This is a genomic window from Paenibacillus sp. HW567, from assembly GCF_000374185.1.
In the GTDB taxonomy this organism is placed as follows: Bacteria; Bacillota; Bacilli; order Paenibacillales; family Paenibacillaceae; genus Paenibacillus_AQ.
Genome location: NZ_KB910518.1, coordinates 5,228,609 through 5,286,279, shown reverse-complemented (window position 1 = coordinate 5,286,279; position 57,671 = coordinate 5,228,609). Strand labels below are relative to the sequence as shown.

The window sequence follows — 57,671 nt, the reverse complement described above, 5'->3', positions numbered from 1 at the left end:
GTCAATGAGCGTAACGATGGAAGCTTTGGTAAAGAACATTGGATTTCCGTTGCAAAAATGTACTTCCAAGACCCTGAAAAGGTTCAGTCTAACAATATTGATACTCGAACTTACGTTATGCGACAGGGTGACATTGCATTTGAAGGTCATCCTAATGCTGAGTTTAAGTTTGGTAGATTTGTAGCCAATGACATTGGAGAAGGGGTAGTTTCAGAGTTGTTTCCAATTTATCGTCATAAAAGAGAATACGACAACAACTATTGGAAACACGCAATCCAAATTGAACGTATCATGAGCCCGATTTTTAGCAAGTCAATTACTTCATCTGGAAATTCATCAAATAAGCTCGACGAGAAACATTTTCTTAGACAATCAATCTTTGTGCCGACTATTGAGGAACAGCTCAAAATTGGTGGTCTATTTAAGCACTTGGACAACCTTATTACCCTTCATCAGCGTGAGTTAAATTCGCTCAAAAATTTGAAGAAATCACTGCTTCAACAAATGTTTATAAACAAAGGAGATTACACAAATGAGTAATGCAACAGATATTACATCAAAGCTATGGGAAATGGCTAACAAATTGCGTGGGACAATGGATGCGAGCGAATACAAGAACTATATTTTGCCATTCATGTTCTATCGCTACTTATCAGAAAATCAAGATGAATACTTAATTGTCAATGAGTTGGAAGAGTTCTACGAAGTGAAAGATGACACAGAAAAAGAAGATTACCTTGAAGAAATCAGTAAAGGTCTCGGATATGCGATTGACCCATCCTACACTTGGGACAAAATCGTATCTAAAATTGAAAATCATAAAATCAAAGCTAGTGACTTCCAAGACATGTTTGATTCATTCAATACAAATGCTAAACGTAACGCAGTCGCAGAAGCGGACTTTGCTAACGTATTCTCAGATGTTAACCTCGGCGACACACGTCTTGGCTCAAGTACAAATGAACGTGCGAAGGCTTTGAATGATATCGTTTTGATGATTAACGAGTTCACTTTCAAAGATGATTCAGGACGTGACATTTTGGGTGACGTGTACGAGTATTTGATTGGACAGTTTGCTGCCAATGCTGGGAAAAAAGGTGGGGAATTCTATACACCTCATGAAGTTAGTCAAATCCTAGCAAAAATTGTCACAATTAATGCAGATGGTACTGGAGATCAATTCCGCGTATATGATCCTACAATGGGATCAGGTTCACTTCTTTTGACAGTTCAAAAAGAATTGCCAAATGGTGATGAAGAAGGAAGCGTTGATTTTTACGGCCAAGAGTTGAATACTACGACTTATAACTTAGCTCGCATGAACTTGATGATGCATGGTGTTAACTATCGCAATATGGAGTTGAATCGTGCAGACACACTTGATGCTGACTGGCCATTTGCTGAAAAAGATGGCACACAAATTCCTTTGAAGTTCGACGCAGTCGTAGCTAACCCCCCATATTCTCAAAATTGGGATATAAAAGACGTTGACCGAGAAAAAGATACACGCTTCAAGGGTTATGGTGTAGCACCAGCATCTAAGGCTGATTATGCTTTTGTTCTTCATGGACTTTATCATTTAGACAAAGCAGGAACAATGGCTATCGTGTTGCCACATGGTGTACTCTTCCGTGGTGCATCTGAAGGTAAAATTCGCAAGAATATTATCGACAATAATTTATTAGATACGGTTATTGGATTGCCAGCTAACTTGTTCTATGGGGCAAGCATAACAACATGTGTGCTAGTGTTCAAAGGGCGTGAAGCTCGCAAGAATAAAGATATTTTGTTTATCGATGCTTCAAATGAGTTTGAAAAGGGTAAGAACCAAAACAAACTCTCTCCTGAAAACATCAATAAAATTATCGAAACTTACAGTAACCGTGAAGATGTTGAGAAATATGCTCATGTGGCATCTTTGGATGAAATCAAAGAAAATGATTACAATTTGAACATTCCACGTTATGTCGACACGTTTGAAAAAGAAGGAGTTATTCCACTTTCACAAGTGGCTCAAGAGTTGACCGAAGTTAAAGCAGAAATTGCGAATTCATATGATAACTTGTTTGGGCTTTTGAACGAGTTGAAAGGGACAACTGATGAAGCCAAAGAAGAACTGAGCAAATTTATTAGTCTTTTAGGTAAATAATAGTGTTAGAAAAGAGCTAAGGAGAATTTAAACCTTGGCTCTTTTCACGAGCGCGTGGGAACAGTGTATGGAAATAAACATTGCTTCTTCACCGTAAATAGGTTGCAGATCAACCACTCCCCATTCGTTTATGCGGCTCTCTACTGGGAGCCGCTTTTGATTTTTATTAGGGAAGTGGAACAAATCGGTCGGGAAGTGGCATCGGCTGACTGCTAAAAATAGCGATAGAACGCTAGAGTTCCTTCTTCTGTTTGGGGCTAATAAAATAAATAGGTATCCCTATAAAAAGGAGCACTCGCTTCACTTTATAAGAAAGGGCATTTAATAAATCAATAGCTGTACTTCAAGACTGAGAGTGTACTGATTGGAAGTAGTGCTAGCCCGCACATTGTAGTGTAGAGTTGGAACTTCGCGCCGGAAGTCGCTTGCAAGCGGAAAGCCTTGATGGATCCCATCTTCGCTAAATCTCTTCAGCACCAGAATTACTCTGCGTCATCCTTACACTTCAGTTTCCCCCAACAACTCCCCAACAGAAACCTCCAGCGCCTTTGCTATTGCAACCACCTCATAATCTTGCACGAGCCTATGTTGACCTTCCACTCGCGATAAACTGGTTGGGCTAATGTCTAAACCGAAGGTTTGCAGCTTGGCAAGGAAATCCTTTTGTTTCATTCGCTTAGCATTTCGAATGGCTATAACTCGGGTTCCGATGATATTTTTGTCACCCGGGGGCTCTTTGCGATGCTTCATTTCGGTGTCACCTCACAATATTAACCAAATTGTATGCGAGGTAAGTGTTGTTTTAATGCGGATATCGAATTAAAATAAAATAAACCGATAAACGCATTAAAATTTCTGTACATCGTCTACGGACATAGCTTTTCCAGGAAGGAGGGGGTGCAATGCAACATCTGATGCACAAATATGAGGAGGAAAAGCGTAAGCTGAATGAACTCGGACAGAAATCGCTGGAGCAGGGAATTCCGTTAAGCAATAACGAAGCGGTTCAGGCCCAGAGCCGTAGGGTGGACGAACTCATTAATCGGATGTATCAAGAAAAAAGTGGACATACAGCGTCGTTTCGTTTGGACTTCTGTCTTGGAGGGGATGTGGTGAGCTTTCCAGCATGGTTTATACAGACTATTCAAGGTCGATTGGATGAGGTGACCGCACAAATTGAACATCACTCCGAGCCTAGACATGCTTTTGAAGAAGAGAGCAAGGCTTTTCAAGCGTTGAATGACTCCATAGACATTGCACATATGCCAGAGTTTGAGTATTGGGAGAATAAGCTTCAATTGAAGCAAGCTGTTCTTTACGAACGCATATATCTACAAGGACTTAAGGATGGAGTGCAACTAGCAAACGCCTTTACTGCTCCTTCAGTTCTCTCAGATTAAGCCATGCCCTGGGGAGTGTGTTGCAAAAGTACATAGATATCTGAGTCAAAAAGGTAAACGTATACTTTATTTTTAGACTGTCCATGTGACAGTCTTTTTTGTTCGGATTTCCACGCACAATCCGAATAAAGGGATATCTTCCCATATTGTCGAATAACCATACATATTGTAAATCCAGATGATGCGAGGTTTTGCTATGTTTAAAGCGCTATTATCTCTCTTCAAAAAATCCGACACTAAGTCGCCCGAGACTGTGCATAAGGCACCAACACCCAAGCCGAAACGGAAGGTTGCGGCCACGCGAATTGGAGAGTTAGGTAAACATAAAATCAATATCCAACTTGATCAGCTACCTAAGGAGTGTAAATCGTTAAGCGATCTTTTGCTCCCTAATCCCAAGTCTCGAACAGGTTACACCCAGATTGATCATATCGTTATCTCTCCGTATTGCTTATTTGTCATTGAGACGAAAAACTATAATGGAGAAATTAAAGGTGGACGAACGGATCAACAATGGTCAGTGAGCAACCGTTACAAGATGTACAATCCGCTGAAACAAAACTATGGACATATCAAGGCTATCGAGAGTTTGATAAAAGGTGTAGCCGCAGTAAAATTCATCTCTATGATTTCATTTACGATGAGATGTCGGTTCAGTATTGATCCAGAGCTTCGGAAAATCCACTCGGACGAGCTGGTTGTCTATGACGTGGAACTAAGTGAGTTTATCTCAAGGAAGTTGATCAGTTTGAAAACGGTAAACCCCGAACCTTCTATTTCTACGGCGCAGGTTCAAGCGATACGCGATCACTTGGTTCAGGCTAACATAGTAGATGCCGAGATTCGTAAGATTCATGTAGAGAGAATAAAGGGGAATAACGAGAAGCACCAGTAAGTTACCTATCATTGGACTAAGGGAGTTAACAGAAATGATCAAACAACTACGTAGTTGGTGGAAGGATACAGAGATCCCTAACCTAATCGGTCGCAAGAAAGGAGTCTGTAAAATATATTGTGTAAACTCTCAAACCCATTAAAATGGAAATAAGAGAGAGGTTGGGGAGAACACATGGGACTTTGGTCAAAAGAGCAACTTCGGGAATTCATTAAGCAGAACAACTTAGTGACCGCACAAGATGCACAGAATGCCTTAAAAGACCTGTTTGCTGAGACGATTCAGGAGATGCTAGAAGCCGAAATGGATACTCACTTAGGCTACGGAAAGCATGAAGTGAAGGCGAAGCTCACACCAAACAGTCGCAACGGAAAGAGCCGTAAAACGGTAGTGAGTGAGTACGGCGAACAGGAAATTGCTATTCCACGTGACCGTCTGGGTGAGTTTGAGCCCCTTGTCGTCAAGAAGCATCAGTCGAACGTAACGGGCATCGAAGAGCAAATCATCGCCCTGTACGCCAAAGGGATTAGTACCAGAGAAATTCAGGATCACTTGGGGCAGATGTATGGCATTGAGGTGTCGCCTACGCTCATATCCAATGTGACGAATAAGATCGTTCCTCTCATTAAAGAATGGCAGAACCGGCCTCTGCAAGGCGTTTACGCCATCGTCTATCTGGATGCAATCCACTTCAAGGTCAAGCAAGACGGAGCGATTATCGACAAGGCCGCCTACATGGTCATTGGTATTGATCTGGATGGAAATAAGGATGTGCTGGGCATGTGGATCGGTGAGAACGAGTCCTCTAAGTTCTGGCTGAGTGTGCTGAATGAACTCAAGAATCGCGGAGTTCAGGATATCCTTATTATCTGCGTGGATAACCTGACGGGATTCTCCCAAGCCATTGCAGCCTGCTATCCTCAAACCGAAATTCAGAAGTGCATTATTCAACAAATCCGCAGCTCAACCCGGTACGTGTCATACAAAGATATTAAGAAGGTGACTGCCGATTTAAAGCCCATTTACAAAGCAGCTACGGAGGAGGGGGCCTTGCTTGAACTCGACCGTTTCGAAGAAGTTTGGGGAGCGAAATATCCCCTTATTATCCGTTCCTGGCGGACAAATTGGGACGAACTCGCTACCTTTTTTAAGTACCCGCCTGAGATCCGTAAGCTCATCTACACCACGAATATGATCGAGAGCTACCACCGTCAGCTTCGTAAAGTAACCAAAGGAAAGAGCATCTTTCCTACCGATGAAGCTCTGCTAAAAATGCTCTATCTGGCCACCGTCGATGTCACTCGAAAATGGACTGGACGAGTCCAAAACTGGGGACAAATGCTGCTCCAGCTGTCGGTCTTTTTCCCCGATCGGGTCGGTCAACACTTGCGTTAGATCGCAAATTCCCCCTCGGGGGAATCTATGCTTAAAAGAGTTTACACAAAATTATTGACAGACCCCAAGAAAGTGGACTTCTCCATCTTTCGTGATGGTACTCATATTCTCATAAAAGATGTCTTTATACGAATTAAAGTTAGGAAACAGGGATATACTTCTTCAAGTACTCTCTTAGGTTATCGTCACAAACATAGACATATGTTCCTCTGATGCCACGAGTTAGAAAAACCGCATATGTATTAAGAATGTAAGATTTTAGTTCTTCATCAGTTATTCCATTCTTTACTTTGTTGTCGAAGAAATTATTCTTATTTATCTTTATCATATTTTCCAACTTATCAAATTCGAGATCGGGACCAATAATAACTCCGGCATAGTTTAAATCAAGTCCAGGCAATGTATAGATACTACCCATCTCTTTTTTAGCATTCAAATTACTTAACCAACCGCCTGTCTGACTGTTCCATTTAATGTTAACACCGTCAATACTGATATCTACTAACGTGTTATCTTCTTTACCTTTCCATTCCCATGCATATCCCGAACAAAGCCTGCATAAACCCCAATTTTTTTCTTTTTCGTCAAGAGCTCTCACCATATCGGCAAATGAAGTAAAAAGTTTAAAATCGTAGTTTTCAAATACAAGTTTGTTAATAGTTTTTTGATATAACATATCGTAGATGTAAGGAACATAGCTATTGCCAGCTTTTATTCGCAATTGTTCATCCAATTCTATAGGACGAATCCCCCGCTTTCTTTCATACAGTCTTTCTTCAAAGTGTTCGTGTGTTATGTCGGAAGGACTTGTACTTTGTTTTCCGTCATAGAATAGAATCTGGCAGTTAGAATTAGCCAAAATCCAATCCAGTTCATCGTGTGTTTTATCGAATCCGATTCGGGCATTCCCTGTTTTAAAGTGTACATAATACATTCCGAGATTTTTACCTCTTCTCAGTCGTTGGGCTTCATCGCAAATAATAATGTCGTAGTGTTGTTTGGTGACGTCCACTGGGCTGATAACATCTTTTTTGTTCAACCCCTCTGTATTTTTAAAAACCTCTTGAATTTCACTGCGAGTAGAGGGGTTTGCATAAACCAATGCAATTTTTTTATCTCTAAAACGCTCGTTGCTTTTTAAATAATGAAATAGTGAGGTAGCTACAACAGTTTTACCGGTTCCCGCGTCACCTTTTATTAGAATTGGCCTTGTATTGAAGGTTTGCTCATGTGGTAATGTCTCACCTGAATCAATGGTATTAACAATACTTGTTAAACTTTTGTGTTGTTCTTCGGTTAGAGCAGTATGAGGAGAATACTTATATGTATTGGAGTTAATAATCATATTAAATTCTTTCGTTTTTACCAGCCCTTTTTCTTCAAGCTGGAGCCATAGCTTATCAAAATGCCGCTCAAAATCATTTTTTCTTTGGTAATGCGGCTTCTGGCCGTCACTTCTATTTACAATATGAAACTTATTATCAACCTTCATCAGTTTTATTAGTAGGTTTTCATAATGTTTTGCTGGCGTTTCCTCCATTGAAAATCCAGTAATGATGTGCATTTTATTAAAAAGGTATTTTTTATTCTTATTTTTACGGGAGTTGCTGGAATGTTCCTTTGCTCTTCTGATAGAATTGTTGGTTTCACCGATGTAGGCTTCTTTACCATTTTCTAATATGTAGACACAGTGATAGTCAAAAGGTATTTCCCATTCATCAAAGTTTTTAATTATATAATCATAAGTTTCTATTTTTAACATGATTCCTCCTACTGGGATTATTTTGGGATAATACATAAATTAGAATAAGATAGATTAACCGTTCTTGTAAAATGTATTTTTGGCGGAATAAATAATATGCGGAAGGCCAAGTATAGCAGTCTACCTTATTTAGTTTGACTATTATTGGTCTCCATAATAATCTTAAGAAACATATAACAAGACCGAAGCATGGCCATGAGTGGCCATTTAGAGGCGTATTCTAGGCAATGGGAGAACGACCTCTTTTTGTGTTGTTTACTTATCACGATAGGAACACACAGAAGAAAGAAATACTTTAAAACAAATTTTTTTCTTTCAAGTGAATAGGAACTGGTATTAGATCATCGAAGGAAGTGATTACATGGACAAAAAAGCAAAACAAATACTAATGAATACCTTCTGGACTTCAGCCGGTTGGAAGGGGAGTCCGAATGCTTTTGTTGGCGAGGATTTTGAGTATGCCAAGAGCAAAGGGCTGATGTTCGATCCCATCACTATTACTCATGACGAGATCGTCTTACGGCTGCATGAACTGCATCAGAGAGTCACGAAAGAGCGGGTAGCGGCCGCGTTCCTGCACAGTCTGTCGACGAAAAAAGTCCATTTGCGGAGTGCCCTTTCGAGCTGGGCTCTGACTTCCAGTTTACCTGTGCATACCTATGAGCAGCGGAGCTCAGTCCGGCCCAATTACAGCCGCTGCGGGGATTGTAATGCTCATGGAATAATGTCAGACCGCAATTATGTCAATGATGATCTGAATGTGCTGAATTTCGAGCGGGTCAAATGGGGCGGTATTCGCCTGAACTGGCTTTTATATTGTTGGTTGGATCTCGAACTATTCAGTAAAGAGGAACCTTTCGAGGTTACCGCCGAAGATATTGCTATTCTCTCCAGGTTGCTTGAAGCGGTTCGGGATTGTGCAGACCATGAGAGTGCACGGATGCTGGAGAAGCGGTGGAAGGAAGTGGTTCCTTCCAGTAAGAATGAACGGGATGTGCTGATGGAAATATGGGGCTACGCCGGATTGCTGGTACCGGGTGACACACCGCAGAAGCGCAGGGGCGGGAGCTCTGATTATGACTCTATGGCAGAGTGGCAGGGGGATGACGGCTATTCTCAGGAAGCGCTGGAGTTTTTTTTCGGTGCATATCTATTATAGCTTTTACCTTTAACCAGATATTACTTTTAAGTGTTACGCAGTTAATAATCCTCCATGCTAGAATCAAAGCATTCCAGCAAGAGATAAGTTAGATCGAGGAGGATTTCTTATGTGCAATAGATTTCAAATCGTAGGCAGCCTGTTGCGTCCGTCGAATTTATTGGAATATAAACAGCAGATTGAACACCGGGATGATATCCAGTATCCCTTTTACCAGGACTTTCAGGGGTATGAGCAGTGTGAAGCGGATGCGATTCAGGCTGTAGTGGATCAGGAAATTAATAATGGGTTGTCCATTCTTACGGATGGGGAGTACTCCAAATCCATGTGGCATCTGGACTTCGTCTGGGGGTTCCAGGGGATTAGCCGCTATATTGCGGATCATGGGTATTTTTTCAGAGATACGGATGGAGCCTCCAAATATGAGACCAGAAAAGATATTGGACTACGCATTACAGGTGAATTGAGCGGGAAGAACCATCATTTTATTCATGCCTATAAAAAGCTTCAAGCCCTTGCCGGTGAACGTGAGACCAAGCTGTGCGTACCTTCGCCTTCGCATATTTTTGGTGAGTTATCCTGGTCAGATAATATTGGCGGTACAGAGGCCGTGTATAAGAACAGACAAGAGCTTAAAGAGGGTCTTGTGAAGGCTTATAAGGACTTTGTCGGGGAATTCGCCGCTGCCGGGGGACAAATCCTGCAATTCGACGATTGCTTATGGGAGCTCTTCGCAGATGATAATCCGAACTCTCCATATACCGGCGAGAATATCAATCAAGAGGAAGTACAGGCTCTGGCTACAGAATTTATTGATATCAACAACACAATAATTGATTACGGTCATAGCTTAGGCTTGAAAATGTGGACGCATAACTGCCGTGGTAACTATGATTCCCGGAATATGGGCGGCGGCTCTTATGCTAAAATTGCGAATCTGTTCTTAAAGCAGTTGAAATACGACCGCTTTTTCCTGGAGTGGGATGATGATCGTGCAGGCTCGCTTGAGGCGCTTGCGGTGTTCAAAGATAAGCCTGACACAGAAATTGTCCTTGGCTTGTTGTCTTCCAAGACCAACACGCTTGATGATGAGGCTCGTGTAGTTCAAATGCTGGATGAAGCATCCAAGATTATTGACAAGGATCGGTTATTGCTGTCTCATCAATGCGGTTTTGCATCCTGTGATGGCGGCAACGAATTAACAGAAGCTGAACAGTGGGCGAAAATTAACCAAGGACAACAGATTGCTCTGCAATATTGGGGTAGTTAATATTTAACTTAGTTAAATAGGAGAGCAGATTCCCTTCCTTAGACTGTCGACGGTATTGTCGGCGGTCTTTTTTCTATGAACTGGAAGCTGTACTTCATACTACTTCAGCCTTTTGCGCATAAAAAATGACCGCGGGGGGCGGTCATCAACGTGTGAATTATTTTCCACTGATTAATTGAAAGAAATTGTGTAGTATACAGAAGGGTATGCCGTAGTCGATTCTGGTACGCGTTCTACAACAGTGATCAGTGTACCGGGTTCGTAGTAGCCAGATCCGCTGTAGAAAGTGGTTTTGTTGACGATAGCGGTACCCAGGTCGACCGTTGTATTGTTATAGCTCCAATAGTAGTGTAGGCGAAGTGCGTTTACTGCGGAAGCCGTGATTTTCACGCTTGTGCCGGTCGTCTTGGCGTTGGGAAGAATGTAAGCATAGCCTTGACCTTCGGTCAGCGTATTGGGATAGCTGCCCCCATAGCTGACGACGGCAGGACTAGCCCAAGCGGTCAGGCCAAACAACAGAGATAGACCCATGATCAAGGTAAATACTAGGCTGCTGCGTTTTTTCATAGATTGCTCATCCTCTCAAAATGAATTAACTTTTCGAAACGAATTAGAGCATCCTCCTTCCACGTGAGGGCGTTTACATGCCTATCCCCTACAATATATACCAATTTATTACATATGTAAATAGCAGAGTAAATGGTAGGATAGGAACTAACCAATTTCCGCCCCTATCGTTTATACTAATAAGGCATAACACTTCTAAGGAGCTGCAGAACCGATTATGAATAAGAAAGAAGTCGCGCACATTCGCAAGCAATTCAAGCTGGACCATGAAATGCTCAAGCTGTTTGATATTCTTAACGTGTATATTATGAAGGAAACTAACGAAATCTATCATTGGGAGCGCCTGCCGTTTGGCCTCGTGGACAGAGAGAAGCAGGAGCTGTATATGGGCAATTTCAAAAAACTGCTCACCGGTGAACTCGACCATAAGCTGTTCGAGTTGAAGTTTCAGGAGGAAGCGGAGGAGCCGTCGCGGGTAATGCTTCACCAAGGCCTGGTGACAGGTGATGCTGAAGAATGGCAGGACCTGATGCTGATGCTGGTGGATAAAATGCTGGTAGATACCAAGTATGAGAAGGATATGGTAGTCACTTTCGTTCGCGGGCAGTATTACCGGCCGACTAAGGCCAGGAATGAAGAAACCGAAGAGAGCGGGAAAGACGAGATGTTCGCGCATCCGTTCATTCTGTGCAGCGTAAATTCCACGGAACAGCAGCGCAAAAACCTCATGTTCGATTATGTGGAGAAGGAATTCAAGTACAACATTATCGTCGATCCGATTGTCAAATTGAGCTCGCCGGAGCAGGGGTTCTTTTATCCGAGTGTGACGGACAACTATTCGGATGTGAACCGCGTTCTATATTGTACGGGGAAATCAAATTATCCCGACCCGTTGTTCATCGAGCAGGTCTTGAATGCGGAAAGATCTGTAACAGCCTTGGAGGAGAGAAGCTTCTTCGAGGATATCGTGAAGGAAGTGGCGGGAGAACAGCTTGATACGACCACACTCGCTCAGGTGTATGAGGGAATCCAGCAGGTCATTGAAGGTGGCGAAGGGGAGGAAGAACCTCCTAGACTGGATTACAAAGATGTGGAACGCGTTCTGGCAGCAAGCGGTGTAGAGAACGTGACGGCTGAAAAGGTGGAGCTGGCTTTCGAAACGGTCATCGACGATAAGTACTACGAAATGAAGGCGAGCAGCGTTATCCCGAAATATACTACCAAATCAATCAAGATAGATACGAAGGTGGCTACCATCTCAGTGAGTCCCCAGGATTTAAGATATGTGAAGCAGGTGAATTATCAAGGGAAACGCTGCATCATGATTGAAGTTGACGAGGAAGTTGTGATCGAGGGCTTCACGCTTAGTACGGAAACGTTGTAGACGGCAGTAAAGGTACAGGAATTAAGGAGGTTTTGTTGTGGGAAATGAAAAAAGGGAGTTGTCACTCGAACAAAAAGAAGAGCTGCTGGGAGTGTTACAAGCCCGTTTTGAGAAAAACATGAATCGCCACGAGGGATTGGAATGGGCCAATGTGCAGCTAAGGCTGGAAGCTAACCATGAAAAATTATGGTCCATTCATGAGATGGAACGAACCGGCGGTGAGCCGGATGTGGTGGGTTATGATGAAGAGACGGGAGAATACATTTGGTATGACTGCTCGGCAGAAAGCCCCAAAGGCCGCAGAAGCATCTGTTACGACGGCGAAGCCCTGAACGCCAGAAAACAAAATAAACCGGAAAACAGCGCCATTCAAATGTCGGAGGATATGGGCATTGAGATCCTTACAGAAGAACAATACCGGGAGCTGCAGAAGCTTGGACGCTTCGATACGAAAACATCAAGCTGGATAAAAACACCTTCCGATATCCGCAAGCTCGGCGGTGCAATCTTTGCTGATTTCCGTTATGGACAAGTCTTTGTGTATCATAACGGTGCGGATTCTTACTATGGCGCCAGGGGCTTCCGTGGCTCGCTGAGGGTTTGATATTGAGGTTAAAATAGCTGATCTGTTTGTATATTTGATCATGGATTAATACTTGCATGAACCGGTGGAGTCTGCGTAGAGCAGGCTCTTTTTGCGTTATTCGCCCTACGAATAGTAAGCTCTGCCTATATAGAGGAAAAATATTGAAAAATGTCGAATATATAAATCATAAAAAGGGGGATAATCATGTTATTTGTCAGAAAAGAACGAAATCAGGCGATCGGCAGTCCTCGTATGCGCTTCATCCATTATTCGGTCCTCTTCGTACTGCTATTTGGAGTTGTAAGTACAGGGTTATTTGGTGCAACAGGCAATTTAGTCGCAGCAGATTCAGCCAGTGAGGGGACCGGGTACACCACAGATCAGTTGGAAGGTCTGCAATTCCTCAACGAGGTGAGAACCCGGGCCGGCATTCCGCCCGTTCAACTGAATGCGGCGATTACCAAGGCGGCAATCTCGCATGCTGAATTTTACAATGCCAATCAAGCGGATCTTCCAGGCCTGAGTGCTCACTCCGAAATATCGGGAAAACCCGGCTATACTGGCCGGTCGGTAATGGACCGGATGAAGGCGGCGGGTTGGGTGCCGAGATCACAAGGGTATGCAGCGGGAGAGGTGATGCACTTCCAGCAAAAAAGCAGTAAAGCAGCTATTCAAGGTTGGCTCGATACAGCCTATCACCGTGACATTATACTGGACCCCAGTTATACAGAGATTGGAATTGGCCTGGTTCACGGAACGGCCGTCCTGGATGCCGGAGGTCCTGGAATGACACAGTCTGTAGGTGGAGGCATCTCCGTGTACCCTTACGATCAGCAGACAGATGTACCTGTCGGGTTCTATGGAAATGAAATGCCGAATCCACTTGAGCAATTTGATGTTGATTACTCAGGTTATATTATATCTGCGGCTACAGATAGGGATATGGTCTCGCATAAAGCGGTGATTACCGATGACAAAGGAACGGAGATTCCTTATCATGAAGAATTTAAAAACGAGAATACTCTTTTCATCTATCCCAAGTCCATATTAAAGGGTTATCACCAATACACCGTATCCCTGGAATATCAAGTAGACGGCGCTTTGGATACCCGGACGAAGGTATGGTCTTTTACCACCGGTAAAGGGCATCTGCTGACACAACTGATTCCCACTTATAAAGAAATCGTGATTAATGAAGGCGGGCGATTGCAGCTTCAAACGGAAGGCAAATATGATGATGGAACAACGGATCTGCTGTTGGGCGATGCGGTTAAGTATTCCAGTAACAAGATCAATGGTCTAAGCGTGTCTTCCACCGGAGCTATATCGGGTATTAAATCAGGGGATTACATTATTACCGCATCTTCAGGTACCCTATCTTCACAGCTCAAAGTGAAAGTGTATCCCAAATTAAAATCAAAGGTCTACCCTGCTGCTGACCCAAGCAAGCTGACGGATATTGCGGGGAACAAGGCGGTACCAGCCATTGAATGGGCCCTCAAAGCAGGCGTTATGACCGAAGCGGGAAAAGGTCTCTTCAAGCCTGATGCAGCCGTAAGCGAAGCAGAATTCTGGACCATGCTCCTGAAAGCATATAATGTTCATATTGAAGCTTATCAGCCAGCCAAAATGAAGATTTGGTCAGATGCCGCTTACCTTATCGCCAAGGACCGTAATTTCCCGCTTAATGGTATATCCAATCTGTCCGCAAGGGATAGTCAAATTACCCGGCTGAAGATCGCTGAGATCATAGCTGCGGCAGACGGGCTGAATTTCAAAAACTACGACGCTGTGAACTTCGTGCTTGGAAAGGATTATGTGCGGGGCGTAACAGAGCTGTCATTAATAGGTTATCAGGGGGGAAAAGGGATTACCCGTGCAGAGGCTGCGCAGATCCTTCAGTATTTGCGGCCTAAGCTTACAGAATTGCGGGGACGGCCGATCAGTGTTACACCAAATTCAACCTTGCCAGAGCTTCCGCCAAAGGTATTGTATGTTAAGCCCGATTCGTTCAAAGATCATTCGTTCTTTGCGGAATTCCACGAGGATCATACGCTCACTGTTGAGGGGAAGTTCACCCAATTCGCTGGTCAAGCTCTCAAGGTGCGTGTGCAAACAGGGGGGAAGAATCCTAAACAGATCGAAGACTTGACTGTAACTTTAGACAGTGAAGGAAGGTTCAAGGCAGAGTCTGGTCCCTACGAACAAGCTTCTCTGAATTTATATTTGGCAACTCCCGGAGTTAGCTACTATTTAAATGTACAGTATAATACCATGAATGTGAGCCAATATACAGTAACAGAGTAAGAAGGCTTACCAACGGCAGATGAAGTCATCCGTGGCTCCAGCATGCCATCTTCATAGAGGCTTCATAATCATCCGAAAAATTGATCGGCACCGTTCGGATTACCTGCTGCAGCAAAGTTATACCAGTACGATAACATTTGAATTCGTGTGAAAAAGCTTGATGCTGAATAATGGGCAAATTACAATCATTGTGGTATAGTACGGACGTGAATAAATACTTGCGTGAACCGGTGGAGTCTGCTCAAAGCAGGCTCCTTTCTGCGTTTTTATGGTCATGCGGGAGGAGGCTGAAGTAAAATGGAATTCTATTTACAATTGTTGGTTATCATCCTAAGCACTAAGCTTGCAGGTGATCTTGCAGTACGGTTAGGGCAACCCTCGGTACTTGGGAAGCTGATTATTGGCGTTGTAATCGGTCCTGCCATACTCGGCTGGGTTCAGCCGTCTGAGTTAATTTCTACTTTTAGTAATATCGGCGTTCTATTGTTGATGTTCTTTGCAGGCTTGGAGACAGATATTAAGGAATTAAACAACAACCGTAATTCGTCTGTAGCAGTAGCTGTTGGAGGTATCTTGTTTCCTCTCGGCCTCGGGTACATGACTGGAATCATCATTGGCTTGGAGAGCTCCCACGCGATATTTCTCGGATTATTACTGTCGGCTACCTCTGTAAGCATCTCTGTTCAGACATTTAAGGAGCTGGGTACACTAAAAAGCCGTGAGAGCACAACCGTTCTAGGGGCGGCTCTGGTCGATGATATTCTTGTTGTTGTAGCTTTGGCGGTATTTATGAGTTTTGTATCAACTGAAGAGATTAACCTGGGCTTGGTGTTGTTAAAGAAGGTAATATTCTTTGCACTGGTCATTGGCATGGGCTGGAAGGTCGTACCGTGGGTTATGCGTAAGCTTGCCCCGCTTAGAATTACGGAAGCAGTCATCAGTATAGGGATTGTCATTTGCTTGTCTTTTTCTTACATGGCGGAATATTTCGGAGTGGCAGGAATTATTGGCGCATTTGCTGCAGGTATTGCCATCTCCAGGACGGAGTTCAAAGAAGAAGTCGAACAAAAACTTGAGCCCATCGCATATGCCATTTTTGTGCCCGTGTTTTTTGTAAGTATCGGACTATCAGTGTCTTTTGAAGGATTCATGTCCCAAATACTAATCATAATTGGATTAGCAATGGTAGCTATTCTGTCCAAATGGTTGGGAGCAGGGCTCGGGGCCAAGGTAACTGGCTTCAACTGGCGTTCCTCTATTGTTATTGGAGCGGGTATGGTTTCACGCGGGGAAGTTGCATTGATCATAGCGGCTATTGGTTTAGAGTCGGGCTTATTAAGTCAAAAATATTTTACTTCGGTGATTATAGTTGTCATACTGACAACCATAGTTACTCCGCCGTTATTAAAGGCTCTCTTCAAAAAATCACCACTATAACTAGGAGGTAGGCATGAACCTCGAAACTAACGAAATTGTAGAGCTGATCCAGGAGAAGACGAACCAATTCATTTCAAAAACGGCAATGGTACTTGAAGTAGAGAGCACCCCATTAAATATGGGGTACCAAGCTGTCGGCTTGTCTCGGCATAAGGTTCTCATTGATGACCAGGGCATACAAGAATACGTTTCATTTATCACGAAGATGGCGAATACAACTGAAAGAAGAATACTCCATAGATTATATTTGCAGTCAGCAAAAGTACCCTTTAGTACAGCACATGACATTGGTTCAGAAGATCGAGCCCTTATATGTATTCAGGATGTGGATTATAAGACCCATTACCAAAGCCTTGAGTTCGAGATGCTTCAAAAAAAGGAGGTGCAGGCCTTGGCTTATATCCATAAAACTAATCACGGATTAAAAGAGGAATTGTCGTGGCTTCCCATAGCTGATCGTGACCATATCGAAAAAATGCTTTACGGGCGATGGAGAACTGTATGGGAAGAAGCCAAAAAGAATGAACAGTTTATTGAAGCTTTCGGTCAGTATATTCCTGAAGTGGAAGCTGTATCTAGCAGTATAGCTAATGACATTGAAGTGGTACTGAACGATGAAAGCACACACACGTTAATACATAATGATCTTAATCCCGGGAATGTATTGGTCCACAATAATGAAGAGGTTTTTTTCATTGATTGGGAGGAAGCAAGGTATGGGTCATTATTCTTAGACATCCCGTTAAGATTTGAATTGAATGCAGCAAGAGCTTATCGTGAAGTGCTACTTCATGAACAGTATCCGGCATGCTAACGGCTTCTATATTCTGTTGGTGAACGGCCGCAGATGGCATTGAATTTTTATAAGGAGATAAGGTGCGAGCAACAATATAAAGATTGTAAGGAGGATTTTGGAAAACTTTGTCGAATAGTTCTACATACCTATATATAGATTAATCAGGAGGGAACCAAAAAAGTGCAACGTGATTCTAGAACTACATCCAATCAGGCTAATAGGTCTGCGTCCGCCCAAGCCAACAGGACTGGCAGCGGTCAAACTAGGGCAGCTAGTCCCCAAGCAAACAGAACTGTCAGTCAAGCAGGGGGAATGGGAGGCCAAGTGAACACTGCAAAGAATGTCAATGTGGTTGTTTGCCGCAAATGTAAGTCACAGCAAGTAGTAGCTAACAAAAGAGGCTACAGTTTCGCCAATATGTTCAAAACGCTTGGTATTATGATTTTTATTGGCATATTGGCTGTTGGATTGACTAGCCTTGCCCTTATGTACAGTGTAAGCGATAGTGCCAGTTCAATTCTCCAAATATTCGCTGTTTTAGGAGGGATTTCATTTTTTCTAGCACTACCCGTAAGCATTTTAGTGGGATTAGCTGGGAGAAGTGAGATTGTCAACGGTTGTATGAGCTGCGGCTACAAATGGAGACCTTCCAAGAAAAAGAAATAATACTCTTACATACTGAATTTTTTTACATACTGGAGTTGTGCCGCTTAAGGCCCAGGATGAACGGGATGTTAGATGCTAAGACGATTTATGATTGCGGGGCATCCGAACAAGTCATTCGGGAAGAGGCCGGGGTCTGGTGGTATCCATTTTATCCGAAATGAATGGAATATTTTCAATGAAAACAGCTTCACTGACAGTAGATGTCAGTGAAGCTGTTTTATTATGGTGATAAACATTAATCATTAAGGAGAATTTACGATGAACAACACAGTATATCTTTATGTATTTGATACGATGGCAGATTGGGAGATCGGTTATTTGACTGCTGAACTAAACTCAGGAAGATATTATAAGAAGGGATTGGCCCCGTCCAAAATAGTTACCATAGGAATTGAAAAGACTCCTGTAACTACAATGGGCGGATTGAAAATACTGCCTGACCTCAAACTGGATGAGTGCAGCATGGAGAGCGCGGATGCGTTGATTTTACCGGGTGGAGATACATGGATGGAAACCATCCACGAACCAATAATTAATACAGCAAAGCAGTGTATTCAGGAGAACATTGTTGTAGCAGCGATATGCGGCGCCACAATAGGGCTTGCTCAGCGTGGACTGCTGGACTCAAGAAGGCATACAAGCAATGACCTGGGATACCTCAAAATGGTGTGCTCCGGTTATAAAGGTGAACAGTATTACATAAATGAGCCTGCTGTTACTGATGGACAATTAATTACTGCTTCGGGGATAGCTCCATTGGAATTTGCTGCACATGTCTTGAAGGCTTTGGATGTGTTTACGCCAAAAACATTAGAGGCTTGGTATAAGCTCTATGAGACTCGCAAATCTGAATATTTTTATAAATTAATGAATTAATACAAAAGCTCCTTCTTCGAGAAAATCACATAGCTGATTTTGTACATCACCAAGTTCCACACCAGCGCTATCAGCGGAGAGCAGCACAGCAGGATAAATGTGAACCGATCTGTAAAAGAAACACCTAATAAGATCAAAAGCTCATAGACACCAAAGCAAATCAAAGCGGGAACTATGAAGGACACAAGTGATAACGTGCGGGCTTTTTCTGTACCGAATTTAAATAAGAGCGGGATGGCCATACTTCCTAAGATTTCAGCGATCACCAAACCAACCACAGCGACAACCGGCAGAGTGAGGATGTTGCTTATATCGCTGAAGTCAACTTTGTGGACGATGATGCCGCCGATGAAACCAATCACTAGGCCGATGACAACTCCGATCACCGAGAAAATCAGCAGAACGATAAATTTGCTGGCGACCAATTCTTTTTTGGTAACTGGGGTAACCATTGCATATTTCGTCCACTTGGAGTTGTCATCAAAGCTAAACGTAGTCATGATCATCATGCTGCATAGAATTCCACTCGCGATAATATAGCCTTCCGGTCCGCTGAAAGGGATAAAAATGAAGGCAAAAACCAACAGCATAAAAATCATGGATTTTGCGTTGTGCCCGATGTTGTACAAATCTTTTATAATCAAGCTTTTCATTGTACCTGTTCTCCCTTTACATAGAGAAGAAGAATATCGTCGATAGAAGCGTTATCCACTACTGCAGTCTTATACTTGCGGCGCGCTTTTTCCTTATCAGCAACCAGCACGTCCCACTGATAGTCCAATTTCCGGTAAGCAAGAATCTCCGATTTGTCAATCGCCTCAAACAGCGCTGCCCCGCAGCGAATAATGCCGTAGTTGTAACGCAGCTCATCCTTTGCCTTGCAGAACAGAACTTTCCCTTCATGAATGAAGGTGATGTTATCAGCCACTTTCTCCAAATCCGTTGTGATGTGGGAAGACATTAGGATAGAGTGATTTTCGTCCTGAATAAAATCCAGAAAAACATCCAGCATGTCGTCACGCATGATAGGATCAAGTCCGCTGGTCGCTTCGTCCAGAATCAATAGCTTTGGTTTATGGGAGAGGGCTACAGCAATACAAAGCTTCATCTTCATGCCTTTGGAAAATGTTTTGATTTCCTTGTCGGAAGCGAGCTGGAACTTTGCTAAATAACCGTTGTAAACGGCAGCGTTCCACTGCGTATAGGCGGCCGCCGAAATTGTGCCAACCTTGGCCGGGGTGAGGGTCTCATAGAAATTGATGCCGTCGAACACAACACCTATGTCCTCTTTCATTTGCTTGGGAGTAGCGGACAGCTCCTGCCCCCAGAATGTGACGGTTCCCGCATCCTTTCGGATGAGATCAAGAATGGCGTTAATCGTGGTGCTTTTCCCGGCGCCATTCTCGCCAATCAGCCCCATAATCGTGCCTCTCGGGATAGAAAAGGAAACCTGGTCCAGCTTGAAATCAGGATATTGTTTGGTGAGATTCTCCACCTGCAAAATAGGTTCCATCGTTATTCCTCCTCTTGGTAAAACATAGTCAAAAGCTCGACCAGCTTGCTAAGGGGTATACCGCTGGTACGCGCAATGTCTGCGGCTTCCTGTAAATGTCCTTCTGCTCTCCGCTGTTGTTCTTCCTGGAAAAAATCCTTGTTCTGCGTCGATACAAAGCTGCCCCGCCCAACCGTCGTTTCAATAAAGCCATCCCGCTGCAAATCCTCGTAGGCCTTTTGTACGGTAATGACACTGACATGAATGGACTTGGCGAGCGCACGCATGGACGGAAGCGGGTCGCCTGTCTGTAATTCTCCGCCCATAATCATCGCCTTAATCTGTGAGGTGATCTGTTCATAAATCGGCTTGCTCGTATTACTGCTGATGATGATTTCCACACGACCCCTCCTTTGCATTGTATTTTAGTGTACTTATCGTATAAGTACATTATAGTTAGGTATAGTGTATTTTGTCAAAAGAGTTTCACAGTGCAGAGCCAGTATGGGCGACCCTTATGCCGAGTTTTGGCTCGCAGCTGCCGGGAGCATCCCCTGGATAATAAGAACGGGAAGCCGTGAGTAAGAGTCTCACGGCTTCCCGTTATGCTTATTTTGAGATGATATGCTCTTGCAGCCACTCCCTGAAAAATTGCAGATGCTCTTCGGTGTGGAAATAATGCTCGCCATGCTCCATCACGCTCAGTTCACAGTGGAACCGGTCTGTAAAAGCAGAGACTACGTCAAACTCGCACAGGGTATCGTCTGAGCCATATAGAATTGCAGTTGGACTATCCCATGTATTAATCGGATGGGATTTAACATAGCAGTAATAATCCCAATAAAGTGTTTGTCCGATGGGCGTGGGAACTTCCTGTTCAGCCTGCAATTTCTCTTCACTAACATTGAACCATGTCATCATATTATTGATAATTCGTCCCATATCCAGAACTGGAGAGAGGAACAAAGACTGCTTAAGCCGGAACTTGTTGTAAGCAAGCAAGCTGAAATATGCCCCCATACTGCAAGCAAAGATACTGATGTCATTCGATTGCATGTGTGCGTAACGCATGATTACTTCGAGATCATGAACACAATTCTGGACTTTACAAGCATAGGCCTCTTCTTTGCGGTCACCGTGCTCAGGTAAATCAAAGCTAATGACCTGATACCCCCGTGCGGAGGCTTCTTCGGCAAATATAACAATCGCATCATCTGCCTTGTTGGACATATTCCCGTGGATAGCAATAAATAGTTTATCTGATTCCTCACCCCATACAATTGCCGGTATGCCCTCAATTTTTAATTCCTGTTTCATCATTTTATTACCTTCTTTGTAGTATTAAAAAGCTAGAAGTTAAAAACTGTACTCCAATCAAAATCCCCGGAGGTTTCCACATTATTGGGCCAATCCGCACACCAGCCGGGCACAATGGGATTTTCCACTCTATCGAAGCTGGGCGTTCCGGAGAGCGCGTGGCAAAGATGCCCAAGGTGTCTGGGGAATCCCTGGAGGAGGAGCAGCTTGACCGCTACCTGGGGATGATTGAAAGGCGATAAACCGAAAGCAGTCACATGACAACGTGTGGTTGCTTTTTCGATTAAATGCCTTCCCTCCGGTATTTGCTCGGTGAGCATCCGATGGCTTTGAAGAATTCCCTGTTGAAATAGCTGATGTTATTAAAACCGACGCTTTTCGCAATATCGGCAATCTTACAATCCGTCTCCATGAGCAGTGCACAGCTCTGCAAAAGCCTGTAGCGTATGACATAGGCAATGGGCGGCAGGTTCATCACTTCCTTAAACGCATGGCAGAATTGCCCCTCGCTCATCGGAAGGATGCCGGCCAAATCCTTTAACGAAATCTCCTCTTTATAATTGGCCTGAATATACGTGAGGACGGGCTGCAATCGCTCTAATTTATAGTTTTTGCTGTCTCTTGAGTGGGCGGCGGCGGGTACCGCATTCTGGTAGCAGTGATGCCAGATTTCATACAGCTTGCTTTTGAGCAGCAACTCGATGTCATGTAGGCCGTAATCCTGCAAGGAGTCGATTTCTTTCATGCGTTCGATCACCGTTTGCTGCCAAGGTTCATCGTTTTTAAGTATCTTTTTGAATTCGATATCGCCCTTCAGGAGCGGATATACAAATTTGGAGTAGGCTGATCCCTGCTTGTTATCGCTGAACAGGTTCGGATGAAACACTACAACGCAGGCTTCGCAAGGCATCCCATCATAGGATCTGGCTGCGTGAAGCTGATTTGAGGGAACAAACAGCCCTTCTCCTGCCATAACACAATATTCTTCATCCTCAATGGTATATACGATTGCGCCCTGGAGAACTACTAGAAACTCAAATTCGTAATGCCAGTGCAGGAAAAAGAAGCTGCCTGCGTTCGGAGGATAGCTTAAATGATGAATCGCAACCGGAAGAAGGGCCGTCCCGTGAACGGTTTTTTCTTTCAAGAACATTTTGGGCTTCATACTATCTCCTCTTGATTTCGATGATCGGAATATTGTGTTAATCATCAGCAATTTACTTAAAGAATTGAGGGAAAACAATGAATATAATACAACTATAGCACCAAATTTTGTATGTTAGAAGGAGGAGCATAATGAAATTCAGCAGAATTGGAAATCGTTTGATCGGAAAATCGGGTGTAGAGACTATATGGATCGAACCGTGGGGCGAGAATTCCCTGCGCGTCCGGATGTCCAAAGAAGCCACGATGGACCCGAATGATTGGGCACTATTGGACACGCCCGCTGCAACTTCGCCTGTTATCACCCTGGATGAGATCGAGCTGATCGAGCCGTGGATACCAGAGGCGGAAAAAGCCAAGCGTACAGTCAAAAGTGAAATCGCTTCCATTCAAAATGGCGAAATCATTGCTTCCTTTAACGCGGAAGGCTGGCTTTCTTTTAAGAACAGTGACGGACAATTGCTTACGGAAGAATATTGGCGTGACCGGAACCGGATTGACCGGTACTGTGCTCCGCTGCGCATTGAAGGAAGAGAGCTGAAGCCGCTTACCGGCACAAGCGATTACAGGCTGACCTTACGCTTCGAAGCGTTTGAGGATGAGCAGATTTTCGGGCTTGGCCAATACCAGGAGAAGGTGCTGAATAAAAAGGGGGCAACGCTGGAGCTGGCCCACCGCAATTCCCAAGCCAGCGTTCCGTTTATGCTGTCCAGCCGCGGGTATGGGCTCTTATGGAACAATCCGGCAATTGGAACGGTCACTTTTGGTACAAACCGTACGGAGTGGGTGGCTGAGAGTACGAAGAAGCTGGATTATTTCATTACCGCCGGGGCAACACCTGCACAAATCGAAGAGCAATATGCAAATGCTGTAGGGAAAGCGCCGATGATGCCTGAATACGGCTTGGGATTTTGGCAGTGCAAGCTTCGCTACCGCTCTCAAGAAGAACTGCTTAACGTAGCCAGAGAATATAAACGGCGCGGGCTTCCGCTTGACGTCATTGTGGTGGATTTCTTTCACTGGACCAAACAAGGCGATTTCAAGTTTGAACCGAGAGACTGGCCGGACCCTGACGCTATGATTGCTGAATTGAAGGAAATGGATATCGAGCTGATGGTGTCGGTATGGCCGACCATTGACAGCCGTTCAGAGAACTATGGCCCGATGTCCGGCGAGGGATATTTAATCTCAGCCGATAGAGGCATGAACATTAATATGAACTGGATGGGGGAGACGGTGTTTTTTGACGCTACGCATCCCGGGGCAAGAGATTATGTCTGGCAGGTGTGCAAAAAGAATTACTATGACAAGGGAGTCCGCTTATTCTGGCTTGACGAAGCGGAGCCGGAGTACGGCCCTTACGACTTCGATCTCTACCGGTATTACCAGGGCCCGGCGCTGCAGTGTACGAACATCTACCCTCTGATGTATGCCAAAGGTTATTATGATGGAATGACGGCGGAAGGGCAGGAGGGAGTCTGCAATCTGGTGCGCTCTGCTTGGGCAGGAGCCCAGCGATACGGGGCGCTAATCTGGTCGGGGGACATTTCCTCTACCTTCAGAGCCATGAGGGAGCAACTACAGATTGGACTCAATATGGGAATCGCCGGGATTCCTTGGTGGACAACGGATATCGGGGGATTCCTGGGCGGACATGTTGAAGACCCCGGCTTTCAGGAGCTGCTGGTGCGCTGGTTTGCTTTTGGCGTATTTACTCCCGTATTCCGTCTGCATGGCGAACGCGTTCCGCACATTGAACCCGAGCAGGCCGTTATTGACGGGGTAGGCCAGATGATGACCGGCAGCGATAATGAGATCTGGAGCTATGGTGAAGAGAATTATGAAATCATGAAGGATTATATCCTGATGCGCGAGAGACTACGCCCTTACATTAGAGAGTGCATGGCTGTGGCCCATGAAAAAGGCTCGCCGGTTATGCGCACGATGTTCTACGAATTCCCTGAAGATGCGGCGTGCTGGACTGTGGATTCCCAGTATATGTTCGGCCCGGATATTCTCGTAGCTCCCATCTTCGAATTGGGCCAGCGGAGCCGGGAAGTATACCTTCCCAAGAACCAAAGCTGGAAAAATGCCAAAACGAATGAGGTCCTGCAAGGCGGCCAGACGGTTACCATCGATGCACCCATTCATGAGATTCCGCTGTTCATCAGAGCGGATAAGAGCCTTCCTATTTATGAATAGCGGCGCTGGTGTTGAAAGGAGATATAGGAATGATTAAGGAAAGTGGAAAATACAGCTATAAATCCATATCCGTGCCGGGAGGCGGATTTGTTACCGGATTTGTTTTTCATCCTGCGGTCCCGGATATTTTATATTGCCGGACGGATATCGGCGGCACGTACCGGTTCGATTTCCAGAATAAATCCTGGGTATCGCTAGTTGATCATGCAACCGATCCGAATATGTGGGAGACCTACCCTCTTGCCATAGCGCTGGACCGGCAACAGCCAAGCTATATTTATGTCATGGTAGGGCTGTATCCTACGCATAAAATTGCCTTTTCCGAGGACTACGGTGCACATTGGGTGTATTTCGACCCCCCTGTTATTGACGAACAAGGCAATACGGCGACGATTCATGGAAATGCACCTGGCCGTTCCACGGGGGAGCGGTTGGTTGTAGATCCAAATGACTCGAATATTCTGTATATGGGCACGATGGAAGACGGCTTATGGAAGACTGTTGACCGGTGCGCAACCTGGACCAGGCTTGCGGTAGCTTCTCCGGGGAAAGACCCGGAAACCAACATCGCTTTTGTAGAAATTGATTCTACCAGCGGTGTTAGTGGCAGTGCCTCCAAGCGGATTATCGTGGCTACCAGCGGCCAGCAAGGCTCTCCAGGGGATAACGTTCGCGGGCAGAGCGTATATATCAGCCATGATGCTGGGATCACCTTCCAGCCTTTAGCGGGAGAACCGTCACCGGTTACCGGCGGGTCTACGGATTATCCCGGCTATGTGGGACAACGGGCTGCTTTTAGCGGGAAATATTTATTTGTATCCTACGCCGCATATAACATTGGATGGTCGAATTGGAACAGCTACGGCTGCGATACGGGAAAATGTTATGACGGAGCTCTTGTCCGCTACGAGCTGGATAGCAATGGAGCTGTCGTAGAAGCTCTGGAGGTTACGCCTCCTAACATCGTGGAGCCTCATTTCCATGACCCGGAAGCACCGGAGCGCAAGCTGGGCTATGGAATTAGCGGAATCTGTGCAGATTCACAAATTCCAGGTACCCTGATCTGCTCGACGATCACGGCCTCACCGGACACGATTTACCGTTCAACCGATGATGGATTGACGTGGAAGCCGATCATGTCGGGGCTGAACATCGGGAAAATTGATTTTAATGTGTCTTACCAGAGACCTGAATACAACGGCAATGACTCCCTGATCCACTGGATGGCAGATGTGAAAATCAATCCGTTCAACAGCGATATGGCGCTCTTTAATACCGGTGCCGGCATCTTCATGACGATGGATTTGACCGGGGCGGATCAAGATAAGACAGTGACTTGGGCTTGCTGCAATACAGGCGTCGAAGAAACCGTTCACTTGAACATATACTCTCCACCGGCTGGTGATGTTCAATTGATTGATATCATTGGCGATTATGGCGGCTTTGTATTTACCGATCTGGATCAGCCTGCGGAGAATACCTTTGCCAACCACAACCAGGACAGATGGATCACGGCTATGAACGCGGATTATCCCGACAGCAATCCAAATCTGTTAGTGACAACACCCCGGGGGAACTGGAAAGGGAAGACCAAAGGAGGGCTGATCCTGTCGAGGGATCAAGGCCGCACATGGGAGCAATTAAGCAATCCTGTTGGCCTTGGCGAGGCTGTGGATGATTGGGTCCGTTTCTTGCAGACACCGAATGTAACCTCGGGATGGACTGCCATATCTGCCGACGGAGAGGCAATTCTCTGGGTGCTGGGACTTCCGGTGTATGCATCCAGACTGGTCTATACGCATAACCTTGGAGAGACCTGGAATAAGTCTCAAGTATATGATGGTGAAGGGAACCTGCTTGACGGAGATTCGCTGCCATTTAAGGTCATGTCTGATCGTGTCCATCCGGAACTTTTCTATGGTTTTAGTGACAATGCCAATGGCAAGGGATTCTATGTCAGTCTCGACAAGGGCAAAAGCTTTCATCAACTGCAAGCGCCGGATGGATTTCCTGAGCTTGATCTTGCCGGGATCGATAGTGAGCAGCATTACGAGATTCGGGTCGAGTCGGGCAATGAGGGTGTAATCTGGATGGCTATGCAGCAGTACGGGCTTTGGCGGGTGGCCTATGATCGTGCGCAGCATGTCTTTTCCGGGCAGCGGGTTTCGCAGGCAGGTGACTTTATCAAGAGAATCGGTCTTGGCAAGCCCAGTGAAGGAAGCGACATCCCAACGCTGTTCACCAGCGGAACGATCCAAGGAGAGTATGGTTTCTATCGTTCCCATGATGAAGGCGTTAGCTGGAAGCGGATTAATGACGACAACCATCAATATGGTGACATCCGCTCCATAACAGGCGACCCGAGAGTGTTCGGACGGATTTACGTGGCAACCGGGACAAGAGGGTTAGTGTATGGCGATATTATTTGGGAAGAGTAGATAGGATTTAAGCCAAAAGACGCTTTGGGGACCGCTTCCCTAGAGCGTCTTTATTTTATCTGCGTTCATTTCTCCGTCTGTTCAGTCATGAGCCGCCACTTGCAGCGGGATCAAGCTCTATTTCATCGGAGAGCATCATCCGCTGTTCCCCAATATAAGCCTCGGCGTGATACACATAACCTTGTTGTTCATCGGTTAATTCGGCATTCCAGTCGCGGTTATCGGTGTCTGAGTAATTTCCAAAGATTGCACAAACTGTACATTCAAGTTCAAAGTGTACATATGAACCCCCTATATAGTCCGTGTTATGATGACAAATGTACAAAAAAACACGATGTAGGGGGACTAGAAGTGAAATTGGTAAGGGGGAACTTCACGCGGAGTGTGGCTTTTCGCTTGATTGTATCATATGCTGTGATTTTAAGTATCCCTGTCATTCTTAGTTTCATTATATACGGGCAGACAAGAGGGATTGTGAAGCGTGAGATCGAACTGGCGAGCAGCGCCATGCTTCAGCAGGTGAGGTATATCGTGGACGGCGAGCTGCTTCAGACAGAAAGTCTGGCTACACAGCTATCGGTTCATTCGGATGTTCGTAAACTTTTGGCTTCATCCAAAAAGGTAAACGCTTACAACATTTATGAAATGAAGCAGGAGCTTAATAAATTGTTGTCCGCGAACGATTTTATTCAAGGCATTTACATCTATTCTAAGCCCCTGCAGGCGGTTCTCTCAAGTGAAACGTATTTAAATGAACGGGATTTTTACGAGATCAAGCTTCAGACAGAAACATTCGCTTACGAGGATTGGCTGGAGGTAATCAACCGGAATCAGTCGGGGGATTATATGATGCTTCCGGTTGAGAATCAAGGGAAGATTGCCTATACGCCTGCCTATATCCGGTCGCTGCCGACGCAAATGGCGAAAGAATCGGCGGGTACGCTCATTATTACACTCGATGTAGAGAAGATTATGACCATGCTGGCAAACATTGATTGGGTGGAGCGGGGACAAGTATTCATTATGGATACAAATAATCAAATTCTGATTCAAAACTCCGGCAAACTGACGGCAGCCTCAACACTGCATCAGGAGTGGAATGACCGCGGGACCGGCACCTTTACCGGCACATTCCAGAAGGAGAGGTCGATGATTACGATTGAATCGTCTGATACGACGGGGTGGAAGTACATCAGTGTATTTCCGACCGACGTATTTTGGGAGCGGGTCCGGGCTATCCGGAATTTGAACTTATTCGGACTGCTGGTATGCTTTGCATTTGGCGGTGCAGTCATTTATTATTTCGCCCGTAAAAACTACGATCCGATCAAAGAATTGGTTAGCGTCTTTTCCCGGAGCAAGGTGCAGAGAAACGGAACCTACATGGACGAGTATACGTTCATTCGGAGAAGTGTGCTTGAGACCATCCGTGAGCGGGACGACATGAACAATAAGCATGATCAGCAGCTTCGGCTCCTGCAGGATTATTATCTGGGAAGATTATTGAAAGGCCAGGCTGACCGCAATGTCCCGCTTAAGGAGCTGGCGAAGGTGCACAATCTGTCATGGACAAGTGAGCGCTTCGCGGTGTTGCTGTTATATATCGACAGCGACGAGGGAGAATTGAAGGATCTGGTCTTGTCGCAGTTTATTGTCTCCAATATTGTTGCGGATTCGGTCGGTGACCACTTGACGATTCATTTTACGGATGTGGATGGCATGCTTGCGGCAGTTGTGAATGTCCACCCGGATCACGCGGAGCGGTGGAAGGACGATATAGAGGATGATCTGGCACGGGCATACGAATTCATCAAGGAGCGGTATAAGCTTCGTTTCACAACAGTAGGAAGTGAGCTGCAAACCGGCCTCGGCGGCATACATCAGGCATTTCTTCAAGCTCTGGAGACTCAGGAATACCGTATTGTGCTGGGGGAAAGGATGCTGATCTGGTATGGGAACATCAAGCCGGGCGGGAGCAGTTATTTCTTCAATGTGAACGACCAGTTGATCCTGATAAACTTCTTGAAAGCCGACGAATTCGGCAAAGCGAAGCAAATGATCGACGATGTTATACAACAAGCGTTCCAGCGGGAAATGTCACATGAAATCGTGAAGTGTGTTCTGCTGGATATAGCCACGACGCTGCTCAAGACGATTCCTGACCAAGAGCAGGCCGGTATTGCATGGGATGAATGGCGTCCGCTCAAGCGGCTGCTGTCCTGCTCCACGAAGATGGAATTTCAGCAGGAGCTCGCGGACATATTCGAGCGGGTGTGCAGCGTGCTCCGCAGCAGGGTCAGCACACAGACGAACGCCGGGATTGGGGAGAGCGTTATTGAGTTCGTGAAGGAGAACTACAGCGACAAGAACCTAAGCGTGTCACAAATAGGAGACGTATTTCGATTGACGCCACAGTACGTATCCCGATTGTTCAGCGAGCAGACGGGGCAAGGGGGGCTGCATGACTATATTAGCCATACCCGGGTACAGGCAGCCAAGGTGCTTTTATTAGAAGGAGTCAGTATTGATGAGACGGGAGCCAGGGTCGGATTCTCCAGCAGCCATGCGTTTATTCGCGTATTCAAGAAATATGAAGGCATCACGCCTGGAAAATACAAGACGATTCAATAACACTCGCGAAAAGGTTCATCCGTTTCAAGATGTCACCCGTCTTTTCCTTGTTATCGTACATCATTTGATGTTAATGAACATTGATGGCCCGGGGCGGTTTCGATACATTAATGGTGCGGCTGAACCGCGGTCAGCACTTGAAATGACGAGGATTACGAGATTTTTGAAAGGAAGTGATGCCTTAATGGCAGCTCAAACGCAGCTCAAGGCTTCTACGCAAATCAAGGCAGCAGATCAAACGCCGCTTTGGGTACACGTTAAAAAAGAATGGAAGCTGTATTCGTTCCTGGTCCTCCCTGTCATCTACTTTATTATCTTCAAGTATGTACCCATGCTCGGGAACATTATTGCCTTTCGGAAGTATAGAGGCGGTCCGAATATTTTGGGGACGGAATGGGTGGGATTCACGTACTTCGAGATGTTTATGAAGGACCCGACGTTCTGGAGAGCATTCTTTAATGATCTAACCTTAAGCGTTAGCTACCTGGTGGTCAAATTCCCGCTTACCCTGCTGTTCGCCTTGCTGCTGAACGAAATACGGCGGATCAGGTGGAAAAAGTTCGTGCAGACGGTATCATATCTTCCCCATTTTATATCCATGGTTATCGTGGCGGGAATGCTTAAGGAAATTCTCTCCCTGACGGGACCGCTCAACAATTTGTTGGCAACGCTGGGGCTGGAGAAGATTTCGTTTATTTCTTTGCCGGGATGGTTTCCAACAATTTATGTCACCTCAGGCGTGTGGCAAAGTCTGGGCTGGGGGACGATTCTCTATTTGGCAGCGATGACGAATATTGATCCGTCACTGTATGAAGCGGCCAAAATGGATGGAGCCAACCGGATGCGCTTGGCGAAGCATATCACGATTCCCGGCATTCTGCCAACAGTCATGGTGCTCTTGATTTTGGATATCGGCAGCATCATGAGCTCGAATTTCGAGAAGATCCTGCTCTTGTACAATCCGCTTACTTATGAAACGGCGGACGTTGTCTCCACCTATGTGTACCGGATGGGGATCACTGGCGGCAACTTCAGCTATGCAACGGCGGTAGGATTGTTCGAAGGCATTATTGGACTGATCCTGGTGACGACTGCCAACACAATCTCGAAGCGGACTACGAAATCCAGCTTGTGGTAAGAAAGGAGCAGATCAAGTGAAACGCAGCTCAAGCTTTAGCCTGTTCAATCTTGTAAACGGATTATTTATGATAGTGATCGTCCTATTCACCCTATATCCGTTCGTTTATCTCGTGGCCCAGTCCTTCAGCTCAGAGGCAGCGATCTATGCCGGTAAGGTGACGATTTTTCCGGTGGAATTTACGACCAAGACCTATGAAGTTATCTTAAGCAAACCCGACTTCTTCCGTTATTACGGGAACACGATTCTGTATTCCGTAATCGGCACATTTATCGCGGTGGCTGCGACGGCGGTCATGTCCTATCCGCTTTCAAAAGAAAAGCTGCGCCTCAATAAGTTTTTTATACCGTTCGTGCTGTTCACGATGTATTTCGGCGGCGGGCTCATTCCCAACTACATCCTGATTGCCAAATCATTAGATATGCGGGATACGATCTGGGCCATTGTCATTCCGGGCGCAATCAGCGCCTTCAATGTCATCTTGATGAAGACATTCTTCGCCGGATTGCCGTACGAATTGGAAGAAGCGGGACGGGTAGATGGTCTGGGTGTGTTCGGGATTTTTACCCGAATTATTCTTCCTTTATCCAAGCCGATTCTGGTAACGATAATGCTGTTCGTTATGGTCGGCATGTGGAACAACTGGTTCGGGCCTTCCCTCTATCTGCAGTCAAAGGATAAATGGCCTGTTGCCTTGTACCTGAAGCAAATTATCGACAATGCGGTCAGCCCGACCGAAATCGGGGCCACCTCTGATCAGAGCGGCCAAATTGCGGCAAGCGTCAAATCGACGGCGATGGTGCTTACCTCGTTACCGATTATCTGCATGTACCCTTTTGTGCAGAAGTACTTCGTGCAGGGGATGATGATCGGAGCCGTCAAGGGGTGATTGATATAACTGGAAGCGGATATTTCGTTTCCTTTATATACAAGCTTGAACCACAAAGGGGAGGCAGAACAAATGAGATTCGGTAAACCAGCTACAATGGCAGGGATGGCGTTGATGCTCGTGTTAATGACGGCATGCTCTTCCGGTAACAACACATCTTCGGGCAATAATAAGCCTGTTGAGACGAAGGCGGCCAACAACGCACAAGCAGGCGAGGCGAAGGATTATACCTTTGGTGAAGCCCAGACGTTCCACTCTAATGAGCCTGTAAGCTACTCGATGATGTATAGTGACCATGAGAATTACCCTTATAAAAAGGACTGGAGGCTCTGGAGCGCCATTCAGGAAAAAACGAACGTGAGCTTCGATTTGGCGATTACAGCCAGAACGGAATACGAGAATCAAAAGTCCTTACTCGTTAACAGCGGTGATGCGCCTTATATTATTCCCAAGACTTATGATGAATCCGCTTTCGTGACAACAGGTCAGATTGTAGCCATCAGCGATTGGGTGAAATACATGCCGAACTATATGAAGGCCGTCAAGGATTGGGGCATGGAAGAGGATCTGAAAGCCAAGATGAAGGAGGACGGGAAATATTATGTTCTTCCAGGCATGTGGGAGATTGCCGGCGGCGGTTATTCCTATATTATACGCAAGGATGTGTTTGAAGCGGCGGGCGTGGATGTCGAAGGGCAGCAAGGAAATTGGACCTACGAAGACTTCTATGCAGCGATGAAGAAGGTCAAAGATTATACCGGAGCAAAATATGTGCTCTCCGATCAGTTCAAGGGCGATTCAGCTCTGAATATTGCCGCCGTCCAGTATGGCGTTACCGGTGGCTGGGGACTGGCCAATGGACTTAACTTCGACTTTGAGAAGAAGCAATTCACCTTTGCCGATAACTCGGAGGATTTCAAAAGCTATCTGGGTTATTTTAATAAACTGGTTAACGATGGGATTATGGACCCTGAATCCTTCACGCAGGAAGACGATGCAGCCAAAGCCAAGTTCTTCAAGGGTGATACCTACGTGATTAGCGGGATTTATCAGGTTCTGGCAGACTTCAAGAGCAAAATGCAAGATCCGAAGAGCGAATTGTATATGATTACACAGCCCGGCGGACCGAAAGGAAAGCTTCAGGTCGAGAATTCACGTCTGGAGAACGGAATTATGATCAGCAAGAATGCACTCGATGATTTGGGTGAAGAAGGCTTTATTAAGATGCTCCGTTTCATAGACTGGTTATGGTATTCCAATGAAGGTCAAATGCTCAGCTTGTGGGGCGTAGAAGGCGAAACGTATACTCTGGATACGAACGGAAATGTCGTGCTCAACCCGGAAATTTATTACAACGGAATGAACGAAGGGGCGGCAAAGCAGTTGAACACCGATTTCGGCTTCGCCGGGGGCGTGTTCGCATACGGAGGCTCTGAAAAGCTCAGAATGTCCAAGATGACCGACGGTGAAAAGGACTTCGTGACCCGCGTGCAGGAGACACGCGAGACCCGTAAGCTGGTGCCGCCGATCATGGCGACTCCTGAAGAAAGCGAACAGATGAAATTGATCTCGACGCCGCTGATGGATTACGTCAAGACGATGACCTTGAAGTTCATTACCGGTCAGGAAAGCTTCGACAAATGGGATAGTTATAAGGCTCAGGTTGAAGCAAATGGCAGTACGCGGTATACGGACATGGCGAACGATGTTTTTGAGAAGACTAAGGGCTTGTTAGGGTATTAAGACCTGAAGAAAAGACTAGGTGCGTGATCTTCCGAAGGAGGATGCACCTGGTCTTTTTTGTAGCTGACGCTGGCATACGGCTTATGACGCGAGTGTACTGGTTTCACCTGTGATTTTTATAGGTACGAAGTAATCCATTTGACCATAGCCCATTGCCTGCATTGCGGATTGGGGAGTAGTGACATTGCCCAGGTATTCTCTCGTGGGATCTTCTTCGAAACAAGCTCTGCTGGATATGAACGCTTTGATTGAATGGATGACTTCAGTGCTGTCCTTGCCATCCACTTCAGTTGCCACTGCATAGAGGCCGCCGGGGAAATCCACGATTTCAAAATCATCAGGAACGTCCATCCCTTCATGATACATGAAATACCATACAAAGCCGCCCCTCTGCTTATCCATCCACAAAAAATCTTCGGGAAACATGGTTTTAGGCTGCTTGCTGAACCATTCGTCGAATTTCTCAAGCTTTCCGTCGCCGAACATGCCGCACTCCGAGGATACCATTTTACATGCCGGAATTTCATAAACACGTACATTTTCCATACTGCATTCCTCCCCTTCTTAACTTTGTGATAACCTCATTTTACCAATCATCCCTGTGTCAAAGTCAAATCTTAAAAATTGTGGTAATGCAGAGTGCAAAAGGATTTGATAAGGTAAAGAGGTGGGGGGATCAGCAATGGATAAATCTATCCGTTTCAGGAGGTCTATACAGCATATTGAGGAGCATTTGCATGACAGCATTCATCTCGAGCAAGCCGCACAAGCCGGGTTCACCTCGCTAATGCAGCTTTATCGTGATTTCTATACCTATACGGGACACTCGGTTAAGGAATACATTCGCAAACGCCGGCTCTCTAGTGCCCTCAGTCTGATTAAATGCTCGGAGCTGCCGCTTGCCGAGATCGCATATTCTTGCGGCTACAGCTCGCAGCAGGCCTTATGCAAAGGTGTGAAATCCGCTACTGCCATGACACCGCTGGAATACCGGAAGAGTGAAGCCTACTATTATTTCCCCAGATTCGACACCAATGCGGTAAGGCAGGTCACTGTGATGCAAGAGACCATTCCCATGGCCATATGGGTCAAATTCTATCATCCCAAGCTGCAAGGTATTGAACATCAGGCACTCTGTGCGCTGAGGTCGCTGCTTCCTGAATACCAGGGCAGAATCTTCGGCAAAAATGGACAGCAGCTTGGCAGCCGGTTCTGCTACGAAATCTCTGTGGAATATGATCCTGCCGTGCTGAACAAGCTGAGAAACAGCGTTTTTCTTGAAGCAAGTGTGCTTCCCGAGTCCAGTCTGACCTTCGCCAAAACCACAGTCAAGAACGATGAGCAGGAGATCGGACTGGCGTGGAACTACCTGTACTATAGCTGGCTGAAGACCAGCATGTTCACGCAGGATAACGAGAGCTATTTTGAAGAATACATACAGAAGGCTGGAGCCGTGAAGAAGCTTGTTCTATATATGCCTGTGACGAGGCGGAAGGATTACAACAAAATCAGTCTGGTGAACTGTGAAAGCATGCTGTTTCTGGTGTCGTCCAGGGAGGGGGTTCATGCAGAGGAAGAGGCTTCGCAAGCGGTGATGAACTATCTTTCGCGGCATAATCCCGGTGCGATAAGAAGGGCCAGACAATTCTATGTTGCCAGAGCGGGGATGAACTGCACCTGCGGCATCAGAATTGAACAGGAACTACTGGGGCTTCCCCCGGATAGCGGGTTTGAGAATGTGCGGCATGAAGCAGGCAGTTATGCTGTTATCGAGAGCGGCTGCTGCAGTGACAGCGGGGTATTTGAAGCGCTTTTGGATACATGGATTAATGAAAGCGGATTCAATAAGGGCTCGCAGCCTGCTTTTACCACTTACGAGACAGACGGTACATTTGAAGCGGAAGCGATTAAGACGAGAGTATGGATTAAGCTGGAAAATGTTAAAAACGGATAATACAGAATGTCCCCTCTCATATACACTTGGGTGTGAGAATATTCAGCGAAGGTGGAATGCACGATGAACAAGCACAGAAAGGCGATGCCGGAGCAAGCAGCCGAAGGTTATAGTCCCCTTGTAAAGCCAGCAATCTTACGAATAGCGGAGGAGATAAACATGGAGATTCAGGATGAAATTTTCGTTCAGCAAGTCAGTGAGTTCTGCAGCCTTGTGGACAGGCCGGAAATGAAGCTTGTGGGCATTGCGCTGCCCATTACCTACGAAAGCCGGGGCTACGGCGGTTTTTATGGCTTTGAGCATGCAAACTGTATTATGAACGATTATTTTTTCACCAAAAAATTGATCGCAGAAGGCGATATGGCCTTGCTCTCCGGCATCATCGGTGGACAGCTCCGCAGCAGAGACATTGTTACGGTGAGAACAGAGGTTGGCGGCGACGGCAATTACAAGGTCATTGTGGGCTATGAAATAGGCAGCTTTGAAGCCCTGCCGGATGCTTTACCGGAATATGCGGAGACGGTTACCGTGCCTGCCTGCCGTTACGCAAAAGTTCTCATTAACGAGACCAAGCAAGCAGACCGGATCGGCTACGGGGAGCGGATGCATGCAGATGAATACTTTATTGGCTCCTTCCGCGAGGATACAGGTTATGTCTACAACCCGGCGGGGTACGGATTTAATACTTACGATGCTTTGGGAGATATTCTTACCAAATATGAGCCAGTGAAGCTTCCATCAAGCGATTCGGAGCGCTACGGCTCTTTGCGCTTCAAGCCGGTTGTTCTCCCGGAAATGAAGATTGCCTGCAGCATGACTCCGCCGGACTCCGAGGAATTTGTGATTTCCAAGTATTTCGGCGTCCAGGATCAGGTATTTGCTACCGAGGCAGCCAAATACTATTTGCATGATTACTACGGGTTCCCTACGAACAGCGATCAGGAAGGGAAGATCAATTCCTGCTTTGGCACAAGGGTCAGCAGCTTTGAAGGGATTCCTGATTGCGTCGAAAAGCTTACGCTGCCAGGCGGGATTTATCTGCACATTACCCAGCTTGAAGTGAACGGAGATAATCCATCCCTTCCGTATGATGCGGCCTTTAACCATCTCGAAGAGCTGTTTCTGTCCTCTCATCCTGAGTACCAGCGCGACTGGAGCAGACATGTGATCGCCCGGTTCCGGCAGGCCAATTGCGCTTCTGTGTTTGTGCCACTTATGAAGTGAATTGAGCGCAATAAGCGGGACACGCTGCACGTTGAGTGCTGTGTGTGTTTGTGAGAGAATAGTCACAGAGGAATACAGGAGTATTCTCTCTTAACCGCATGGACCTCACAGAGAAGGAAGTGGACAAGCTATGGATTTGGAAATGGTTATGCAGGAGCTTGAAGCCCGCGGTAAGGAACGGACCAAGAAAATTTATATGTCCAACGGCGCGCATGAACCGCTTTTTGGCGTCGCTACAGGAGAGATGAAGCCTATCGCCAGGAAGCTCAAACATAACCAGCCGTTGGCTGAGCAGCTTTACAGCACCGGAAACTACGATGCCATGTATTTTGCAGGCGTAATCGCAGAGCCCAAAGCAATGACCGCAGCGGATTTTGAACGATGGATAGAGGCCGCATATTTTTACATGCTGTCCGATTTTGTGGTTGCAGTAACCTTGGCAGAGACAGATATAGCGCAAGAGGTTGCCGATAAATGGATCGCATCGGGTGAAGAGCTGAGAATGTCAGCGGGCTGGAGCTGCTATTGCTGGCTACTCGGCAACCGCCCGGATAGCGAATTTTCCGAATCTAAGCTTTCCGGTATGCTTGAACAGGTACAACAGACAATTCATGAATCTCCCGAGCGGACCAAATACGCCATGAATACTTTTATATACACAGTGGGGGTATCCTATTTGCCGCTCCATGATAAGGCAGTCAGCATTGCAGCAGCAGTAGGTCCGGTAGAAGTCAAACGGGATAAGAAAAAAAGCAGCTTCCTGAACGCTTCGGAAAATATTCAAAAGGCGATAGCGAGAGGGCAGCTTGGGTTCAAACGCAAATATGTAAGGTGCTAAGCTAACTCCATTTGTCTGTGGAAAAATGACATCACCTGCTCAGCGGTTCGGTCAGGATAATCAATTCCTTTGGCCTGGCAAATTTCCGCTGCGTCCTGTTTGAACAAAGTCATGCACCGCGCTGCGGCTGCTTCTAAATCGTGAAAGTCTGCATTGGTACAATAGCCCTTCAGATGCTGCTGCTTCTCTTCCGGCACACAGAGCTTTACTTTGCTCTCCCATGCCCCCCAATCCAGACTGTCATACCGGCTTAACAGCAGATCAACATGCGCATGGAACAAGATATCCATATTTTTGATGATTTTGAAGAGATCCTGCCGCTTAAAATATTTAATGAGCATCTCTAGGTGTAACCAGTAGGTGTCCATAGCCCTGACAGGATCGGGGAGTTCATTATCTGTACGGTACCCTTTATCGAGGAACGCCGCGGCTTCTCCGGTTCTGTCAAAAATAAGCTGTTCCCTTGTACAGCCCTTGCAATGCTGTCTGCACATCCAATCTTCGGGATAATTCGAGTTGATGATGAAGAAATCGAACTGGTGCAATTGGTCGCCCAGACGAATCACACTGCAATAGTTTTTGAAATGCGCATCATTAAAGCTCTCCCCCCAGAACACGATAAGCTCATCCGAAGCTGCTGCAAGCAATTGTGGAACCTCTGCGGCAAAGGCTTCAAAGTCCTGGTCTGCTACGAGAAAAACAGGATCATAATCCGAATACATATCCTCCGTTCCTCTGCTAATCGACCCGTAATGCCATCCGCCTTTGCAGCGCTGGTCTTTTTTTAAAATTGCCACCACTCTGTTAAAGGCCGCCTCTAAATCCTTATGCATGAGATCGCTTCCAATCGTTGTTTGATGCTGTCATAGTATCACAAACGCTCCTGGAAAAATTGCTCGTTTTTAACCAGTTGTAATACGATTTCATGCACGGCCCGTAAATTTCTGGTATAGATGCGTATACTCAAACTCTACCTTGTCTAATTGGGCATGTACGCCCATTATTTATATGTGACATTCCAAATGTTAGGAGACGATGTTCATAAAAATGAATGATTATGTAATCCGAAATCCGCAAGAGGAAGATGCAGCGCAGATTGAAAGACTGGATGTTATTCTTAACCTGCTGTTTCTGTATCATGGCGATTTGGACAAGCGAAATATGTTCTGCGCGGTCAATGGAGATGGGGAGCTTGTAGCTGTGGCCTATCTGATGGAGCATGATACCTTTCATGCGGTCCGGCAGGAGGGAGATTTTGTCCGCTATCTGACTTTTGAGATAACCTTTGCGGAGAATAAGGAAGATGAGCGTATCAAGGATGCGCTGACCACTGCGTTGCTCGGACGGGCGAGAGAGATTAAAGCGCAGTACCCGGATAAGCGGATTGTGCTGGCTAACTATATTGACACGGATAATCTGCAAGAATTAAGCTATTATCTTGCACGCGGATTTACTATCTTTGATACGATTGTGGTATTAGAAAAAGAAACCGGCTCTTGCTTAACCAAGCGAGAGCCGGTTTCTTTGCGAACCGGCAGGCAGATGGCCCCCGATTCCATGCTTTTGGTTCTTAAGCCTCCATCTTCTGCGCCGTGTAGAGCCTGTGATACAGCCCCTGGCGGGCCATCAGCTCATCATGCGAGCCGCTCTCGGCGATGCCTTTGTTCGAGACATACATGATGCGGTCGCAGTTTTTGACGGTAGACAGCCGGTGCGCGATAATGAACGAGGTTCGGCCCTTGAGCAGCTCATTCAGACCCCGCTGGAGCAAACGCTCTGTCTTCGCGTCAATGGAAGAGGTCGCTTCGTCCAGGATCAGAATGCGCGGATCGGCCAGGAGTGTTCTGGCGAATGAGATAAGCTGCCGCTGCCCTTGGGACAGCTTGGAGCCGCGCTCGTTGACCTCCGTCAGGTAGCCCTTCTCAAATTCACGGATGAAATCGTCGGCACATACTGCCTTCGCCGCAGCAATGACCTCCTCCTCCGTAGCATCCAGTCTGCCGTAACGGATGTTGTCCAGAATCGTGCCGGAGAAGATGAAGCTGTCCTGCAGCATGATTCCCATCTGGCTCCGCAAGGACTTCAGCGTAATCTGCGAGATGTCCTGGCCGTCAATCAGAATTTCGCCGCCGGTAAGGTTATAGAAGCGGGAGATCAGATTGACAACGGTTGTTTTGCCTGCGCCTGTCGGTCCTACCAGGGCAACGCTCTCTCCCGCTTTGACATCGAAGGAGATATTCTCCAGAATGTTCAAGCCCGGATCATAGGCGAAGGTCACGTTGTCAAATGTGACCCGGCCCTGAACGGACGGAAGCTCCCCTGCATTCGGAATATCACTGACGGTAACCGGCTCATCCAGCGTTTCGAAGATGCGCTCAAGGTAGGCAACGGCATTGATAAAGTTGTTGTACAGGTTCGAGAGGTTCAGGATCGGCTGCCAGAAGCGGGCGGCGTAGGTGCTCATGGCCAGAATAACGCCAAACGTTACGTCCTTGGGGTCCAGGGTCAGGAGGCCCACAAGAAAAATCAACGCTGAAACGATGGTAGACAGGTTATCGACCGAAAACGGGATCAGCAGGTTGAAATTCATCGCCCGCATCCATTCCTTGCGGAAATTGCCGGCCAGCCGCGTGAAGATGCCCTCATTGTGCTGCTCACGGGAGAAAATCTGCGTCACGCCAATGCCGCTGATGCTCTCCTGCAAATAGGCGTTCAGGTTGGAGCTCTTGTTGGACACAGCCTGCCAGGCCCGCCGCTGCCGGGTTTTGATCAGCAGCATAATGCCCATGAACACAGGCAATCCGGCAAGAATGACGAACGAGAGCCGGACATCGACGGCGAACATGAATGCGGCGATAAAGACCAGGTTAACGATTTCGAGAATAAAGTTGATAATCCCGTTGGATAACACATCCGACACGGAGTTGACGTAGTTCACGACCCGGATCAGGATTTTGCCCTGCGGGCGGTCATCGTAATATTTGAACGGCAGCTCCTGCAAATGCTTGAACAGATCCGTACGGATGTCAAAAATAATATCCTGCCCCACGCTCGTCATGATACGCGAGCGGATAGTAGCCAGAATCACGCTGACCACAATCGTCAGCAGCATTAACACTGACCAGCCGAGCAGTGCAAGCTTATCCTTCGCGGGAATGGTGACGTCCACCACATGCTGCATAATAAGCGGTGCGGACAATCCAACCGCTGCCGAGATCGCACTGAGCACAAAGGCAACAATCATCGGCGTTTTCTTCCGTTTAATATAGACCATTGCCCGCCGGAAGTGCTTGATGTCAAAAGGGGATTCCAGGTTCTCGTCGACGTCGAATTTATTTCTGGCCATGAGCGGTCACCTGCCTTCCAATACCCTCGTTCTGCAGCATAAATACATCGTAGTAATACCCCCGCTGCGCCAGCAGCTCGGCGTGGGTGCCTTCCTCAATCAGCCGTCCGCCGTCCAGGATAAGGATACGGTCAGCCTCTGCTGTGGTGGATACCCGCTGTGCGATGATGAGCTTCGTGCAGGGATAATCCAGCTCGCGCAGGCTTTTCTGAATATGCTCTTCGGTCTCCAGATCGACGGCGGAGGTCGTGTCATCCAGAATCAGAATGGGACGGTGGACCGCCAGAGCACGGGCGAGCGCAATACGCTGCTTCTGTCCTCCGGACAGACCGACCCCGCGTTCACCGACAACGGTATCATACCCTTCAGGCATGCGCGAGATGAAGTCATGTGCGGCTGCCAGTCCGGCATATTCGATTACATTTTCCTCCGGCAATTCAGGGTCGCCATAGGCGATGTTTCCGTCGATGGTATCGGAGAACAGGAGCACGTCCTGGGTCGCCATGCCGATGTTGCCGCGCAGCTCATCCAGCTCCAGCTCACGGACATCCACACCGTCTACCAGCACGCGCCCGCCGGACACATCATAGAAGCGCGGGATCAGATTAATGAGCGATGTTTTGCCTGAGCCTGTTGAGCCCATAATAGCAATCGTTTCCCCCGGCTCCACCGTGAAGCTGACATCGTTCAGCACTGTAGCGCTATCATATTTGAAGCTGACATGCTCAAAGGCAAGGCGGCCTTCATAACGTCGTTTGCTCACCGGCGTATGCTCGTTGACAATCGAAGGATGGGCGTAATAAATCTCGACGATCTTGCTCAAGCTGGCAAAAAAACGCTGAATATCATTAATAATAATGCCGATGTTGCGCATAGGGTTAGCTATAGCCCAGACCAGTGAAGAGAAGGCTGCGAATTCGCCAAAGGTGATCCGGCCGTTCATCAGGAACAGTCCGCCGGACAGCAACAGGATAACGTTGAAGGCCTGGGCGAAGGTTTCCAGATACGGAAAGTAATCGAGCCAGACGAGTGCGGCTTTTTTGTTCGCCGTGGAAAAGTTGACATTCTTCTCCGTGAATTTCTCAATCTCGAATTCTTCACGCGCGAAAGCCTTGACTACCCGGTTGCCTGAAATATTCTCCTGGGTAGTGGTGTTAAGCTGGGACAGCCGTTCACGCAGGTCCACATACATAGGCCGGACGTGTTTGGCAAATATGTAGGCCACGATAAAAATCAGCGGCGCCAGCGTCAGCATCCACAGCGTCAGCCCGGTATCAATGGTGAAGAAATAGATAACGGCGGCAACGAAGATGGTGAAGGATTCAATGATTGTTTTGATAATCCATGCCATCGAGTGCCGGACCATATCGAGGTCGCCTGTCATTTTGGTCATCAAATCGCCTGTACGGTTATGGTCGTAATATTCTCTGTCTTGTCCCTGAATCTTGTTATACAGATAAATGCGGATACGGTAGAGCATGTTCTGTGAGGACCACTCATACTGCATGGTCGTTAGATATGCAAGACCTGTGCGCAGCAGGGAGAATCCGATCATCCCAAGGCAGAGTGCAATAAGCAGCCCCCGCTTATCCGTCAGATTCTGCATGGCATTGTCGCCCGCAATAAACGTATCGACAATGCGCTGGCTAAGGTACGGGTTCACTATGGTCAGACTTGAGCCAATTACCGATAGACACAGCGCCAGAATATACCGCGCCCGGTTGCCCTCCAGATTCTGCCACAGCCATTTTAATTCAAACATCTGATCACCTGTTTCTGTGTGTTCTTAATTCCCTGAGGTCGCCGCTGCTGCTGCCGCCGTTGCCGCAGCCGCCGCACTTGCGGCTTGCTGCGCAATCACAATATTGGTAATGCTGGTGGAGAGCACCGTGCTCACAACGCCGCTTTTCACCTCATCCACATACTTAAATGCCACCAGCCCGGCCGACAGCAGCAGCAATTCCTGCTTCGTAATGGACCAACTGCCGAAGCCCTTTTTGGTGCGCAAAAAATCGTACGTCTCTGAGACATCGTTCACGATATTCTCCTTGCTGCCGGGAAGCAGCGACAGTACGCCAAGCGAGGACAGGGTATATTCTTTGTCCATTCGAAGGCCCCGATCACGGAAGGCATCGCTTAAGGCGATTACCCGGAAAGCTGACTCTGAGGAATCTCCTCCAAGAACCAGCACCTGGGTTAGAGCCTGCACGCTGTTCCCGGACAGGAACTCGGGCTTCAGCGTTGCATAGAGCTGCTCCATGCGTTCAACACCGCTGTGAACATCAATATCGGAAAGGCCGAGCATCGCGGCGAAAATATAGTCGTCCTGTCCTGTGAGGAAACGGTGCTTCGCCTTCATGCCGTCGTAGAATGCTTTTGTCCGTTCTACAGTCCGTTGAAAATGCTCCGGCGCCGTATTGGCAGCAATCTGATAGGCGGCAATGACGAGATAATCCGAGGCTCTGAATTTGACGTTCTTCAACAGCTCATACACGGCCATAGTGTTTGTAAGCTGCGTCCCCTTGTGGGCGGAAAGAGAGAGCATCGCGGCAATACTGATTACAGAATTCCCTCTAAACGCCGAGAAGCTTCCGGTATTATCCTTGATTAGCTCATAGCTCGCCCGGATCGCTTCATCGTCGGCAATTTTGTTCTCCGCGGTGTAGAGCAGCGCCGAGAGCCGGTTGACCATTGGATTTTTCCAGACGAAGACCTTCTTAACCCGCTGCGAGTTTTCCGCGAATAATTCAAGCCTGGCTGTATAAGGCTCCTTCAATAGACACACTCCTTAACAAAAATAGAAATTATTTAACATAATGATTATGGATATATTTTCATACTACTACAAAATGCAAAAGTTGTGGACATTCATCTGTTTTTCAGATTAGGTGTTTATAATACTTCTATCCCATTGCCGTAAGAATATGCTTTCGAAGCTAGTTTTGTTTGAAGCCATATCGACGAAGCATCGCTCACAAAACTTTTAGGAGGTTATCCATTGATAAGGGGAACTCAGCGAATATTGTATTTCATGTTTGCTTTTTTTACAGCGCTTTTTATCGCTTCCTCTTTTTTTCTCAGGGCGGAGTATAACTATTTCGCATTTGGCGATAAGCCGGTGCTGGAGCAGCAGCAGCCGGTTCTTTTTATAGCGCTGATTGCAATCGTCCTTGCACTCAGCTTCGTCCTGTACAGAATGGGCTTGAGGCTTAACAGGTACAGCGCCAAAATCGTGATTCCGGCTACGCTCCTGTTTTCTTTTGCCATTCAAATTGTGATCATCTTCCTGTTCACCAGACTGCCGACGGATGATTCGCAAACGGTGCTGTCACTGGCAATGGATATGCTGTATCGGAAGGATTATTCCTCCTTTCAAACGGGGGGATATCTGCACATGTTCCCATTCCAGTTCTCCATCGTCCTGTACCTAAAAACGCTGCTGCAGTTATTTCCCGATAACTATCTGGTAATCAAAATATTCAACATCCTGTTCTCACTTGTCACGACGCTAATGATCTACTTGCTGTATAAGGAGCTGGACTATAAGTCCAAGCAGCATGACTATGGTGTTCTGGTATTTGCCGCAACCTATATTCCGTCCCTGTTCATGAGCAATCTTATTTATAACGATGTAATTGCGACGGCTTTTCTGACCAGCGCTTTATATTTCGCCATCCGGTTCATCCGAAGTAAGTCTATGAAGGATATTCTGCTTGCGGCAATCCTGTTGGCTATCGGCAATTATTTCAGAAGCATCGGGATCATCTTTTTAATCGCCATAATTGCTAGTCTTTTGTTCAGCTTGCGTGCTCTGGGCGTCAGGAAGGCTATCGCTGCTTTGTGCTTAACGGTTCTGCTGTTCAACGTTCCGGGCTGGACTCAGAATGCCGTGCTGCAGGGAACGGGCATCGTAGATGAGCCGGTGAGCCGAAATTCCGCACCTGTCTATATGTGGCTGAATATGGGGATCAATCTGGAGACGCTGGGGTTCTGGGATAACCAGGAGAGCTACAACATCTACCAGAGAGAAGCGAACTATAACAAGGCGGAAAGTGTGGAGCTGTTCAAGGAATCTATCCGCAATAAAATCTCCGGCGCCACGGTGGGCGAATTAGTGGAAATGTACTATAAGAAGCTGGTATGGACCTGGACGGAAGGGACCTATCAGATGGAAAGATACGGCCTTGGCAATGATAGCTCGTCCGGCAATGGAGGAAGAATGGGCTTTGTGATGGACCGCTATGTGTATAGTACGTTTGCTTCGGATTTGTTCAAGGGAGATTCGAAGTACAGAAGCGGGCTGCTCTGGGTGCTGTATGTGATGAATTTTCTGATGTACTGTTTCATTCTCGTCCGGTTGATCGGCGGCATCTTAGCCAAAAGGTTCGAGGAGACCTCCTTGATACTGGTGGTGCTCGGGTTCATCGGGTTCTACCTGTTATGGGAGATCAAATCCCGGTATATTTATCCGGTGTATCCGCTCTTGATCGTGTTGTCCTACATGGGATTTAAAGACGTCTATAATTATATGTTCAGGAAAAGGGGGGCAAAAGATGCGGACTAAGAGAGGGTATATCTCTTTGCTGATCGTAGTGCTTGCCTGCTCTATGGTGCTTGCCTCGTGTGAGGCTATAACCGCCCAAAAGATCACGGATTCGGACTCCGGCTCCAGGATGAACGGGTTCCCGGGAAGGAACGGCGGCATGAATTTTAACGGGGGAGGCCGTGGCATGGATGGCGGCGGCCCCGGTATGAATGGGAGAACACAAAGAAACGGCGGTCAAGGGCAAGGTCAAGGAACGGACGGCGGAACAAGCGGCAGAAGGTGAGCATAAGCCTTAGATTCAGCGGGAGAGAGACCCGGGACTCGATTCCGGCGGATGCTCTTTCCCGCTAGACCCGCTTTACACCTGAACGCTGTATTTCTTCCACTTTCTGACCTTTGCCCGGAAGGTTGTGAAAGGGGCAGCCGAATTGATGTGAATCCATCTGGCCATCGGCCAGTTCTCCTTATTGCCTGTCCATTTGCGGACGCCTTGTGTGAAAAGCTCTTCCCCGTCAATGTGCCGACCCAGTCCAGCCACTGCTGCTCCGCCTGTCGGAATAAGTCCCGCAGCTCAGAAATGGAATATTCGGCGTATGTCTCGTAAAAGGACTGGTACAGTCCGCCAAGCTGGTTCCATTTATAGCCCGGGGCGGGCATGACCACTTCACGGCCTTCCCGTTCGGCTTCATCCCAGCCCATCACAAGCTGAAGCCAGCCAAGCTGGTAGGCGATGATTTCCGCCGGGGTTTTATCCACCTCGGGTATTCTGGTATCCCGCTGGCTGTTACCTATGTTCTCAAATTCTGCGTCCAGAAGCACATATTTGGCGTGGATACTTTCCACTAAGTCCGCTTTAGACAAATATTCATAGCTTGCCATACGCACACCTCGTTTTTAGCTTAGTTATAGCATGGGGGAGTGACAGCAGTATGTCATGTTTATGAATTATATAATCAAGGACTGAAGGCGTGGAGCGGCCCTCCCTCAGGTATTTAAGGGATCTATTCTTCCTCTAAGATTAGCTGTGCAGGCCAGTTTTCCGTCCATCGTTATTACGGCAGCTTCCATATCCTTCATTCCGTTAACTCTATGGATAATTGAAGCAGCATCTAATCCGAACAATTCTGTAGAATAGATATCGCAGTCCAATGACCTGTCAGCAATAACAGTTAAAGAAGCGACGTTACTTTCTATCGGGTAGCCTGTTCTGCTGTTAAATATATGATGGTATTTACTGTCTCCCTTTTCAAGCACTCGCTCATAGATTCCTGACGTAACAACGGATTGATCTCTGATTCTGACAAGTGCTGCCGCATTTCCTCTTGGTAAAAAGGGATTCTGTATTCCGACTTTCCAGTCACTGCCTCCGGAGGGTGAATCTCCATAAACAAGAACATTGCCTCCCATATCTACCATAGCCGAGATAGCCCCATTTAACTTAAATAATTCCATAACCTTATCGGCAAAATAACCCTTAGCGATAGCTCCAAGATCTATCTCCATGCCCTTTTTTAAGAAATAAATGCTGAGTTGCTCATCATCGAGCTGTATATTCTCAGGGTGTAGAAGCTCCAGCACCTTCTCGATCTCTCCAGCTTCTGGCACATGTGCCTCGCGGAACCCTATTCTCCATAATTTTATTAATGGGCCTATCGCAATATTTAAATATGAATTTTCATGCAGACTGTGTTGCTTTCCTGTTTTTATAAGTTCATACAGTTCCTCGTCCACCTGTTGCGGACTTAATGCAGCCGTTTTTTTTAGCATCGCAAGCTGTGAGTTATCACTATTGGCACTGAAGACTTCTTCATAACGTATCAGCATATTCACTGCTTCATGGGCGAGCTTCTCAGCATCCGGTGCTTTTAAATAGAGGGATATTTTTGTTCCCATGAGATGTATAATTTGTGTATACTCATTCATTGCAGCCTCCTACATCGCACATTTTTATCCATGAGTCAGAAAGGTGTTTATCAGGTCATGATCAACATTAGTTAGTGTTCTTTCGGCATGATATGCTATAAAATAATCCAAACTCATCTTATCTACGGGAATTTGATATAGATTGTATTCAGAGGGGCACTCTTCGATATTGATACTTTCAGGCACAAAGGTCAGACCCAAATTATGCTGTGCAAGCTTAAGTACAGTGTATATATCGTTGCTTTCCATAATGATTTCGGGTTGTATCTTATAGACACTTAACAGTTGATCTATCTGTTTTCTGATCGCAGACCCCTTGGAAGTCAGAATCAGCTTTTGACTCAAAATTTTACTGATCTCAATAGTTTCTTCCGGGATGATCGCTACATCTTTTTGGTATAATTCACTGCAGCGTGGGATAATAGCCCGATAGCTATGTCTGCCCCAGCTAACCGAGTTCAAGTTTGGAGAAATATTGCTCGAATTTTGCCCAATCCAAAAGTCCAACTCATTATTTTGTATGAGTTTCTCATTTTTTTCAGGTAAATCCTCCAAAAGATTTATTTTACAAGTAGGGTGAATATCTAAAAAGATGGGAATAAAAAGGGGCATAAGGTAAGAACCAAGGCTAGGAAGCACTCCTATCTTTATGACCTTGCTGTCTGTATTCGATACGTCTGATATCTCCCTAAGAAGCTTTGCATAGCTATTTTCTAATGAGGTTAAATACTGGTAGTATATTTTTCCCTGCTCGGTTAATCTGTAGGGCAGCTTGCTACGATTGATTAGCTCACAGTTCAACTGGCTTTCGACTTTTTTTATAACCTGCGTCAAATAAGGCTGAGAAATATAAAGTGATTTAGCGGCCTTACCATAATTACTGTATTTCAAAAGAGTATCAATATAGTACAGGATATCCTGAGAATGTAATTTTGACATGGTTCACCTCACCCTGCCTTGTGAAAAAAATAACATGTTTGGGTTAGCCTTAATTATAACAATTTAGTTATCAAACCTCAATAAATAACTATTAGATAACTATTTAATTGATATGTTACGTTATACAAACGGGTAATATCTTAAGTTTACTGAGCAGAAAGGGGATTACCATGAATTATTTAGCAATCGTAGGCACTAATTCAGATGTGTCAACTAACCGCATGCTGCTTCAATTTATGCAAAAGCATTTTTCTAGTGAGGCGGAGATTGAACTATATGAAATCAAGGATTTACCTGCCTTTATGGAACCGGAGGACTCTGATATTCCTGACAAGGTAGCAGAGCTATCTGATAAAATTCTCAAAGCCGATGGAGTAATAATAGCAACACCAGAGTATGATCATGCCATACCTGCGGTTTTAAAAAGTGCTCTGGAATGGATTAGTTACACGAGTCAGTCACTTACAGACAAGCCTGTTTTAATCGTGGGGGCCTCTCATGGCGCACTTGGTTCTTCCAGGGCACAAGCACATCTTAGACAAATCCTTGATTCGCCTGAGCTTGCTGCCAGAATTATGCCAAGCAGTGAGTTCCTTTTAGGAAAATCACAGGGTGCTTTTGATAGCACAGGTAATCTCATTTACTCTGACAAGGTGTTGGAGCTTGATGAAATCTTCAGGGAATTTGTTCTGTTTACGGATATTACAACCGAACTTCTGGCAAAAAAGATGCTGAATAAAAAAGCAAAAAAATTCTCTTGGCAAGATTAAGGGGGCTAATATAAATGAAATTCATAGCAATCGTTGGGACTAATGCCAAAAAATCTTATAACCGCAAGCTTCTTCAGTTTATGAAAAAACACTTTGCGTCAAGGGCAGAGATTGAAATACTTGAAATTACAGATGTCCCCATGTTTAATCAATCCGATAATCAGTCCAACAGTAAAGTCATACAAACGTTCAATGAGAAGATTATTGCAAGTGATGGTGTAATTATTGCAACTCCAGAGTATAACCATTCAATCCCCTCCGCTCTTAAAAGCCTGCTGGAATGGCTGAGCTTCGAGATTCATCCGCTTGCTGGAAAACCAGTGATGATATTGGGGGCTTCGCTTGGTACACAGGGGTCCTCCCGTGCACAGTTACATCTTCGTCAAATTCTAGATGCGCCAGGGGTAGATGCTAATGTAATGCCAGGGTATGAGTTTCTACTTGGGAGTGCAAATAAGGCGTTTGATGACTCGGGTGACCTTAACAATGAAGGAACGATAGATTTTCTGGAGATATGTTTCCTGCGTTTCCTGCGTTTTGCCAAAATTTCGAATCAGCTCAACGAGGAAGAGGAGTTTACTTTTAAACCGGGTGTGTACGAGGTGAATGCAATAGGCCACAGCGGAAACCTTCCAATGAAAGTATCCTTTAGTGAAAATCGAATCGAAAGCATTAATATAGATACCCAGGGTGAAACAGAAGGAATTGCCGACGTGGTTTTTGTAAGAATCCCCAATAAAATTTTGGAAGGACAGACATTGAATGTTGATGCTCTCTCAGGTGCTTCTGAAACTAGTAATGGTGTAATAGACGGTGTAGCCAAAGCAGTTAAGCTTGCTGGAGTTAACCCTGATATACTTAAGAGACGTCCCAAGCCTGCCAGCAGCCGAATCAAGGAAGACGAGGAATATACTTGTGATGTAGTAGTTGTAGGCGGTGGCGGTGCCGGACTAAGTGCGGCTGCTATAGCTTTGCAGAATGGCGCAAGTACTATTGTTCTTGAGAAATACCCTGCTGTGGGTGGGAATACCATACGTTCAGGTGGTCCTGTCAATGCTGCAGATCCTGTATGGCAACATCAATTTGATGAGAATCCAGGTGAAAGACATACTATTGAAAATTTATTAAGTACTGACGAGATTGTGATACATTCAGAATATTTAGCTGATTTCCATGCACTTAAAGAAGAGTTTTCAGCTTATCAAAAAAAGTTTGGCACAGAAAAGGCTTATTTATTTGACTCCCCGCTTCTTCACAGAATGCAAACCTATTTCGGGGGAAAACGAACGGACCTTAGTGGCAACACGATATACGGACAATATGACCTGGTAAAGGTCCTTACGGACAATGCCTTAGAAAGTGTTGAGTGGCTTGAGGACATAGGTGTTGAATATGATAAGAGTATCGTATTTGCTCCTGTCGGAGCCCTTTGGCGCCGCGGCCATAAGCCTGTCAAAAGCTATGGCTCAGCATTTATAATTGCACTAAGCAAATATGTAGAAGAGAACTCAGGAAAGATTATTACAGACAGCCCTGTTCAGCAATTGATACTGAAGGATGGGGAAATAGCAGGTGTTATAGCAACCGGTGTCAATGGGCAAAAGATAACGGTTCATGCCAAAGCAGTTGTGCTTGCAAGTGGCGGTTTTGGTGCAAACACAAAGATGCTCAAGGAATATAACACTTACTGGAGCAATATTGATGATGATATAAAAACCACCAATTCCTACGCTATGACCGGTGACGGGATATTGCTTGGGAAGAGCGTAGGAGCAGCACTGACAGGAATGGGATTTACTCAGATGATGCCTGTAGCTGATCCTGAGACGGGTGAGCTGTTCAGCGGCGTTCAGGTCCCTCCTGAAAATTTTGTAATAGTCAATAAAAAGGGAGAACGATTTGTTAATGAATTTTCCGGGCGGGATGTCTTAACAAAAGCTGCTATTGACCAGGGAAGTTTATTTTACCTTATCGCTGATGAGGAGATTAAGAAAACGGCAGCGAATACTAGTCAAGAAAAGCTAGAACGTCAGGTAGAAGCGGGCACACTGTTTAGAGCCGATACCATAGAAGAGCTGGCAGTAAAAATCGGTATGGAGCCTAAGATTCTTAGAGATACCGTTGATAAATATAATTCATATGTAGAAGCGGGCTTTGATCCAGAGTTCCATAAGGATACATTTAGCTTAAAAGTAGAGAAGGCTCCGTTTTATGCTACTCCTAGAAAACCAGCAGTTCATCATACCATGGGCGGTCTTAAGATAGACACCAAAACTCATGTATTAGATGAAAAGGGTCAGCCAATTGCACATCTGTATGCCGCTGGAGAAGTTGCAGGAGGTATCCATGCAGGTAACCGCCTTGGCGGTAATGCGCTAACTGATATTTTTACCTTCGGACGAATTGCGGGTAAGACTGCCGTTGATGAAATGAAATAGTAATAGTATGCACAACTATAATTATTTTTACTTTATAAAACGAATTGTGGTATAGTGTGGGTAGAAAAGACGTACAATGCAAAGAGAGCCGTGCGCTAACACGGCTCTCGGAGCAATAGCCGCTTTTAAGGGCGGCGGCTTGGTAAATAGGTTTAGGCAGAAATAGACCGTCTCCTTTGACCAGGGCGGTCTATTTCTTTTTGAGGTAATTCAGCAAAGCAATAATGAACATGCCGGTGTTCCGGGAGGATGAACGATGGTAGTCACAATGAAGGAAGTGGCGGAGCGTGCCGGGGTGTCCAAGAGTACGGTCTCGCAATTTCTGAGCAAGAGATACAACTATATGAGTCTGGATACCAGGCGGAGGATTGAGCAGGCGATTGAGGAGCTGAATTATATTCCCAATGAGGTGGCCCGCAGTCTCAAGCATAAGAAGACATACATTGTGGGCGTAATTTCTTCCACTATTCTATCGAAATTCACAACAGAAATTGTGCGGGCGATAGAGGATGAGTGCCAGCTCAAGGGAATCCAGGTGATTATCTGCAACACCGACGACGACTCGCTCAAGGAAAAGAATTACGTCCAGTCGATGATCGCGCGGCAGGTGGACGGTCTGATCATTTTTCCGACGGAAGAGAATAAGAAGCTGTATGCTTCCCTTGTGAAGAACGGGTATCCCTTTGTATTTGTTGACCGGAAAATCGACGAGCTTAGCGTAGACACGGTGCTGCTGAGTAACGAGAAGGCCAGCGGGCTGGCCGTGGAAACCTTCGTTCAGCATGGTCATACGGACATTGGAATGATCACATTCCCTTTGGGCAAAAAGGCGATCACCACACGGGTAGAGCGGCTGTCCGGCTACCGGAAGACGATGGAGCATTATGGGCTGCCTGTTAATGAAAACTATATCAGAAGCGGCAGGCTGGAGGAGATGCAGACGCTGCTTACAGAGCTGTTCCACATGGACAATCCCCCCACTGCGCTCATCGCCACCAATGATATGATTCTGGAGCAGGTGCTGATCTATGCCAAAACTAACCGCCTGACCATCCCCGGGGATTTGTCTCTGATCGGTATTGATGATGTCTCCTTTGCAGCTTTGTATAGTCCGCCGATTACTACGATCTCCCAGCCTACCTTCGAGATGGGGAAGAGAAGCGCCCGGCTGCTGCTGGACAAAATCGACCGGAAAGATCAGGAGCAGGAGGAGACGTCCGAAATTATCCGTTTGAATCCGGCCATTAATCATAGAGAATCTGTGCGGAGATTGAATTGAAAAAAGAAAGTTTTCGGCGATTTTCGCACCCGGGTTGTATATCGCCAGGGCAGGTGTTAAGCTGGTTACAATTCATTTTTAGTTTTTTTTGCTGCTTTACTAAACCGATTTAGTGGAGGGATTATTCATGTTTTTTAAAGACCAGGAGATTCAGACCGATACGGTTGACAGCAACACCACCCGCAAGGTTCTGGCACACAGCGAACAGCTCATGTACACCAAAGTGATGTTTGCTAAAGCTCAGCAGGGTGAGATTCCGCTCCATAAGCATGTCCATGAACAGGTCACCTACGTGCTGAAGGGCAGCTTCCAGTTCATGATCGACAACGGCGAAACCAAGGATGTGCAGATCGTTAAGGTGGGCGACAGCATCCACTTCCCGTCCGATGTGCTGCATGGCTGCATCCCGCTGGAAGACGACGGCATCCTGCTGGATGCTTTTACCCCGGCGCGTGCGGATTTTTTGAAGTAATAGGAAGAGTGTGAGCAGACAAGTATGAGAAAACATGCCGAACCGTTTGATCAGGGGTCAGAAGCTGATGAGATGGGGCGGTGTGTTTTTTTGTTTTGAGGTATAGAGACTGTATAAAAAGAAAAACGCTCCCGAAAATAATCGGGAACGTTGATTGGTAAGTCAGCAGAAGTTCGGTGGAGAAGAAGGGGATAGTAGTGGGAGTGGAAATAAGGTGTCAGGTCCCCAAAGCAAGTTTAGAATCTATGGCTGAATGGTAGAATAAATTCAACTACCGCCGATACCATGAGACATGGTTTGGATTAACGATTGAGTGTTACTATCTGCTACGATTTCATTGCTTACTGCCGGAAAAACAATACAGCGAACAGACTACATTAAATTAGAAGCTTGATGAATTTTCTTGGTATTAGAATTCCGCACTGTTCTGATCAGAAGTTTGTATTTTTCCATTTCTTCTTCTCCTGCTGCATACCGATATTGTTCAAACAGATCGACACAAGTGATGGCTATACTCTCATTATTAATTTTAGCAGATGATTTTAAACTTTCTAGTACGAAGCAGAATTCTTCATTTCGCTTATTATGTAAGTAATAGCCTGCCAGTTCAGCAAGAAATCTGGCGTGTTTGTCTGTCATAATCTGCTGATTGTACTCAGCAAATTCCGATCTATAGGTCCGATAAGGGATGTAGGTAGCGAAGCGCTCCAGAATGTAATCAACATTCCAGTCATACTGGTTAGCTGATTTAATAATATTGTACAGAGCCGTAAATATCTCTTCTGGTTGTGCTGCGATATATTCCACATACTCAGCCAGAACTTCCAGTTGTCCGTCCAGCACACCGTATAAATAAGTGTTAGCCGTACCCCACTCCTGAAACTGGACTAATGTCCGTTGCGCTTCTTTATCATCTTCCTGTATCCAGCTTCCGTCTATATAGAGTGGCACACGCTCTAATGCAGACTTATAATCCCCATATTCCATGCAAATACTAGAGAGGAAAAGCTGGGCGTTTAAAATATAGTGATAAAGTGGTCTTTGAGGTGCTTTTCTATTGTCTTGTTTACGGTTCGACTGGTGCTGGAGATTATAACGGAGTGTAGCCAGCCGTAGCATCTTCTGGGCCAGTTCATCCACCTTAGGCCACTGTTGCAAGGAATAATAGACATTCATCAAGTCTTGTATTCCATCTAATTGATCAGCCTCATCTAGCCGATCTATGTAACACTCAAAGAGGATTGCCTCTCGCGAATTAATGCTCTGATCGTCACCCAAGGCAATTTTAAATAGGCGGTATTGGCATACCGCCAGCCGCTCCGAGTTCTGATATTTCTCACTGGCGCTCACATTCTTATATAATAACGCTGCAGCCTGCCACAGCCCCTCCTGAAACAGCCCTTCCGCCACTTCGAACAGCATAGAGGCATAGGTCAGATTCTCAAGCAGATTCTGAACGACCTGTTCAACGCAATCGAGACGGCCCAACTCGGCTGAACGTACAAGAAAAGGCCGCAAACGCCGCCAGGTCGGTGCCGAATAATAGAAGCATTCGTCCACATATAAGCTGTAGAAATGGTCCTCCGGCAGACCCATCCCCGTGGTGATCCGCTCCAGATGGTTCATGGCAATCGGCTGCTGGCCACTAAGTATCCGGCTGAGTGTTCCTGAATTAATTCCGGATTGTCCCGAAAATTGATTAATAGACATCCCCTGCTGCGACAGATACAGCGCCAATGAATCGCGAATCGTGGCTGTAGTAGGGACCATGTAGACACCACCTAACTGAATTCCAAAAATTATAATTTTGTTGTATGGATGTAATAATATTCTATAATATTCCAATGGTCAATACTGCGGATTAGTAGAAACAGTGAACTGGAGCAGGAGGTGAAATCTGTTCTTAGTTGATTTGATTAAAGGCAGTGCAGACGCAACAAATTCGGCAGTCAAGTAGTGTATATGGTTATTTGCGGAGCAGCAGGCGGTAGGCTATATCATGGTAAAGAAAAATTGGAACAATTATAACGTTAAGGCGTGCAAATTCTATGAGAACTGCGGATAACGATATACAGCTTCAGGGATTATTCTCCAACCTTCCAACGATACGGAACCCCGTGCAACCACGTTTTACCCCAGAACTTAATAAAAATAAGTGAGAAAATCTGGGTTGAACCTTTAATTTAGCAAATTGAAATGTATGCGCTTACTTACTATAATTTGCTATATATAGTATCTGACAAATGAAAGGGAGTGACTCATAGAAGGTAATATTCCAGCGCATGCAATTCAGGATTGAGAAACAAACAATTTGAGGAGGTTGGATATGTTTAAGGTAAATAAGAAAATCATGTCGTTAGTTATTACAGCTTCAATGAGTTGCTTCAGCTTGTTTGCAGCAACTGCAAATGCAGCGACAGACTATTGGCAAAATTGGACCGATGGTGGAGGCACAGTAAATGCTGTCAACGGATCTGGCGGGAACTACAGTGTGAATTGGTCGAATACCGGGAATTTTGTTGTCGGTAAAGGCTGGACTACCGGATCGCCAACCAGAGTAATCAACTATAATGCAGGCGTCTGGGCCCCGTCGGGCAATGGGTATTTGACTCTCTACGGGTGGACGCGGAACTCGCTTATTGAATATTACGTCGTTGATAGTTGGGGCACTTATAGACCTACTGGAACGTATAAAGGCAACGTGACCAGCGATGGAGGCACCTATGATATTTATACGAGTACACGGTACAACGCACCTTCTATTGACGGCACACAAACGTTCACCCAGTTCTGGAGTGTAAGGCAGTCGAAGAGAGCGACCGGGGTCAACTCCGTTATCACTTTTAACAACCATGTTAACGCATGGGCTAGTAAAGGAATGAAACTGGGCAGTAGCTGGTCCTACCAGATGTTGGCGACAGAAGGGTATCAAAGCAGTGGAAGCTCTGACGTAACGGTGTGGTAATCAGTGGCTTAACCATTTGATATTGCCAAGGCTGTCCGGTCTCACAGCCGGCGGCCTTATTTATTTCAGGAAACAATATTTGTACTATCAGTTTTAAGGAGATATATCAATGAGAAAGCTATTTATTATTCTTCTAGCGGCATTAACGGTTGTTGTCAGCGCATGTTCGCAGGAAAAGGCTGACAGCGTGCAGAACAATCCTGATAACATGCAAGAACAGTCTGATACCTTTGTATTCGTCAAAGGCGGGGCTGTTATAGACACAAAGTCCAACTACTATGGAAAAGGCGTAACCTTAGCAAATTTCTATATCGCCAAATACGAGGTAACTCAAAAAGAGTGGACCGAGGTGATGGGAAGCAACCCCTCAGAATTCAAAGGCGACAATTTGCCGGTAGAAAGGGTAAGTTGGTATGACGCTGTTGAGTACTGTAATGAAAGGAGCATAAAAGAGGGCTTAAAGCCTTATTACAATATCAATAAGATCAGATTAGACCCGAATAATAAGAGTGAGTACGATAAATTAAAATGGACAGTAACGATCAATGAAGGAGCTAATGGCTACCGGTTGCCGACGGAGGCAGAGTGGGAATATGCTGCGGGCGGAGGTCAGATGAGCAAAAGCTACACCTACAGCGGAAGCAATAATGCGGATGAAGTTGCCTGGTATTGGAGAAATGCTGGAGATAAATACTTATCAGGGGAATGGAACTGGCCTATTATAGAAAACAACCATAATAAAACAAAACCTGCCGGTGACAAGAAACCCAACGAGTTAGGGCTTTACGATATGTCAGGCAATGTAAGGGAGTGGTGCTGGAACTGGTACGGAGACTTGGATAGTAGCAGCGGCTCTTTCCGGGTCCTGAAGGGCGGCGGTTGGATGGGTGACGTCAGCAGCAGCGAGTTATCTTATCGGGGCAAGTTCGAGGCGAATGGGCAGGGCCCTGACCAGGGTTTTCGTGTGTGCCGCGGCGGGTAGGCATCGAACGGCTCAACCATTCAGGATATTGCCAATTCTGTTGCCCAATCCCCTGCTGGAGCAGTTCACTTTTTCCTACAATGTAAACGGCTATGCTATCCAGTCAAGGAGGCATAGCCGTTTTATGTTTTTTTACAGGCCCGTTATCTGGTAAGCTCAATAAACTTGCTGGCCGCACTCGTCAGCGGCATGTTGCGCATGGTCATCACGCCGACCTGGGCCGGGGGAAGCTGCACGTCCAGCTTAATTTCGAAGAGGGAGCCTTCTTCCAGCTCCTTGGATACAAATTCCCGGGTAACGAAGGAGATGCCGAGTCCTTTGCGGGCAAACTC

Annotated in this window: 49 protein-coding genes and 1 pseudogene (2 of these 50 running past the window's edge); 32 read left to right on the top strand and 18 right to left on the bottom strand. The window is 46.1% G+C overall.

Annotation, left to right across the window (positions count from 1 at the left end):
• Together B212_RS34035 and B212_RS0123425 are read left to right on the top strand one after the other, a co-directional pair.
• On the top strand, nt 1-540 hold the 3' portion of the coding sequence (locus B212_RS34035; RefSeq protein ID WP_019913590.1) for a restriction endonuclease subunit S. The gene continues 732 nt to the left of window position 1, outside the view; the window shows 540 of its 1,272 coding nt (coding positions 733-1,272); its start codon lies beyond the left edge, outside the window; the stop codon is at nt 538-540.
• Nucleotides 533-2,149: a type I restriction-modification system subunit M gene (locus B212_RS0123425; RefSeq protein WP_019913589.1), complete on the top strand. Its 1,617-nt coding sequence runs from the start codon at nt 533-535 to the stop codon at nt 2,147-2,149. The genes B212_RS34035 and B212_RS0123425 overlap by 8 nt, the downstream gene beginning before the upstream one ends.
• 498 nt (nt 2,150-2,647) lie before the next feature.
• Here B212_RS0123425 and B212_RS0123420 read toward each other — a convergent pair whose 3' ends face one another.
• Nucleotides 2,648-2,899: a helix-turn-helix domain-containing protein gene (locus B212_RS0123420; protein ID WP_019913588.1), complete on the bottom strand. Its 252-nt coding sequence runs from the start codon at nt 2,897-2,899 to the stop codon at nt 2,648-2,650.
• Nucleotides 2,900-3,051: 152 nt separating this feature from the next.
• Here B212_RS0123420 and B212_RS0123415 point away from each other — a divergent pair, with 152 nt between their 5' ends.
• The 3 genes from B212_RS0123415 (at nt 3,052) to B212_RS0123405 (ending at nt 5,839) form a co-directional block, all read left to right on the top strand.
• Nucleotides 3,052-3,549 carry a hypothetical protein gene (locus B212_RS0123415; RefSeq protein ID WP_019913587.1) on the top strand — a complete coding sequence of 166 codons (498 nt, stop codon included), beginning with the start codon at nt 3,052-3,054 and terminating at the stop codon, nt 3,547-3,549.
• A gap of 196 nt (nt 3,550-3,745) precedes the next feature.
• Nucleotides 3,746-4,444: a nuclease-related domain-containing protein gene (locus tag B212_RS0123410; RefSeq protein WP_019913585.1), complete on the top strand. Its 699-nt coding sequence runs from the start codon at nt 3,746-3,748 to the stop codon at nt 4,442-4,444.
• A 174-nt stretch (nt 4,445-4,618) separates the two neighbouring features.
• Nucleotides 4,619-5,839 carry an IS256 family transposase gene (locus B212_RS0123405; protein WP_019913583.1) on the top strand — a complete coding sequence of 407 codons (1,221 nt, stop codon included), beginning with the start codon at nt 4,619-4,621 and terminating at the stop codon, nt 5,837-5,839.
• A 139-nt stretch (nt 5,840-5,978) separates the two neighbouring features.
• Here B212_RS0123405 and B212_RS0123400 read toward each other — a convergent pair whose 3' ends face one another.
• Nucleotides 5,979-7,601: a DNA/RNA helicase domain-containing protein gene (locus B212_RS0123400; protein WP_019913582.1), complete on the bottom strand. Its 1,623-nt coding sequence runs from the start codon at nt 7,599-7,601 to the stop codon at nt 5,979-5,981.
• Between the two features lie 361 nt (nt 7,602-7,962).
• Here B212_RS0123400 and B212_RS0123395 point away from each other — a divergent pair, with 361 nt between their 5' ends.
• Nucleotides 7,963-8,760, top strand: coding sequence for a hypothetical protein (locus B212_RS0123395; RefSeq protein WP_019913581.1), 798 nt, complete (start codon nt 7,963-7,965; stop codon nt 8,758-8,760).
• A gap of 109 nt (nt 8,761-8,869) precedes the next feature.
• Entirely contained in the window at nt 8,870-10,030 is a 1,161-nt protein-coding gene (locus tag B212_RS0123390) for a cobalamin-independent methionine synthase II family protein (protein ID WP_019913580.1), read from the top strand.
• A gap of 171 nt (nt 10,031-10,201) precedes the next feature.
• On the opposite strand, the gene B212_RS0123385 is transcribed toward B212_RS0123390, so the two are convergent.
• Nucleotides 10,202-10,597 (bottom strand): hypothetical protein, encoded by a 396-nt coding sequence (locus tag B212_RS0123385; RefSeq protein WP_019913579.1) that lies wholly within the window; start codon nt 10,595-10,597, stop codon nt 10,202-10,204.
• 217 nt (nt 10,598-10,814) lie between these two features.
• Between B212_RS0123385 and B212_RS0123380 the strand changes: the two genes are divergently transcribed.
• The 7 genes from B212_RS0123380 (at nt 10,815) to B212_RS0123350 (ending at nt 18,649) form a co-directional block, all read left to right on the top strand.
• Entirely contained in the window at nt 10,815-11,981 is a 1,167-nt protein-coding gene (locus tag B212_RS0123380; RefSeq protein WP_019913578.1) for a DUF4317 domain-containing protein, read from the top strand.
• A 37-nt stretch (nt 11,982-12,018) separates the two neighbouring features.
• A complete protein-coding gene (locus B212_RS0123375; RefSeq protein ID WP_019913577.1) occupies nt 12,019-12,585 on the top strand; it encodes a DUF4256 domain-containing protein in 567 nt (188 codons plus the stop codon).
• Between the two features lie 186 nt (nt 12,586-12,771).
• Nucleotides 12,772-14,874 carry a CAP domain-containing protein gene (locus B212_RS0123370; RefSeq protein WP_019913576.1) on the top strand — a complete coding sequence of 701 codons (2,103 nt, stop codon included), beginning with the start codon at nt 12,772-12,774 and terminating at the stop codon, nt 14,872-14,874.
• 297 nt (nt 14,875-15,171) lie between these two features.
• Nucleotides 15,172-16,311, top strand: coding sequence for a cation:proton antiporter (locus B212_RS0123365; protein ID WP_019913573.1), 1,140 nt, complete (start codon nt 15,172-15,174; stop codon nt 16,309-16,311).
• A gap of 13 nt (nt 16,312-16,324) precedes the next feature.
• Nucleotides 16,325-17,125 carry a phosphotransferase gene (locus B212_RS0123360; RefSeq protein WP_019913571.1) on the top strand — a complete coding sequence of 267 codons (801 nt, stop codon included), beginning with the start codon at nt 16,325-16,327 and terminating at the stop codon, nt 17,123-17,125.
• Nucleotides 17,126-17,431: 306 nt separating this feature from the next.
• Nucleotides 17,432-17,773 (top strand): hypothetical protein, encoded by a 342-nt coding sequence (locus B212_RS0123355; RefSeq protein ID WP_028531016.1) that lies wholly within the window; start codon nt 17,432-17,434, stop codon nt 17,771-17,773.
• Between the two features lie 258 nt (nt 17,774-18,031).
• A complete protein-coding gene (locus B212_RS0123350) occupies nt 18,032-18,649 on the top strand; it encodes a type 1 glutamine amidotransferase family protein (protein ID WP_019913567.1) in 618 nt (205 codons plus the stop codon).
• Here B212_RS0123350 and B212_RS0123345 read toward each other — a convergent pair.
• The 5 genes from B212_RS0123345 to B212_RS0123325 all read right to left on the bottom strand — a co-directional run bounded on the left by B212_RS0123345 (nt 18,646) and on the right by B212_RS0123325 (nt 22,623).
• Entirely contained in the window at nt 18,646-19,302 is a 657-nt protein-coding gene (locus tag B212_RS0123345) for an ABC-2 transporter permease (RefSeq protein WP_019913566.1), read from the bottom strand. The genes B212_RS0123350 and B212_RS0123345 overlap by 4 nt on opposite strands.
• Nucleotides 19,299-20,162: an ABC transporter ATP-binding protein gene (locus B212_RS0123340; RefSeq protein ID WP_019913564.1), complete on the bottom strand. Its 864-nt coding sequence runs from the start codon at nt 20,160-20,162 to the stop codon at nt 19,299-19,301. Before B212_RS0123340 ends, B212_RS0123345 begins: the two co-directional genes overlap by 4 nt.
• A gap of 2 nt (nt 20,163-20,164) precedes the next feature.
• Nucleotides 20,165-20,542 carry a GntR family transcriptional regulator gene (locus B212_RS0123335; protein WP_019913559.1) on the bottom strand — a complete coding sequence of 126 codons (378 nt, stop codon included), beginning with the start codon at nt 20,540-20,542 and terminating at the stop codon, nt 20,165-20,167.
• A gap of 208 nt (nt 20,543-20,750) precedes the next feature.
• Nucleotides 20,751-21,461, bottom strand: coding sequence for an alpha/beta hydrolase (locus B212_RS0123330; protein ID WP_019913557.1), 711 nt, complete (start codon nt 21,459-21,461; stop codon nt 20,751-20,753).
• Nucleotides 21,462-21,741: 280 nt separating this feature from the next.
• A complete protein-coding gene (locus B212_RS0123325) occupies nt 21,742-22,623 on the bottom strand; it encodes an AraC family transcriptional regulator (protein WP_019913554.1) in 882 nt (293 codons plus the stop codon).
• Between the two features lie 131 nt (nt 22,624-22,754).
• Here B212_RS0123325 and B212_RS0123320 point away from each other — a divergent pair, with 131 nt between their 5' ends.
• From B212_RS0123320 to B212_RS0123295, 6 genes are all read left to right on the top strand, one after another.
• Nucleotides 22,755-24,824: a glycoside hydrolase family 31 protein gene (locus B212_RS0123320; protein ID WP_019913553.1), complete on the top strand. Its 2,070-nt coding sequence runs from the start codon at nt 22,755-22,757 to the stop codon at nt 24,822-24,824.
• A gap of 29 nt (nt 24,825-24,853) precedes the next feature.
• Nucleotides 24,854-27,262, top strand: coding sequence for a hypothetical protein (locus tag B212_RS0123315; protein ID WP_019913552.1), 2,409 nt, complete (start codon nt 24,854-24,856; stop codon nt 27,260-27,262).
• A gap of 351 nt (nt 27,263-27,613) precedes the next feature.
• The gene (locus B212_RS0123310) at nt 27,614-29,893 is read left to right on the top strand and encodes an AraC family transcriptional regulator (RefSeq protein ID WP_019913551.1); all 2,280 of its coding nucleotides are present in this window, start codon (nt 27,614-27,616) and stop codon (nt 29,891-29,893) included.
• 184 nt (nt 29,894-30,077) lie between these two features.
• Complete coding sequence (locus tag B212_RS0123305; protein ID WP_019913550.1) at nt 30,078-31,031, top strand: ABC transporter permease; 954 nt, start codon at nt 30,078-30,080, stop codon at nt 31,029-31,031.
• A gap of 16 nt (nt 31,032-31,047) precedes the next feature.
• Nucleotides 31,048-31,920 carry a carbohydrate ABC transporter permease gene (locus B212_RS0123300; RefSeq protein ID WP_019913549.1) on the top strand — a complete coding sequence of 291 codons (873 nt, stop codon included), beginning with the start codon at nt 31,048-31,050 and terminating at the stop codon, nt 31,918-31,920.
• A 72-nt stretch (nt 31,921-31,992) separates the two neighbouring features.
• Nucleotides 31,993-33,663 carry an ABC transporter substrate-binding protein gene (locus B212_RS0123295; RefSeq protein WP_019913548.1) on the top strand — a complete coding sequence of 557 codons (1,671 nt, stop codon included), beginning with the start codon at nt 31,993-31,995 and terminating at the stop codon, nt 33,661-33,663.
• 81 nt (nt 33,664-33,744) lie between these two features.
• On the opposite strand, the gene B212_RS0123290 is transcribed toward B212_RS0123295, so the two are convergent.
• On the bottom strand, nt 33,745-34,209 hold the full coding sequence (locus B212_RS0123290) for a hypothetical protein (RefSeq protein WP_019913546.1): 465 nt from the start codon (nt 34,207-34,209) through the stop codon (nt 33,745-33,747).
• 136 nt (nt 34,210-34,345) lie between these two features.
• Between B212_RS0123290 and B212_RS0123285 the strand changes: the two genes are divergently transcribed.
• The 3 genes from B212_RS0123285 to B212_RS0123275 all read left to right on the top strand — a co-directional run bounded on the left by B212_RS0123285 (nt 34,346) and on the right by B212_RS0123275 (nt 37,679).
• On the top strand, nt 34,346-35,617 hold the full coding sequence (locus B212_RS0123285; protein ID WP_019913544.1) for a helix-turn-helix domain-containing protein: 1,272 nt from the start codon (nt 34,346-34,348) through the stop codon (nt 35,615-35,617).
• Between the two features lie 63 nt (nt 35,618-35,680).
• A complete protein-coding gene (locus B212_RS0123280) occupies nt 35,681-36,841 on the top strand; it encodes a GyrI-like domain-containing protein (protein ID WP_019913543.1) in 1,161 nt (386 codons plus the stop codon).
• Between the two features lie 130 nt (nt 36,842-36,971).
• Entirely contained in the window at nt 36,972-37,679 is a 708-nt protein-coding gene (locus tag B212_RS0123275) for a DNA alkylation repair protein (RefSeq protein ID WP_019913542.1), read from the top strand.
• On the opposite strand, the gene B212_RS0123270 is transcribed toward B212_RS0123275, so the two are convergent.
• Nucleotides 37,676-38,512 (bottom strand): aminoglycoside 6-adenylyltransferase, encoded by an 837-nt coding sequence (locus tag B212_RS0123270; protein ID WP_019913541.1) that lies wholly within the window; start codon nt 38,510-38,512, stop codon nt 37,676-37,678. The genes B212_RS0123275 and B212_RS0123270 overlap by 4 nt on opposite strands.
• A 214-nt stretch (nt 38,513-38,726) precedes the next feature.
• Here B212_RS0123270 and B212_RS34710 point away from each other — a divergent pair, with 214 nt between their 5' ends.
• Nucleotides 38,727-39,359 carry a hypothetical protein gene (locus B212_RS34710; protein ID WP_156830194.1) on the top strand — a complete coding sequence of 211 codons (633 nt, stop codon included), beginning with the start codon at nt 38,727-38,729 and terminating at the stop codon, nt 39,357-39,359.
• Here B212_RS34710 and B212_RS0123260 read toward each other — a convergent pair.
• Genes B212_RS0123260 through B212_RS0123250 form a run of 3 tightly spaced genes read right to left on the bottom strand, consistent with a single transcriptional unit; the run spans nt 39,250 to nt 43,810 of the window.
• Entirely contained in the window at nt 39,250-41,025 is a 1,776-nt protein-coding gene (locus tag B212_RS0123260) for an ABC transporter ATP-binding protein (RefSeq protein WP_019913539.1), read from the bottom strand. The genes B212_RS34710 and B212_RS0123260 overlap by 110 nt on opposite strands.
• Complete coding sequence (locus B212_RS0123255; protein ID WP_019913538.1) at nt 41,012-42,787, bottom strand: ABC transporter ATP-binding protein; 1,776 nt, start codon at nt 42,785-42,787, stop codon at nt 41,012-41,014. Before B212_RS0123255 ends, B212_RS0123260 begins: the two co-directional genes overlap by 14 nt.
• Before the next feature lie 24 nt (nt 42,788-42,811).
• The gene (locus B212_RS0123250; RefSeq protein WP_232231503.1) at nt 42,812-43,810 is read right to left on the bottom strand and encodes a DUF4003 family protein; all 999 of its coding nucleotides are present in this window, start codon (nt 43,808-43,810) and stop codon (nt 42,812-42,814) included.
• Between the two features lie 213 nt (nt 43,811-44,023).
• On the opposite strand from B212_RS0123250, the gene B212_RS0123245 reads away from it, so the two are divergent.
• Nucleotides 44,024-45,589 carry a glycosyltransferase family 39 protein gene (locus tag B212_RS0123245; protein WP_036668445.1) on the top strand — a complete coding sequence of 522 codons (1,566 nt, stop codon included), beginning with the start codon at nt 44,024-44,026 and terminating at the stop codon, nt 45,587-45,589.
• Nucleotides 45,579-45,854, top strand: a complete 276-nt coding sequence (locus tag B212_RS0123240; RefSeq protein ID WP_019913535.1) for a hypothetical protein — start codon at nt 45,579-45,581, stop codon at nt 45,852-45,854. Before B212_RS0123245 ends, B212_RS0123240 begins: the two co-directional genes overlap by 11 nt.
• Nucleotides 45,855-45,929: 75 nt before the next feature.
• Here the strand turns inward: B212_RS0123240 and B212_RS32255 are convergent.
• From B212_RS32255 to B212_RS0123225, 3 genes and pseudogenes are all read right to left on the bottom strand, one after another.
• A pseudogene (locus B212_RS32255) lies at nt 45,930-46,450 on the bottom strand (ClbS/DfsB family four-helix bundle protein).
• Nucleotides 46,451-46,555: 105 nt separating this feature from the next.
• Complete coding sequence (locus B212_RS0123230; RefSeq protein WP_019913534.1) at nt 46,556-47,494, bottom strand: FAD:protein FMN transferase; 939 nt, start codon at nt 47,492-47,494, stop codon at nt 46,556-46,558.
• 24 nt (nt 47,495-47,518) lie between these two features.
• Nucleotides 47,519-48,433 (bottom strand): LysR family transcriptional regulator, encoded by a 915-nt coding sequence (locus tag B212_RS0123225; protein ID WP_019913533.1) that lies wholly within the window; start codon nt 48,431-48,433, stop codon nt 47,519-47,521.
• Between the two features lie 170 nt (nt 48,434-48,603).
• Here B212_RS0123225 and B212_RS0123220 point away from each other — a divergent pair, with 170 nt between their 5' ends.
• From B212_RS0123220 to B212_RS0123205, 4 genes are all read left to right on the top strand, one after another.
• The gene (locus B212_RS0123220) at nt 48,604-49,203 is read left to right on the top strand and encodes an NADPH-dependent FMN reductase (protein WP_019913532.1); all 600 of its coding nucleotides are present in this window, start codon (nt 48,604-48,606) and stop codon (nt 49,201-49,203) included.
• A gap of 14 nt (nt 49,204-49,217) precedes the next feature.
• Nucleotides 49,218-51,641 (top strand): flavocytochrome c, encoded by a 2,424-nt coding sequence (locus B212_RS0123215; protein ID WP_019913531.1) that lies wholly within the window; start codon nt 49,218-49,220, stop codon nt 51,639-51,641.
• A 256-nt stretch (nt 51,642-51,897) separates the two neighbouring features.
• On the top strand, nt 51,898-52,920 hold the full coding sequence (locus tag B212_RS0123210; protein ID WP_019913529.1) for a LacI family DNA-binding transcriptional regulator: 1,023 nt from the start codon (nt 51,898-51,900) through the stop codon (nt 52,918-52,920).
• 127 nt (nt 52,921-53,047) lie between these two features.
• Nucleotides 53,048-53,392: a cupin domain-containing protein gene (locus B212_RS0123205; RefSeq protein WP_019913528.1), complete on the top strand. Its 345-nt coding sequence runs from the start codon at nt 53,048-53,050 to the stop codon at nt 53,390-53,392.
• A 372-nt stretch (nt 53,393-53,764) separates the two neighbouring features.
• On the opposite strand, the gene B212_RS0123200 is transcribed toward B212_RS0123205, so the two are convergent.
• A complete protein-coding gene (locus tag B212_RS0123200; RefSeq protein ID WP_019913527.1) occupies nt 53,765-55,162 on the bottom strand; it encodes a helix-turn-helix domain-containing protein in 1,398 nt (465 codons plus the stop codon).
• Nucleotides 55,163-55,718: 556 nt separating this feature from the next.
• Here B212_RS0123200 and B212_RS0123195 point away from each other — a divergent pair.
• Together B212_RS0123195 and B212_RS0123190 are read left to right on the top strand one after the other, a co-directional pair.
• On the top strand, nt 55,719-56,357 hold the full coding sequence (locus B212_RS0123195; protein WP_019913526.1) for a glycoside hydrolase family 11 protein: 639 nt from the start codon (nt 55,719-55,721) through the stop codon (nt 56,355-56,357).
• A gap of 109 nt (nt 56,358-56,466) precedes the next feature.
• Nucleotides 56,467-57,339: a formylglycine-generating enzyme family protein gene (locus B212_RS0123190; RefSeq protein WP_019913525.1), complete on the top strand. Its 873-nt coding sequence runs from the start codon at nt 56,467-56,469 to the stop codon at nt 57,337-57,339.
• A 143-nt stretch (nt 57,340-57,482) separates the two neighbouring features.
• Here the strand turns inward: B212_RS0123190 and B212_RS0123185 are convergent, their stop codons facing one another.
• A protein-coding gene (locus tag B212_RS0123185; protein ID WP_019913524.1) for a LysR family transcriptional regulator crosses the window boundary here: on the bottom strand, nt 57,483-57,671 show its end. The gene runs 693 nt beyond the window's last position; the window shows 189 of its 882 coding nt (coding positions 694-882); its start codon lies off the right edge, out of view; the stop codon is at nt 57,483-57,485.

Excerpts from the sequence above, each read along its gene's own strand:
- B212_RS0123340 (WP_019913564.1), bottom strand. The coding sequence starts at position 20,162 with ATGGAACCTATTTTGCAGGTGGAGAATCTCACCAAACAATATCCTGAT.
- B212_RS0123220 (WP_019913532.1), top strand. The coding sequence starts at position 48,604 with ATGAATTATTTAGCAATCGTAGGCACTAATTCAGATGTGTCAACTAAC.
- B212_RS0123385 (WP_019913579.1), bottom strand. The coding sequence starts at position 10,597 with ATGAAAAAACGCAGCAGCCTAGTATTTACCTTGATCATGGGTCTATCT.
- B212_RS34710 (WP_156830194.1), top strand. The coding sequence starts at position 38,727 with ATGAATGATTATGTAATCCGAAATCCGCAAGAGGAAGATGCAGCGCAG.
- B212_RS0123280 (WP_019913543.1), top strand. The coding sequence starts at position 35,681 with ATGAACAAGCACAGAAAGGCGATGCCGGAGCAAGCAGCCGAAGGTTAT.
- B212_RS0123380 (WP_019913578.1), top strand. The coding sequence starts at position 10,815 with ATGAATAAGAAAGAAGTCGCGCACATTCGCAAGCAATTCAAGCTGGAC.
- B212_RS0123255 (WP_019913538.1), bottom strand. The coding sequence starts at position 42,787 with ATGTTTGAATTAAAATGGCTGTGGCAGAATCTGGAGGGCAACCGGGCG.
- B212_RS0123195 (WP_019913526.1), top strand. The coding sequence starts at position 55,719 with ATGTTTAAGGTAAATAAGAAAATCATGTCGTTAGTTATTACAGCTTCA.
- B212_RS0123330 (WP_019913557.1), bottom strand. The coding sequence starts at position 21,461 with ATGATGAAACAGGAATTAAAAATTGAGGGCATACCGGCAATTGTATGG.
- B212_RS0123325 (WP_019913554.1), bottom strand. The coding sequence starts at position 22,623 with ATGAAGCCCAAAATGTTCTTGAAAGAAAAAACCGTTCACGGGACGGCC.
- B212_RS0123420 (WP_019913588.1), bottom strand. The coding sequence starts at position 2,899 with ATGAAGCATCGCAAAGAGCCCCCGGGTGACAAAAATATCATCGGAACC.
- B212_RS0123190 (WP_019913525.1), top strand. The coding sequence starts at position 56,467 with ATGAGAAAGCTATTTATTATTCTTCTAGCGGCATTAACGGTTGTTGTC.
- B212_RS0123360 (WP_019913571.1), top strand. The coding sequence starts at position 16,325 with ATGAACCTCGAAACTAACGAAATTGTAGAGCTGATCCAGGAGAAGACG.
- B212_RS0123205 (WP_019913528.1), top strand. The coding sequence starts at position 53,048 with ATGTTTTTTAAAGACCAGGAGATTCAGACCGATACGGTTGACAGCAAC.
- B212_RS0123290 (WP_019913546.1), bottom strand. The coding sequence starts at position 34,209 with ATGGAAAATGTACGTGTTTATGAAATTCCGGCATGTAAAATGGTATCC.
- B212_RS0123425 (WP_019913589.1), top strand. The coding sequence starts at position 533 with ATGAGTAATGCAACAGATATTACATCAAAGCTATGGGAAATGGCTAAC.
- B212_RS0123410 (WP_019913585.1), top strand. The coding sequence starts at position 3,746 with ATGTTTAAAGCGCTATTATCTCTCTTCAAAAAATCCGACACTAAGTCG.
- B212_RS0123285 (WP_019913544.1), top strand. The coding sequence starts at position 34,346 with ATGGATAAATCTATCCGTTTCAGGAGGTCTATACAGCATATTGAGGAG.
- B212_RS0123225 (WP_019913533.1), bottom strand. The coding sequence starts at position 48,433 with ATGTCAAAATTACATTCTCAGGATATCCTGTACTATATTGATACTCTT.
- B212_RS0123400 (WP_019913582.1), bottom strand. The coding sequence starts at position 7,601 with ATGTTAAAAATAGAAACTTATGATTATATAATTAAAAACTTTGATGAA.
- B212_RS0123390 (WP_019913580.1), top strand. The coding sequence starts at position 8,870 with ATGTGCAATAGATTTCAAATCGTAGGCAGCCTGTTGCGTCCGTCGAAT.
- B212_RS0123320 (WP_019913553.1), top strand. The coding sequence starts at position 22,755 with ATGAAATTCAGCAGAATTGGAAATCGTTTGATCGGAAAATCGGGTGTA.
- B212_RS0123345 (WP_019913566.1), bottom strand. The coding sequence starts at position 19,302 with ATGAAAAGCTTGATTATAAAAGATTTGTACAACATCGGGCACAACGCA.
- B212_RS0123275 (WP_019913542.1), top strand. The coding sequence starts at position 36,972 with ATGGATTTGGAAATGGTTATGCAGGAGCTTGAAGCCCGCGGTAAGGAA.
- B212_RS0123210 (WP_019913529.1), top strand. The coding sequence starts at position 51,898 with ATGGTAGTCACAATGAAGGAAGTGGCGGAGCGTGCCGGGGTGTCCAAG.
- B212_RS0123350 (WP_019913567.1), top strand. The coding sequence starts at position 18,032 with ATGAACAACACAGTATATCTTTATGTATTTGATACGATGGCAGATTGG.
- B212_RS0123295 (WP_019913548.1), top strand. The coding sequence starts at position 31,993 with ATGAGATTCGGTAAACCAGCTACAATGGCAGGGATGGCGTTGATGCTC.
- B212_RS0123240 (WP_019913535.1), top strand. The coding sequence starts at position 45,579 with ATGCGGACTAAGAGAGGGTATATCTCTTTGCTGATCGTAGTGCTTGCC.
- B212_RS0123305 (WP_019913550.1), top strand. The coding sequence starts at position 30,078 with ATGGCAGCTCAAACGCAGCTCAAGGCTTCTACGCAAATCAAGGCAGCA.
- B212_RS0123230 (WP_019913534.1), bottom strand. The coding sequence starts at position 47,494 with ATGAATGAGTATACACAAATTATACATCTCATGGGAACAAAAATATCC.
- B212_RS0123370 (WP_019913576.1), top strand. The coding sequence starts at position 12,772 with ATGTTATTTGTCAGAAAAGAACGAAATCAGGCGATCGGCAGTCCTCGT.
- B212_RS0123215 (WP_019913531.1), top strand. The coding sequence starts at position 49,218 with ATGAAATTCATAGCAATCGTTGGGACTAATGCCAAAAAATCTTATAAC.
- B212_RS0123405 (WP_019913583.1), top strand. The coding sequence starts at position 4,619 with ATGGGACTTTGGTCAAAAGAGCAACTTCGGGAATTCATTAAGCAGAAC.
- B212_RS0123315 (WP_019913552.1), top strand. The coding sequence starts at position 24,854 with ATGATTAAGGAAAGTGGAAAATACAGCTATAAATCCATATCCGTGCCG.
- B212_RS0123200 (WP_019913527.1), bottom strand. The coding sequence starts at position 55,162 with ATGGTCCCTACTACAGCCACGATTCGCGATTCATTGGCGCTGTATCTG.
- B212_RS0123365 (WP_019913573.1), top strand. The coding sequence starts at position 15,172 with ATGGAATTCTATTTACAATTGTTGGTTATCATCCTAAGCACTAAGCTT.
- B212_RS0123260 (WP_019913539.1), bottom strand. The coding sequence starts at position 41,025 with ATGGCCAGAAATAAATTCGACGTCGACGAGAACCTGGAATCCCCTTTT.
- B212_RS0123395 (WP_019913581.1), top strand. The coding sequence starts at position 7,963 with ATGGACAAAAAAGCAAAACAAATACTAATGAATACCTTCTGGACTTCA.
- B212_RS0123415 (WP_019913587.1), top strand. The coding sequence starts at position 3,052 with ATGCAACATCTGATGCACAAATATGAGGAGGAAAAGCGTAAGCTGAAT.
- B212_RS0123270 (WP_019913541.1), bottom strand. The coding sequence starts at position 38,512 with ATGCATAAGGATTTAGAGGCGGCCTTTAACAGAGTGGTGGCAATTTTA.